The sequence below is a fragment of the Metabacillus sp. SLBN-84 genome (assembly GCF_053629595.1).
Map to the genome: position 1 here is coordinate 576,410 of NZ_JBRJIP010000001.1, position 57,671 is coordinate 634,080.

Annotated in this window: 58 protein-coding genes, 1 other RNA gene and 1 pseudogene (2 of these 60 running past the window's edge); 44 read left to right on the top strand and 16 right to left on the bottom strand. The window is 45.1% G+C overall.

Going from position 1 to position 57,671, the window contains the following annotated elements; all coding sequences use genetic code 11:
* The 4 genes from rnr to RKD52_RS02820 all read left to right on the top strand — a co-directional run.
* Positions 1-2,317, top strand: partial view of a ribonuclease R gene (rnr, locus tag RKD52_RS02805; RefSeq protein ID WP_454098571.1) — the 3' portion only. The gene continues 77 nt to the left of window position 1, outside the view; 2,317 of the gene's 2,394 nt are visible here — the last part of the coding sequence; the start codon falls outside the window, past its left edge; its stop codon occupies positions 2,315-2,317.
* Positions 2,318-2,411: 94 nt separating this feature from the next.
* A complete protein-coding gene (gene smpB, locus RKD52_RS02810; protein WP_029284570.1) occupies positions 2,412-2,882 on the top strand; it encodes an SsrA-binding protein SmpB in 471 nt (156 codons plus the stop codon).
* Between the two features lie 155 nt (positions 2,883-3,037).
* Positions 3,038-3,402: a transfer-messenger RNA gene (gene ssrA / locus RKD52_RS02815) on the top strand.
* 144 nt (positions 3,403-3,546) lie between these two features.
* On the top strand, positions 3,547-3,909 hold the full coding sequence (locus tag RKD52_RS02820) for a hypothetical protein (RefSeq protein WP_454098572.1): 363 nt from the start codon (positions 3,547-3,549) through the stop codon (positions 3,907-3,909).
* Between the two features lie 429 nt (positions 3,910-4,338).
* Here the strand turns inward: RKD52_RS02820 and RKD52_RS02825 are convergent, their stop codons facing one another.
* From RKD52_RS02825 to RKD52_RS02835, 3 genes are read right to left on the bottom strand one after another with little or no spacing between them, the layout of a single operon-like run.
* Complete coding sequence (locus tag RKD52_RS02825; RefSeq protein WP_454098573.1) at positions 4,339-5,037, bottom strand: hypothetical protein; 699 nt, start codon at positions 5,035-5,037, stop codon at positions 4,339-4,341.
* Between the two features lie 40 nt (positions 5,038-5,077).
* Positions 5,078-5,620, bottom strand: coding sequence for a DUF4179 domain-containing protein (locus RKD52_RS02830; protein WP_454098574.1), 543 nt, complete (start codon positions 5,618-5,620; stop codon positions 5,078-5,080).
* A gap of 1 nt (position 5,621) precedes the next feature.
* Entirely contained in the window at positions 5,622-6,140 is a 519-nt protein-coding gene (locus tag RKD52_RS02835) for a sigma-70 family RNA polymerase sigma factor (RefSeq protein ID WP_454098575.1), read from the bottom strand.
* Between the two features lie 183 nt (positions 6,141-6,323).
* On the opposite strand from RKD52_RS02835, the gene RKD52_RS02840 reads away from it, so the two are divergent.
* From RKD52_RS02840 to RKD52_RS02885, 10 genes are all read left to right on the top strand, one after another.
* On the top strand, positions 6,324-6,662 hold the full coding sequence (locus RKD52_RS02840) for a hypothetical protein (protein WP_454098576.1): 339 nt from the start codon (positions 6,324-6,326) through the stop codon (positions 6,660-6,662).
* Between the two features lie 17 nt (positions 6,663-6,679).
* The gene (locus tag RKD52_RS02845; RefSeq protein ID WP_029284564.1) at positions 6,680-6,940 is read left to right on the top strand and encodes a metal-sensitive transcriptional regulator; all 261 of its coding nucleotides are present in this window, start codon (positions 6,680-6,682) and stop codon (positions 6,938-6,940) included.
* Between the two features lie 113 nt (positions 6,941-7,053).
* The gene (locus tag RKD52_RS02850; RefSeq protein ID WP_454098577.1) at positions 7,054-7,533 is read left to right on the top strand and encodes a DsrE/DsrF/DrsH-like family protein; all 480 of its coding nucleotides are present in this window, start codon (positions 7,054-7,056) and stop codon (positions 7,531-7,533) included.
* Between the two features lie 80 nt (positions 7,534-7,613).
* Positions 7,614-7,913, top strand: coding sequence for a rhodanese-like domain-containing protein (locus RKD52_RS02855; protein ID WP_454101124.1), 300 nt, complete (start codon positions 7,614-7,616; stop codon positions 7,911-7,913).
* 14 nt (positions 7,914-7,927) lie between these two features.
* A complete protein-coding gene (locus RKD52_RS02860; protein ID WP_454098578.1) occupies positions 7,928-8,215 on the top strand; it encodes a rhodanese-like domain-containing protein in 288 nt (95 codons plus the stop codon).
* Between the two features lie 42 nt (positions 8,216-8,257).
* Positions 8,258-8,824: a sulfurtransferase TusA family protein gene (locus RKD52_RS02865; RefSeq protein ID WP_454098579.1), complete on the top strand. Its 567-nt coding sequence runs from the start codon at positions 8,258-8,260 to the stop codon at positions 8,822-8,824.
* 43 nt (positions 8,825-8,867) lie between these two features.
* On the top strand, positions 8,868-9,995 hold the full coding sequence (locus RKD52_RS02870) for an MBL fold metallo-hydrolase (RefSeq protein ID WP_454098580.1): 1,128 nt from the start codon (positions 8,868-8,870) through the stop codon (positions 9,993-9,995).
* Between the two features lie 35 nt (positions 9,996-10,030).
* A complete protein-coding gene (locus RKD52_RS02875) occupies positions 10,031-10,258 on the top strand; it encodes a sulfurtransferase TusA family protein (RefSeq protein ID WP_282033828.1) in 228 nt (75 codons plus the stop codon).
* Between the two features lie 54 nt (positions 10,259-10,312).
* Entirely contained in the window at positions 10,313-11,089 is a 777-nt protein-coding gene (locus tag RKD52_RS02880) for a sulfite exporter TauE/SafE family protein (RefSeq protein WP_454098581.1), read from the top strand.
* Between the two features lie 114 nt (positions 11,090-11,203).
* Positions 11,204-11,818: a PH domain-containing protein gene (locus RKD52_RS02885; protein ID WP_454098582.1), complete on the top strand. Its 615-nt coding sequence runs from the start codon at positions 11,204-11,206 to the stop codon at positions 11,816-11,818.
* Between the two features lie 68 nt (positions 11,819-11,886).
* On the opposite strand, the gene RKD52_RS02890 is transcribed toward RKD52_RS02885, so the two are convergent.
* The gene (locus RKD52_RS02890; RefSeq protein ID WP_454098583.1) at positions 11,887-12,552 is read right to left on the bottom strand and encodes a haloacid dehalogenase type II; all 666 of its coding nucleotides are present in this window, start codon (positions 12,550-12,552) and stop codon (positions 11,887-11,889) included.
* A 178-nt stretch (positions 12,553-12,730) separates the two neighbouring features.
* On the opposite strand from RKD52_RS02890, the gene RKD52_RS02895 reads away from it, so the two are divergent.
* The 4 genes from RKD52_RS02895 to RKD52_RS02910 all read left to right on the top strand — a co-directional run bounded on the left by RKD52_RS02895 (position 12,731) and on the right by RKD52_RS02910 (position 16,507).
* On the top strand, positions 12,731-13,543 hold the full coding sequence (locus RKD52_RS02895) for an SGNH/GDSL hydrolase family protein (protein WP_454098584.1): 813 nt from the start codon (positions 12,731-12,733) through the stop codon (positions 13,541-13,543).
* Positions 13,533-14,450: an ABC transporter ATP-binding protein gene (locus RKD52_RS02900; RefSeq protein WP_454098585.1), complete on the top strand. Its 918-nt coding sequence runs from the start codon at positions 13,533-13,535 to the stop codon at positions 14,448-14,450. The genes RKD52_RS02895 and RKD52_RS02900 overlap by 11 nt, the downstream gene beginning before the upstream one ends.
* Positions 14,443-15,423, top strand: coding sequence for an ABC transporter permease (locus tag RKD52_RS02905; protein WP_454098586.1), 981 nt, complete (start codon positions 14,443-14,445; stop codon positions 15,421-15,423). Before RKD52_RS02900 ends, RKD52_RS02905 begins: the two co-directional genes overlap by 8 nt.
* Before the next feature lie 166 nt (positions 15,424-15,589).
* Positions 15,590-16,507: a cation diffusion facilitator family transporter gene (locus RKD52_RS02910; protein WP_454098587.1), complete on the top strand. Its 918-nt coding sequence runs from the start codon at positions 15,590-15,592 to the stop codon at positions 16,505-16,507.
* 49 nt (positions 16,508-16,556) lie between these two features.
* On the opposite strand, the gene RKD52_RS02915 is transcribed toward RKD52_RS02910, so the two are convergent.
* On the bottom strand, positions 16,557-16,871 hold the full coding sequence (locus RKD52_RS02915; protein ID WP_454098588.1) for an ArsR/SmtB family transcription factor: 315 nt from the start codon (positions 16,869-16,871) through the stop codon (positions 16,557-16,559).
* Positions 16,872-17,016: 145 nt separating this feature from the next.
* On the opposite strand from RKD52_RS02915, the gene RKD52_RS02920 reads away from it, so the two are divergent.
* Both RKD52_RS02920 and RKD52_RS02925 read left to right on the top strand, forming a co-directional pair.
* A complete protein-coding gene (locus tag RKD52_RS02920; protein WP_426865212.1) occupies positions 17,017-17,388 on the top strand; it encodes an ArsR/SmtB family transcription factor in 372 nt (123 codons plus the stop codon).
* Entirely contained in the window at positions 17,378-19,513 is a 2,136-nt protein-coding gene (locus tag RKD52_RS02925) for a heavy metal translocating P-type ATPase (RefSeq protein WP_454098589.1), read from the top strand. Before RKD52_RS02920 ends, RKD52_RS02925 begins: the two co-directional genes overlap by 11 nt.
* 387 nt (positions 19,514-19,900) lie before the next feature.
* Here the strand turns inward: RKD52_RS02925 and RKD52_RS02930 are convergent, their stop codons facing one another.
* Positions 19,901-20,866, bottom strand: a complete 966-nt coding sequence (locus RKD52_RS02930) for an L-lactate dehydrogenase (protein WP_454098590.1) — start codon at positions 20,864-20,866, stop codon at positions 19,901-19,903.
* Between the two features lie 363 nt (positions 20,867-21,229).
* On the opposite strand from RKD52_RS02930, the gene RKD52_RS02935 reads away from it, so the two are divergent.
* The 3 genes from RKD52_RS02935 to RKD52_RS02945 are packed head-to-tail and all read left to right on the top strand — an operon-like array spanning position 21,230 to position 24,228.
* Entirely contained in the window at positions 21,230-22,495 is a 1,266-nt protein-coding gene (locus RKD52_RS02935; protein WP_454098591.1) for an ammonium transporter, read from the top strand.
* Between the two features lie 24 nt (positions 22,496-22,519).
* Complete coding sequence (locus tag RKD52_RS02940) at positions 22,520-23,500, top strand: DUF294 nucleotidyltransferase-like domain-containing protein (RefSeq protein WP_454098592.1); 981 nt, start codon at positions 22,520-22,522, stop codon at positions 23,498-23,500.
* A complete protein-coding gene (locus RKD52_RS02945; protein ID WP_454098593.1) occupies positions 23,497-24,228 on the top strand; it encodes an exonuclease domain-containing protein in 732 nt (243 codons plus the stop codon). Before RKD52_RS02940 ends, RKD52_RS02945 begins: the two co-directional genes overlap by 4 nt.
* 313 nt (positions 24,229-24,541) lie before the next feature.
* Here RKD52_RS02945 and RKD52_RS02950 read toward each other — a convergent pair whose 3' ends face one another.
* Entirely contained in the window at positions 24,542-25,024 is a 483-nt protein-coding gene (locus RKD52_RS02950; protein WP_454098594.1) for a hypothetical protein, read from the bottom strand.
* 649 nt (positions 25,025-25,673) lie between these two features.
* Here RKD52_RS02950 and RKD52_RS02955 point away from each other — a divergent pair.
* The 7 genes and pseudogenes from RKD52_RS02955 (at position 25,674) to RKD52_RS02985 (ending at position 33,402) form a co-directional block, all read left to right on the top strand.
* Entirely contained in the window at positions 25,674-26,570 is an 897-nt protein-coding gene (locus RKD52_RS02955; RefSeq protein ID WP_454098595.1) for a diacylglycerol/lipid kinase family protein, read from the top strand.
* The gene (locus RKD52_RS02960) at positions 26,567-26,878 is read left to right on the top strand and encodes an iron-sulfur cluster biosynthesis family protein (RefSeq protein WP_454098596.1); all 312 of its coding nucleotides are present in this window, start codon (positions 26,567-26,569) and stop codon (positions 26,876-26,878) included. Before RKD52_RS02955 ends, RKD52_RS02960 begins: the two co-directional genes overlap by 4 nt.
* A gap of 123 nt (positions 26,879-27,001) precedes the next feature.
* Positions 27,002-28,006 carry a LacI family DNA-binding transcriptional regulator gene (locus RKD52_RS02965; protein WP_454098597.1) on the top strand — a complete coding sequence of 335 codons (1,005 nt, stop codon included), beginning with the start codon at positions 27,002-27,004 and terminating at the stop codon, positions 28,004-28,006.
* 92 nt (positions 28,007-28,098) lie between these two features.
* Positions 28,099-30,214, top strand: a pseudogene (locus RKD52_RS02970) (amylo-alpha-1,6-glucosidase).
* 62 nt (positions 30,215-30,276) lie between these two features.
* Positions 30,277-31,527 carry an ABC transporter substrate-binding protein gene (locus RKD52_RS02975; RefSeq protein ID WP_454098598.1) on the top strand — a complete coding sequence of 417 codons (1,251 nt, stop codon included), beginning with the start codon at positions 30,277-30,279 and terminating at the stop codon, positions 31,525-31,527.
* Between the two features lie 138 nt (positions 31,528-31,665).
* Positions 31,666-32,562, top strand: a complete 897-nt coding sequence (locus RKD52_RS02980) for a carbohydrate ABC transporter permease (protein WP_369734374.1) — start codon at positions 31,666-31,668, stop codon at positions 32,560-32,562.
* A 12-nt stretch (positions 32,563-32,574) separates the two neighbouring features.
* The gene (locus tag RKD52_RS02985) at positions 32,575-33,402 is read left to right on the top strand and encodes a carbohydrate ABC transporter permease (RefSeq protein ID WP_029284490.1); all 828 of its coding nucleotides are present in this window, start codon (positions 32,575-32,577) and stop codon (positions 33,400-33,402) included.
* Between the two features lie 658 nt (positions 33,403-34,060).
* Here RKD52_RS02985 and RKD52_RS02990 read toward each other — a convergent pair.
* A complete protein-coding gene (locus RKD52_RS02990; protein WP_454098599.1) occupies positions 34,061-34,393 on the bottom strand; it encodes a hypothetical protein in 333 nt (110 codons plus the stop codon).
* 110 nt (positions 34,394-34,503) lie between these two features.
* On the opposite strand from RKD52_RS02990, the gene RKD52_RS02995 reads away from it, so the two are divergent.
* Positions 34,504-34,992 (top strand): TlpA family protein disulfide reductase, encoded by a 489-nt coding sequence (locus RKD52_RS02995; RefSeq protein ID WP_454098600.1) that lies wholly within the window; start codon positions 34,504-34,506, stop codon positions 34,990-34,992.
* 55 nt (positions 34,993-35,047) lie between these two features.
* Here the strand turns inward: RKD52_RS02995 and RKD52_RS03000 are convergent, their stop codons facing one another.
* Both RKD52_RS03000 and RKD52_RS03005 read right to left on the bottom strand, forming a co-directional pair.
* Positions 35,048-36,265: an MFS transporter gene (locus RKD52_RS03000; protein ID WP_454098601.1), complete on the bottom strand. Its 1,218-nt coding sequence runs from the start codon at positions 36,263-36,265 to the stop codon at positions 35,048-35,050.
* A gap of 5 nt (positions 36,266-36,270) precedes the next feature.
* The gene (locus RKD52_RS03005; RefSeq protein ID WP_454098602.1) at positions 36,271-36,702 is read right to left on the bottom strand and encodes a MarR family winged helix-turn-helix transcriptional regulator; all 432 of its coding nucleotides are present in this window, start codon (positions 36,700-36,702) and stop codon (positions 36,271-36,273) included.
* A gap of 134 nt (positions 36,703-36,836) precedes the next feature.
* On the opposite strand from RKD52_RS03005, the gene RKD52_RS03010 reads away from it, so the two are divergent.
* On the top strand, positions 36,837-37,154 hold the full coding sequence (locus tag RKD52_RS03010) for a hypothetical protein (protein ID WP_454098603.1): 318 nt from the start codon (positions 36,837-36,839) through the stop codon (positions 37,152-37,154).
* Positions 37,155-37,182: 28 nt separating this feature from the next.
* Here the strand turns inward: RKD52_RS03010 and RKD52_RS03015 are convergent, their stop codons facing one another.
* Positions 37,183-37,746 (bottom strand): hypothetical protein, encoded by a 564-nt coding sequence (locus RKD52_RS03015; protein WP_454098604.1) that lies wholly within the window; start codon positions 37,744-37,746, stop codon positions 37,183-37,185.
* Between the two features lie 248 nt (positions 37,747-37,994).
* Complete coding sequence (locus RKD52_RS03020; RefSeq protein ID WP_454098605.1) at positions 37,995-38,840, bottom strand: MurR/RpiR family transcriptional regulator; 846 nt, start codon at positions 38,838-38,840, stop codon at positions 37,995-37,997.
* A gap of 145 nt (positions 38,841-38,985) precedes the next feature.
* Between RKD52_RS03020 and gnd the strand changes: the two genes are divergently transcribed.
* The 3 genes from gnd (at position 38,986) to RKD52_RS03035 (ending at position 42,519) form a co-directional block, all read left to right on the top strand.
* On the top strand, positions 38,986-39,885 hold the full coding sequence (gene gnd, locus RKD52_RS03025) for a phosphogluconate dehydrogenase (NAD(+)-dependent, decarboxylating) (protein ID WP_454098606.1): 900 nt from the start codon (positions 38,986-38,988) through the stop codon (positions 39,883-39,885).
* A 285-nt stretch (positions 39,886-40,170) separates the two neighbouring features.
* A complete protein-coding gene (gene gntK / locus RKD52_RS03030) occupies positions 40,171-41,694 on the top strand; it encodes a gluconokinase (protein ID WP_454101125.1) in 1,524 nt (507 codons plus the stop codon).
* A gap of 24 nt (positions 41,695-41,718) precedes the next feature.
* A complete protein-coding gene (locus RKD52_RS03035) occupies positions 41,719-42,519 on the top strand; it encodes a 6-phosphofructokinase (protein ID WP_454098607.1) in 801 nt (266 codons plus the stop codon).
* Positions 42,520-43,183: 664 nt separating this feature from the next.
* On the opposite strand, the gene RKD52_RS03040 is transcribed toward RKD52_RS03035, so the two are convergent.
* Complete coding sequence (locus tag RKD52_RS03040; RefSeq protein WP_454098608.1) at positions 43,184-43,621, bottom strand: GNAT family N-acetyltransferase; 438 nt, start codon at positions 43,619-43,621, stop codon at positions 43,184-43,186.
* Positions 43,622-43,851: 230 nt separating this feature from the next.
* On the opposite strand from RKD52_RS03040, the gene RKD52_RS03045 reads away from it, so the two are divergent.
* The 4 genes from RKD52_RS03045 to RKD52_RS03060 all read left to right on the top strand — a co-directional run bounded on the left by RKD52_RS03045 (position 43,852) and on the right by RKD52_RS03060 (position 47,062).
* On the top strand, positions 43,852-44,478 hold the full coding sequence (locus RKD52_RS03045; RefSeq protein WP_454098609.1) for a lysozyme family protein: 627 nt from the start codon (positions 43,852-43,854) through the stop codon (positions 44,476-44,478).
* Between the two features lie 261 nt (positions 44,479-44,739).
* Positions 44,740-45,288 (top strand): DUF3231 family protein, encoded by a 549-nt coding sequence (locus RKD52_RS03050; protein ID WP_454098610.1) that lies wholly within the window; start codon positions 44,740-44,742, stop codon positions 45,286-45,288.
* Positions 45,289-45,396: 108 nt separating this feature from the next.
* The gene (locus RKD52_RS03055) at positions 45,397-46,302 is read left to right on the top strand and encodes an ABC transporter ATP-binding protein (RefSeq protein ID WP_454098611.1); all 906 of its coding nucleotides are present in this window, start codon (positions 45,397-45,399) and stop codon (positions 46,300-46,302) included.
* A complete protein-coding gene (locus tag RKD52_RS03060) occupies positions 46,295-47,062 on the top strand; it encodes an ABC transporter permease (RefSeq protein WP_454098612.1) in 768 nt (255 codons plus the stop codon). Before RKD52_RS03055 ends, RKD52_RS03060 begins: the two co-directional genes overlap by 8 nt.
* 37 nt (positions 47,063-47,099) lie before the next feature.
* Here RKD52_RS03060 and RKD52_RS03065 read toward each other — a convergent pair whose 3' ends face one another.
* Entirely contained in the window at positions 47,100-47,984 is an 885-nt protein-coding gene (locus RKD52_RS03065; RefSeq protein ID WP_454098613.1) for an ABC transporter permease subunit, read from the bottom strand.
* The gene (locus RKD52_RS03070; RefSeq protein WP_454098614.1) at positions 47,981-48,913 is read right to left on the bottom strand and encodes an ABC transporter permease subunit; all 933 of its coding nucleotides are present in this window, start codon (positions 48,911-48,913) and stop codon (positions 47,981-47,983) included. Before RKD52_RS03070 ends, RKD52_RS03065 begins: the two co-directional genes overlap by 4 nt.
* A gap of 231 nt (positions 48,914-49,144) precedes the next feature.
* Between RKD52_RS03070 and RKD52_RS03075 the strand changes: the two genes are divergently transcribed.
* From RKD52_RS03075 to RKD52_RS03095, 5 genes are all read left to right on the top strand, one after another.
* Positions 49,145-50,479: an FAD-dependent oxidoreductase gene (locus tag RKD52_RS03075; protein WP_454098615.1), complete on the top strand. Its 1,335-nt coding sequence runs from the start codon at positions 49,145-49,147 to the stop codon at positions 50,477-50,479.
* Between the two features lie 146 nt (positions 50,480-50,625).
* Positions 50,626-52,167 carry a spore germination protein gene (locus tag RKD52_RS03080; RefSeq protein ID WP_454098616.1) on the top strand — a complete coding sequence of 514 codons (1,542 nt, stop codon included), beginning with the start codon at positions 50,626-50,628 and terminating at the stop codon, positions 52,165-52,167.
* Positions 52,164-53,255: a GerAB/ArcD/ProY family transporter gene (locus tag RKD52_RS03085; RefSeq protein ID WP_454098617.1), complete on the top strand. Its 1,092-nt coding sequence runs from the start codon at positions 52,164-52,166 to the stop codon at positions 53,253-53,255. The genes RKD52_RS03080 and RKD52_RS03085 overlap by 4 nt, the downstream gene beginning before the upstream one ends.
* Entirely contained in the window at positions 53,242-54,351 is a 1,110-nt protein-coding gene (locus RKD52_RS03090) for a Ger(x)C family spore germination protein (protein WP_454098618.1), read from the top strand. The genes RKD52_RS03085 and RKD52_RS03090 overlap by 14 nt, the downstream gene beginning before the upstream one ends.
* An 816-nt stretch (positions 54,352-55,167) precedes the next feature.
* Entirely contained in the window at positions 55,168-57,012 is a 1,845-nt protein-coding gene (locus RKD52_RS03095) for a PAS domain S-box protein (protein ID WP_454098619.1), read from the top strand.
* A gap of 43 nt (positions 57,013-57,055) precedes the next feature.
* On the opposite strand, the gene msrB is transcribed toward RKD52_RS03095, so the two are convergent.
* Positions 57,056-57,671, bottom strand: the 3' portion of a protein-coding gene (msrB, locus tag RKD52_RS03100; protein WP_454098620.1) for a peptide-methionine (R)-S-oxide reductase MsrB. 506 nt of this gene lie beyond the right edge of the window; the window shows 616 of its 1,122 coding nt (coding positions 507-1,122); the start codon falls outside the window, past its right edge; its stop codon occupies positions 57,056-57,058.

The window sequence follows — 57,671 nt, forward strand, 5'->3', positions numbered from 1 at the left end:
TCAGGAGCTTGAAGAGGCATTTGGGATAAAGGAATCCTCTGAGTTTAAAGAGTTCGTGAAGGCTCTTGTTGTGATGGAGGAAAAAGGGCTTGTTGTCAGAACTCGCAGCAACCGCTACGGAATTCCGGAAAGGATGAATCTCTTCCGCGGAAAGCTCAGCGGGCATGCCAAGGGGTTTGCCTTTTTAGTCACCGAGGAGCCGGGCCAGGATGATATCTTTATTCCGCCGGGCGAGCTGAACAATGCCATGCACGGTGATACGGTGCTTGTCAGAGTCAGCACAGAATCAAGCGGAAGCAGGCAGGAAGGAACCGTCATCCGCATCGTTGAACGCGGCTTGAAAGAGGTTGTCGGAACATATACGGAGAGCAAAAACTTCGGATTTGTAATTCCGGATGATAAAAAGATTCCCAATGATATTTTTATCCCTAAAAAAGCCTCTAATGGCGCGATTGAAGGGCATAAGGTCGTTGTGAAGCTGACAACCTACCCTGAAGGCAGAATGAGCGCTGAAGGGGAAGTGACAGCGATTCTCGGGCACAAAAATGATCCTGGTGTGGATATTCTTTCGGTTATCCATAAACATGGCCTTCCTCAGGCGTTCCCTGTAGAAGTGCTTGAGCAGGCTAACGAAGTTCCTGAGACAATCCGGGAAGAAGACATCAAGGACCGCCGCGACCTCCGTAATGAAATGATTGTGACGATTGACGGAGCGGATGCAAAGGATTTGGATGACGCAGTCACTGTGACTGAGCTTGATAACGGAAACTATAAACTTGGCGTTCATATTGCTGATGTCAGTCATTATGTAACGGAAGGTTCGCCAATTGATAAAGAAGCGCTAGAGCGTGCTACGAGTGTCTATTTGGTGGACCGGGTTATTCCAATGATTCCCCACCGTCTGTCAAACGGAATCTGCTCGCTTAATCCGAAGGTTGACCGTTTTACACTCTCGTGTGAGATGGAAATTAACAGCGCGGGAGAAGTTGTGAATCACGAAATTTTCCAAAGTGTCATAAAAACAACGGAGCGGATGACTTATTCAGATGTAAAAGAAATTCTTGTTGATGAGAAGCCTGAGTTGCTTGAAAAATACGAGCCGCTGATTCCGATGTTCAAACGCATGGAAAAGCTTGCGCAAATCCTTCGCAATAAGCGGATGAGCCGCGGAGCGATCGATTTTGACTTTAAAGAAGCAAAAGTACTTGTTGATAAAGACGGAAAGCCGACAGAAGTCGTTCTTCGGGAGCGGACCGTTGCCGAGCGTTTAATTGAAGAATTCATGCTTCTGGCAAACGAAACAGTTGCCGAGCATTTTCACTGGATGAAGGTTCCGTTTATCTACCGGATTCACGAGGAGCCGAATACGGAGAAGCTGCAGCGTTTCCTTGAGTTTGTCACAAACTTCGGATACTCCGTAAAAGGAACAGCCGATACGATTCATCCGCGTGCGCTCCAGGATATTCTGGATGATGTAGCCGGCCAGCCTGAAGAGATGGTCATTTCAACCGTCATGCTCCGCTCCATGAAGCAGGCTAAATATGATCCGGAAAGCCTTGGACACTTTGGTTTATCAACAGAGTTCTATACGCATTTCACATCTCCGATCCGCCGTTACCCTGACTTGATTGTCCATCGTTTGATCCGGACTTATTTAATTGAAGGCAAAGTGGATGAAGCGACAAAGGCTAAATGGGCTGAAAAGATGGAGATGATCGCGGATCAGTCATCAAACATGGAGCGCCGCGCAGTGGATGCTGAGCGCGAAACCGATGATCTGAAAAAAGCAGAGTACATGCTTGATAAAGTCGGCGAGGAATACGATGGCATCATCAGTTCTGTCACAAACTTCGGCATGTTCGTCGAGCTGCCGAACACAATTGAAGGACTTGTCCATGTCAGCTATCTAACAGACGATTACTACCGCTACGATGAGCGCAATTATGCGATGATCGGCGAGCGCACGGGAACTGTGTACCGCATAGGGGATGAAATCACCGTACGTGTCGTGAATGTCAATAAAGACGAACGTGCAGTAGATTTTGAAATTGTCGGCATGAAAGGCACAAGACGCCGTTCAGCCAAAGATGCTCCTAAAGTCATCAAGGGAGACCGCGGCAAGCGCAGCGGGGCAAAAGAAGGCAGAAACAGAAGGAAATCTGCTTCTGATGACAGAAGGAAGCCTGCTGAACGAAACGGCAGTGTGGAGGACGGCTGGAGCAACCAGAATCCCAACAAAAAGAAGAAAAAGAAAAAGAAGTCGTTCCAGAATACCCCTGTGGCAAAAAGGAAGACGAAAAAGAAGAAAAAGCAATAACAGATAGAATGGACAGGGAGCCTCAGGCTTCCTTTTCCTTTAATCTTTTGCTAAAATAGAGGCTATCGCCATAGAGAGAGAAAGGGGATGCAGCATGCCAAAAGGAACCGGAAAAGTCGTTGCGCAGAATAAAAAAGCAAACCATGATTATGCCATTGAAGAAACGTATGAAACGGGCATCGTCCTTCAGGGGACAGAAATAAAAGCGATCCGCGCCGGACGCGTGAATTTGAAAGATTCTTTTGCGAGAGTGCAGCAGGGTGAAGTTTTTCTTCACAACATGCACATTTCACCTTATGAACAGGGAAATCGCTACAACCACGAACCTTTGAGAACGCGCAAGCTGCTGCTTCATAAAAAAGAAATCAGCAAGCTGATCGGACTGACAAAAGAAGAAGGCTACGCACTTGTCCCTTTAAAAGTGTACCTGAAAAACGGCTTTGCCAAAGTTTTAATCGGACTTGGAAAGGGTAAAAAGAAATACGACAAGCGTGAAGACCTGAAGAAGAAAGAAGCAAAACGAGAAGTCGAGCGTGCTTTCCGCGAACGTCAGAAGGATTATTGATTAACAATAACTTACAATTGATATTTTGCGCCGTTCTGCTATAATGGAACTTGTAAGACAAACACACAATTTCATATACGCTCAAGCTTGATATCGAGCGTCTCCGAACACCCATGTGAGGCTTGGATTCATTTCCATGCTGAACCTTATATCATGGGGACGTTACGGATTCGACAGGGATAGTTCGAGCTGTAGCTGCGAGTCGAGGGGATCGTCCTCGTCAAAACGTCAAAGCCAATAATAACTGGCAAACAAAACAACAACTTCGCTCTAGCTGCTTAATAACAGTCTATAGCGGTTCCTCCCTCCATCGCCCATGTGGTAGGGTAAGGGACTCACTCTAAGTGGGCTACGCCTGATGCCTCCGTCTGGGGATAAGGGAAGAGATCAATCAGACTAGCTGCTCCGACGCCCGTTGATAGGCATACGAGTCAGCGAATCCCAAATATATCAACTACACTCGTAGACGCTATGGTGCCGATGTTTCTGGACGTGGGTTCGACTCCCACCGTCTCCACCATACATAATAAATGACAACAGATCAGCCTTTGAGGCTGGTCTGTTTTTGGTTTGGGCAGATGTCCTGTTACCAGGGTATATTTCATGAACAAACAACAGACAATGCAAGTAGTGAACCTTATATTGAGCTGGAGGTTAAAGGAGCATGAATGTATTAGGCTACCGCTACGTAACGGTATCTGAGCACAATATGGAAATGGTTGATTTTCTTGAGAATAAGCTTGGCATTCCAAATGGACGAAAAGAGACAGATGATAATCAGGGCGGAGTGTTTTGTGCGGGGGACAGCCGGCTGGAGTTCTGGAGAAAAAGTGACTGCATGCCAGAATCCATCATGCTTCAGCTCGTTGTTGATGATGCCGACGCGTTTGCTGAGTTTGCATCAGGCAAAGGAGTCAAGCTTGATGGACCGATGTTTGAGCAAGGTGAAAAAATCTACGCTTTGACTGCTCCTGACGGTACGCCAGTACGATTCATTCTGCAGCTGAATAAATGTAACGTTCGGTAATCCCACAAGTAAGGAAACCAGCCTGAAAAGTGGCAGCACTGGAGCGAGTGGCGCCACAAACGAGAAGCTATCGTCTGAAAAAGTGGCAGCACTCCGTTGAGTGGCGCCACAAACTAGAGGCTATCACCTAAAAAAGTGGCAGTACTCCGTTGAGTGACGCCACAAACGAGAAGCTATCGTCTGAAAAAGTGGCAGTACTCAAAAGAATGACGCCAGAAACGAGAAGCTATCGTCTGAAAAAGTGGCAGCATTCAAGAGAGTGGCTCCAGAAAAGAGAAGCCACCACAAAAAAAGTGGCAGCACTCAACCGAGTGACGCCACAAACGAGAAGCCATCACCTGAAAAGTGGCAGCACTCGAGCGAATGGCACCAGAAAAGAGGAACTATCACTTGAAAAAGTGGCACCACTAATGACGCACAGGCGCACCTTCACTTTACAGGGATCTCTATTTTCTCATCATAAGTCTTCAAATAATGCATTTCCTCTACAACTAAGTAATGGGGTTTAGCAGACGTATTGAAAATAAGCGTCCTCTCTTTCAACCCCTTCCCATTTTTCTGCGTGTAGCTTTGGTTCACTGTTGTTTCAAGCGGAACGCTGCGGCCCTGATGATCTGTCAGGGATACCCCCTCAAGCATAACATCTTGATCTGTTGTCACAGTAACTTCAGTTCCGTGTGATGTTGCGGCAACATTTTTAATAAGAAGTTCTTTTTCTCCCGGCAGAATCTGCAGCTCATCAGCCTCGCTGAGCGGAATTTTCCTATTTAATAGTTCGTAACTGGTAAATGTCTTCATGACAATGGTGAGTGTTTCAACTGTGTCTGGCAAAGCGTCGTACCGTATATCAAAGGATGTGCCGAACAGTGATGTGCTGGTCCCACCCCCTGTAAGCGGAACGTTTTTCCCGTCTGCTTTCAGCTCGATTCCTTCAAGGGCAAAATCAGCACGGTCAAAATTTTCGTCATCAAGCTTTCCTTCTATAGCAGTCATTGTTGGTGATGCTTTGATTGAGCTGAAGGTGATGCTCCCTTTATCAACGCGTAATGTTTTCCTGATTGGCTTTTTTAAAGAGGTCTGCAGGGCTTTGTTTGGGTGATAAGGGAATGTCAGAGCAGATTCCTTCAAGGATCCATTCTCCATTTGCTCTGAAAAATGCAGTGTAAGGTCATTTGAAAAAGGGCTGACGCGGTTCAAAAAATAAAATGCCTTTTAATTCAGTGGCGTCATCATTTAATTGTGATGTGCCGCTCTCTGCCTGAGACTGTGTAAAAAGGCCGGAAATCCTAGCAGGTGAAAGATCGGCATCTGAACGAAGACCGCTTTCGTTTGCCATCGTATAGTACAGGACAAACTGATTCTCATCAGCCATTGCGCCATTAATCGTGAGCTTTGTTCCGTCAGAAAGAACGGCTTCTTTTTCAATAATCTGTCCGTATCCTTTTTCATTCAGATCATTGAGTGTGCCTGAACTTAATTCGTCAAAGCCTAACAGTACTTTTCCGTAATAGGCTAAAGCGTCATATTGAAAGGTGACGATTCCGATAAGGAAGATGGCTGCTGCAGCTGTCAAAAGGAAAGAGGGGCTTTTCTTTTTTCTGACAGGCACTGATTGGAGTGCCCTTCTTAATCTTGATTCGAGCTCATCAGGTGCATGAATCTCTTCTATTTGCTTTTTTGCTTCATCAAACAGTTCATCGCCGGTTTTCAACTTATTCACCTCCAGTAAGGGTTCTCAGTTTTTTTAGTCCCTGAAAAATGCGTGACTTTACTGTACCAAGCGGGGTATTGGTCATCTCTGAAATCGTTTGAAGTTCGAGATCGTGCAAGTACTTTAAACTTAAAGCTTCTCTCTGTTCGTCGCTTAAGCGGGCCAGGAGGTCCTGGATTTCCATCTGGTGCTCGCTTTGGATGATTGGATTCACTGATTTCTCCGAGTTTGATGGCCATTCATTTAGTGGCAGGGTCCTTGTTTTTTCCCGAAGCAATGATTTGCAGCAATTGACCAAAATGGTTTTGCTCCAGCTGTAAAAGGATTCGGGTTTTTTCAGCTGGTCGAGCTTTTCGTATACTCTCACAATCATTTCATCCATCGCATCCATTGCGTCGTGCGGATTTTTCATATAAGTAAGGGCAAGCCTGTAATAGGCGTTTTTTTCTGCCATGATTAAGTGGAGCAGAGCTTCCTTATCGCCCCGCTTCGCTTTTTTGATCAGTCGTGCTGCTTCCATCACTTCACCTCTCTCTTTCTAAGAGTGACAGACTGGTAAAAAAGTTCAAATTTTTTTTAAAAAAGTCAGATTGGTTTCATTTGAGTATCTGAAAAATTTCGAACCGGGTTGTTGACAAAATACCCAAAGGGGTATATTATAAGTCTTGTTCACATCAAATCGTTTAACGGGGAGATGCTATCGTTGACTGGTTTGTTTTTAAGTTTAGTCATGTTATCATGTATTTTACTATATAACCGCTGCTTTCCTGTGCGGGGGATCGCCTGCAGCAGCATGCCGGATCAGCCGGCAGACGGGATTATGGTACTAGATCTGAGAGCTTACAATGAGTCTTATAAGAATCCTGTACCTGGTGCAAGAAATATCCCGGTTGCCTATTTGCACAGATATTATAAGGAAATTCAGCATACACACATTCATGTGATTGCATCGAGCAAGGTGCAGAGAAATTTCGGCATCCGTATTCTGAAGCAAAAAGGATTTCAGGTTAAAGGGTGTACGATTGCCACTATAAATGCTTAAAGAAAGGAGAGAAGAACATGGAGTACAATGATCAAATGAAAAACCGGGTTAAGCGGATTGAAGGTCAGCTCAGAGGCATTCTTCGGATGATGGAAGAAGAGAAAGACTGCAAAGATGTGATTACACAGCTGTCTGCCACAAGAACAGCGATTGACCGGACAATTGGTGTCGTTGTGAGCTCTAACCTGGTGGAATGTGTCCGGGCCGCAAATGAAGAAGGCCATAACACGGAAGATCTGGTTAAGGAAGCTGTTAATCTGCTGGTAAGAAGCAGATAAAATAAAAGGGTTGACACCCTCTTTATTTTTCATTGCATTTATACCCATAGGGGTAAAGGTAAATTTTTTATCTGAATTAATACCCTTAGGGGTAAATATAGGAGGAACAATACATGTCAGAAACTAAAAAAACAACCATCGTTCTTTTCAGCGGTGATTACGATAAAGCAATGGCCGCTTACATTATTGCAAACGGCGCAGCAGCGTACGATCATGAAGTAACCATTTTTCACACATTCTGGGGATTGAATGCCCTTCGCAAAGATGAGCCGATCTCTGTTAAGAAAGGCTTTATGGAAAAAATGTTCGGCAAAATGATGCCGCGCGGCGCAGATAAAATGGGACTCTCCAAAATGAATTTTGCCGGAATGGGTCCAAAAATGATCAAAGATGTGATGAAAAAGCACAACGCTATCCCGCTTCCGCAGCTGATTGAAATGGCTCAGGAACAGGATATCAAGCTTGTAGCCTGCACAATGACGATGGATCTGCTGGGTCTTCAGGAAAAAGAGCTTCTTGATAACATTGAATATGCCGGGGTTGCCGCTTATTTGGCAGATGCAGAAGACGGCAATGTCAATCTGTTTATCTAACTGGAAAGGTGTGAACAGAGTTGGAGATTGTGCAATACGTTTTAATTGGCTTGCTTTTATTGTTCCTTATAAAGAGACTCATGCCAGCAAAAGGGATTCATACAATTTCAACTGCTCAGCTTAAAGAGCAGCTGGATGACCGCAGCAAACAGTTTATTGACGTCAGGACTCCTGCAGAGTTTAAGGGGAGGCACATTAAAGGGTTTAAAAATATGCCGCTGAATCAATTGGCTCAAAAGGCACAGCTTCTTTCCAAGGATCGTGAGGTTGTCGTGATCTGCCAGAGCGGAATGCGAAGCGGGAGTGCCTGTAAAACATTAAAAAAGCTTGGTTTTGAAAATGTGACCAACGTTAAGGGCGGAATGAACGCCTGGAATTAAGGAGGCCAAATGAGATGAAGCAAATGACGGCAAAAGAAGTAAAAGCGTCGCTTAAAGATCTAACGGTGATTGATGTCAGGGAACCGGATGAAACAGCAGCGGGAAAAATCCCCGGTGCAATGACCATTCCTTTGGGGCTTCTTGAGTTCCGCATGCATGAACTTGATAAAACCAAGGAATACACAATGGTCTGCCGTTCAGGCGGAAGAAGCGGCCGCGCAGCCCAGTTTCTCGAAAGCCAGGGATTCAAGGTTATTAACATGACTGGCGGAATGCTTGAGTGGGAAGGAAAAACGGAGTAATTTTCACAGAAAAATGTATTAAGACCATTAGGAGGAATGAAGATGAATACGCTGAAAACAGATTTGACACTTGATGCAAAAGGACTTGCATGCCCAATGCCAATCGTAAAGACGAAAAAAGCGATGAAAGATCTTGAACCAGGGCAGGTACTTGAGGTGCTTGCTACAGACAAAGGGTCCAAGGCTGATCTGAAAGCCTGGGCAGGAAGCGCCGGACATCATTATCTCGGCACAATCGAAGAAGGCGGCATTCTTAAGCATTATGTGCGCAAATCTTCAGGAGAAGAAACAAAAGAGAAAACGTACCCTCACGTAAGCAGAAATGAAGAGCTTGAAACAAAGCTTGAAGACAGCAGCATTGTGATTCTTGATGTACGGGAAGCCGCAGAATATGCGTTTGAGCACATTCCGAATGCAATCTCTATTCCGCTTGGCGAGCTTGAAGACCGGATGAACGAGCTGAAAAAAGAAGACGAGATTTACGTTGTATGCCGCACTGGAAGCAGAAGTGATCTTGCCGCTCAAAAACTTGCAGGCAATGGATTTGCCAATGTGAAAAACGTTGTTCCCGGCATGACTGCATGGTCTGGGAAAACAGAAAGCATCTAACAACTTTTTTTACCGTTAAATATACCTTAGGGGGTAATTGGATATGGCATTAAATGTGATGACAGCAAAAGAAGTAACGAAAAAGGTGTTTGATAAACAGCCTTTATTCATCTTGGATGTCCGCAACGAAAGTGATTTTCAGGATTGGAAAATCGAAGGCGAGAACTTCAGCTATTTAAATATCCCATATTTTGATTTGCTTGATGGGGTTGAAGATATTTTAGATCAGATTCCGGCAGACCGTGACGTATTAGTCGTTTGTGCAAAAGAAGGATCGAGCATTATGATCGGCGAAATGCTTGCCGAGGAAGGCTTGTCTGTGTCGTATTTAAAAGGCGGCATGAAAGCATGGAGTGAGCATCTCGAGCCTGTAAAAGTCGGAGATTTGAAGAACGGCGGCGAGATCTACCAGTTCGTCCGCATCGGGAAAGGCTGTCTTTCCTACATGGTCATTTCAGACGGTGAAGCAGCGATTATTGATTCAACGCGTATGACGGATCTTTATCTCCAGTTTGCAAAAGAGAAGGGTGCAGCCATTAAGCATGTGTTTGATACGCATCTGCACGCGGATCATATTTCCGGCGGAAGAATCATCGCGGAGAAAACAGGCGCTGCCTACTGGCTGCCTCCAAAGGATGCTGGTGAAGTAAACTTTGATTACAACGCCTTAGAAGGCGGGACAGATGTGACAATCGGCAGTACGACAATCACTATCCATGCCCTGTATTCACCGGGCCACACGATTGGATCAACTTCCTTCGTCATAGATGAGAAATATCTGCTTTCAGGTGATATTCTTTTCATCGATTCCATTGGAAGACCGGATCTTGCGGGTATGGCAGAAGACTGGGTTGGCGATTTGCGCGAGAGTCTTTATAAGCGCTATAAAGAACTGTCAGAGGATCTTCTTGTCCTTCCGGCTCATTTCATGATGATTGATGAGTTGAATGACGATGGCAGTGTTTCTGAGAAGCTCGGTGTTCTGTTTGAAAAGAACCATGGCTTAAACATTGAAGATGAAAATGAGTTCAGAAAGCTTGTAACAGAGAATCTTCCTCCGCAGCCAAATGCGTACCAGGAGATTCGCGAAACAAATATGGGGAAAATCACCCCTGACGAAGAGCAGCAGCGTGAAATGGAAATCGGTCCAAACCGCTGTGCAGTAAGATAATCAAACTTTAAATCAACTCTGGGAGGAATTTTATAATGGAAACAGCAAAAGTATTAGACGCAAAAGGTTTAGCATGTCCAATGCCAATCGTCAGAACAAAAAAAGCGATGGCTGATCTTGAATCAGGACAGGTGCTTGAAGTACATGCAACAGACAAAGGTGCAAAGGCGGACCTTACAGCCTGGGCAAAATCGGGCGGCCATGAGCTTGTGAAACACGAAGAAGAAAACAGTGTCTTCAAGTTCTGGATTAAAAAAGGATAAAGAGAGAGGGAACCGGTTCGGGTTCCCTTTTCTAATAAGGAGAGTGACTCACCCATGGATTTTGCATTTATTATCACTATTTTCATAATCGGTTTTATCGGTTCATACATTTCCGGGATGCTTGGAATTGGCGGTTCCATTATTAAGTATCCGATGCTGCTTTACATTCCGCCTTTATTTGGGCTTGCAGCCTTCAGCGCCCATGAAGTATCGGGAATCAGTGCCGTGCAGGTTTTCTTTGCAACAATCGGCGGTGTGTGGGCCTACAGAAAAGGCGGGTATTTGAATAAGCAGCTCATTCTGTATATGGGTGCAAGTATCTTAATCGGTAGCTTTATCGGAAGCTTCGGTTCTAAAGCGATGTCTGAGGAAGGCATTAATGTAATCTACGGAGTACTCGCTTTAATTGCAGCTGTCATGATGTTCATTCCTAAAAAGGGCATCGATGATATTCCTCTTGATCAAGTAACGTTTAACAAATGGCTTGCAGCTGTTCTAGCACTGATTGTAGGTATTGGATCAGGAATTGTCGGTGCAGCCGGGGCATTCTTGCTTGTACCGATTATGCTCGTGGTTCTTAAAATTCCTACAAGAATGACGATTGCTTCGTCGCTTGCAATTACATTCATTTCATCCATTGGAGCAACTGTCGGGAAAATAACCACAGGCCAGGTTGACTACTATCCTGCGCTGATTATGGTCGCTGCAAGTTTAATTGCTTCTCCGCTTGGGGCATTAGCAGGGAAAAAAGTGAATACGAAAGTGCTTCAGATCATTCTCGCTGTCTTGATTTTGGCTACAGCAGTGAAGATCTGGCTCGATATTCTTTAATTGAAAGAGCAGCAGATCATCGGTTGATTTGCTGCTCTTTTATAAAAAACGGTTCCCAATCCTTCTGCCTCTTGTTAAAATTAGGGAGATGCTAAACAAGGAAGGATGAAAACCATGTTTAAAAAGATCGCTTCAGAAGCACTTGGCCTGTCAGATATCGGCACCATTATCAGCCCTGCAGACTTTGATAAAACAGATGCAGACGATTATGTGATGCATGAAGACAACGAGAAAATTTACTTCTTAATCAAAACAAAAGCAGACGAGTATTGCTTTACGAATCTTGCATTTATCCATGTAGATGGTGCAAATGCAGTCTCTTCAAAGCGAACATTGAAACGCTTTCCATACGCACAGCATAAGTTTTCAGATGTGATGCTTGAAACAGCAGGCAAAATTGATATGGACGTTGAAATCAAGTTCACACTGGGCAGCCAGCGCTTTGACATTGACGTGCGCAAAGATCAAATTGAACAGCTGAAGGACCTGTACAAATCCCTTCTTCGCATCGCTGAAACTACACATGAGAATGCCATCTACATCGATATGGCGTCTCAAAGCCTTGATAAAGCAGTAACCGTTCTGCAAAATTCAAGAACGGATGATGCAAAGCTTGCGGATACATACAGAGATCTGACGGACTTTGGGTTCACTTGGATGACTTCTGTACGCGAGCAGTATCATATTAAAGATTTTGGCAGTGTGTTTGAAAAGTATATTAATAATTGACAGTAAAAGCCTGCTCTCTGTGAGCAGGCTTTTTATTGGTTTGCGTACCCTGCCAGATAACCGAAAAATTATCTCCACTCCAAAATCCCGTTTAAATCTTCGTACATACTGTGCGGCTTTAGCCCAAGCTCTTCAGCGGGCATGCCTCCCCGGTTGATCCACGCTGTCTGGAATCCAAAATTGCGGGCACCGGAAATATCCCATCCATTTGATGACATGAAAAGCACGTTTTCCCGCTCCACCCCCAGTTCTTTTAAGACAAGGGTGTAGGAAGCGGGGGAAGGTTTGAATTGCTTCGCATGATCCACACTGATAATAGTGTCAAAAAGAGGGGCAAGTCCTGACTGTTCAATGAGGGGATCCAGCATATCATGGGATCCATTTGAAAAGACAGCCAGTTTTTTACCTGAGAGCTTTGGCAGAACCTGCTCCGTTTCAGGGTAGCATTCCAGCTTTTTATATTCATCTATAAGAAGCTCTTCATTTTGCGGTGAATTCTCCAGATGCAGTGAACGAAGGGTGTATGCCAGCGCGTTTCTTGTGACGGTTAAAAACGTTTCATAGTTGCCCATGATCTGGCGAAGAAAAGAATATTCCAGCTGCTTTTGCCGCCATATCCTGCTGATCTCTTCTCCTCTTCCATCATAAAGTTCATCAGCTTTTTTCTTTACGGAATGCACATCAAAAAGTGTGCCGTATACATCAAATACGAAAGCCTTTATTTCTTTATTCATTTAGCGCCTCCTCTGTTACTGAGCCATACCCGTTTTTTTACTATACACAAACAGGGAGAAAATATGGCGAAAGCTTGAACAATGGTCAAATTTGTCCTGGATGGAACGTACTCAAAGTTGCACTGTGCTTGTGTTTTCATGTAAATTGATGGATAACACGTTAGGAAAAGGTGATCGTTTGAAACCAACTGCAGCAAAGTTTATCGGCATTTTGTCCGTGCTGGCAACCGCTTTATGGATATTTGGACTTGGATGGACCATTCAGCATTATTTTTTCAGCGGGCCGGCTGCAATGCAATCTCCCGGTCAGAGTGAAAAGGAAGAAGTAAGCGCTTCGAGCGACGGTGAGTATCAGATTGTCGCGCTTGGAGATTCTTTAACGCGGGGAACCGGGGATCAGTCCGGTAAAGGATACATCGGCTACATGATGGATGAGCTGGGAAAAAAGACAGAAAAAGAGATTAACCTGACTAATCTGGCTGTAAAAGGGCAAGTCTCAAACGACGTCATAGGTCAGCTCCAAAAGCCTGAAATTAAGAGGCAGCTCCGCTCAGCAGATACTATTGTCATGACGATTGGCGGAAATGATTTGTTCCAGGGCGGACAGGCTTTGGAAAATCTGAATGCTTCTGCAAATGAAGCTACAAGAGAAGCCTATGTTAAGAACCTGGATGCCATTTTCAGCGAAATTCGCGAAATAAATAAGGATGCCGTGCTTTATTATGTCGGCCTCTACAACCCGTTTAATGACCTTGAAGATGCAAAAACAACGTCCGCTGTTGTCAGACAGTGGAATTTTGAATCCGCAGAGACGGCAGCGAAATACCCAAATGTCATCATGGTTCCGACGTTTGATTTATTTGAGCAGAACGTGAATGACTATCTTTACAGCGATAAATTTCATCCTAACTCAGAAGGCTATAAGCTGATCGGAGAGAGGCTTTCATCATTGATTGTGTTCAGCGGGGAGGAGAAGCAGGATGAGCAGTAAGCAGACAACGCTCGCAGTGACTGATCTTAAAAAGAAAATCGGGCGAAAAGAGATCATTAAAGGCATATCGTTTCAGCTCCAAAAAGGAGAAGTATTCGGCTTTCTCGGACCAAACGGAGCAGGAAAGACAACGACAATCCGGATGCTTGTAGGACTCATCAAAGCAACGTCAGGCAAGATAACAATCTGCGGCCATGATTTAAAGACGGATTTTTCAAAAGCCATTAGTCACATCGGGTGCATTGTGGAAAACCCTGAACTTTACCCTTACCTGACAGGCCGGGAAAACCTTCAGTATTTTTGGCGCATGGTTCCCGGGCTTCCAAAGGAACGGATACAGGAAGTGGTGGACCTTGTCGGACTGCAGAACAGAATTGACGACCGCGTAAGCACGTATTCCCTTGGAATGCGCCAGCGGCTCGGCATTGCCCAGGCTCTTCTTGGCAAACCGGATGTGCTCATCCTCGATGAGCCGACAAACGGCCTCGATCCTGTGGGCATCAGGGAAATGCGGGAATTCATCCGGTTCCTGGCGGAAAAAGAAGGACTGAGCGTACTTGTATCCTCTCATTTGCTCAGCGAAATTCAGCTGATGTGCGACAGAGTCGCCATTATCTCAAAAGGATCCGTGTTGAAAGTAGACACAGTAGAGCACCTTTTGTCAGAGAAAGAGAGAGTCATCTGGAAGCTTGATCCTCCTGAAAAAGGGAAAGAAGTGCTGGCAGCGGTAACAGCCATCCTGTCAGACTTCGATCAGCAGGTCGTCACATATCATGAAGAAGAACATATCCCGGACTGGAACGGGAAGCTCGTTTCAGCCGGCGTTAAAGTAAAAGAAATACAGGTGAAACTCCCGACTCTTGAAGACCTGTTCATTGAATTGACTGAAGGTGAAACCATTGATTAATCTTGTCTACAACGAAATGATCAAAATCATCCGCAAAAAGCGGCTGTTCATAATCGCGGGTATTCTCGCTGTCCTTGTCGGCCTTTTCACCTATGCACAAATGAAGGAAGCGCAGCAGCTTCAGGAGGAGCTTGGAACAACAGACTGGCGCACTCAGCTGCAGCAGGAAATTATCAATGCCCAAAACCGCTTAAGCTCAAGCGGCATTTCGGCTGAATGGAAAAAATACATGCAGATCCGAATGGAGCAGCAGCAGTACTACCTGGACAATGACATCAATCCAAGTGCGCCTGGAGCACCGACGTTCATGAGGATGTTTGCCGAAAATTCCATTGATCTTCTGCTGCCGCTCATGGTCATGGTCATAGCAGCCGATCTCGTCTCCTCCGAAGCGAACAGGGGGACAATCAAACTGCTGCTGACAAGGCCGGTGAAGAGGTGGAAAATCCTTCTTAGTAAATACATCACCCTGCTTTTGTCCGTATCGTTTATTGTACTCTCGCTTGGGGTACTATCCTATCTCATATCCGGTGTCGTCTTTGGATATGGGGGATGGACGATGCCGATATTGACGGGATTTACCGTGAGCGGGGAGGATCTGAATACGGAGAACGTCCAGCTGATTGATCAGTGGCAGTACATCCTGATGGAGCTCGGTCTCGTCTGGTTCGTTGCCGTTGTAGTCGGCACGCTGACCTTTACCCTGTCAGTGCTCATGAAAAGCACGGCATCCGTCATGGGCGTCATGCTTGCTGCTCTGATTGCAGGAGCCATCCTTGCCAATATGGTGTCTTCATGGGAATCAGCGAAATACCTGTTCATGGTCAACTTGAGGCTCACAGACTATGTAGCGGGCATGTCGCCTCCGATCAGCGGGATGTCGCTCGGATTTTCCATGACCGTCCTCGGCGTATGGGCCGTTTGTGGTCTCATTGTATCGTTTTTTGTCTTTTCGAGAAGAGATATTTATTAAAAGAAACAGCCGCAGGGGATGCGGCTGTTTTTTCATATTGGCGAGCGTACAAACCTGATAATTAAAATAGAAATGCAAAAGCTAATTACACCTTGCACAAAACAAAATGTTTTGAAATAATATATATGAGCATATATTCATATATAAGAAGAACGGAGGGATTTGGATGGGACATTCGCACAGCCATGGACATGATGGGCATCACCACCACCATACGAACAATAAGAAAGCATTGCTTTTTGCGTTTGCGCTTATTGCTCTCTTTATGATCGCGGAAGTAATAGGGGGGCTTTTGACAAACAGCCTGGCTCTGCTGTCTGATGCAGGTCATATGCTGAGTGATGCGGCTGCACTGGGCTTAAGTTATCTGGCGCTGGTATTCGGGGCAAAAGGGGCATCCTCTTCTAAGACATTCGGGTACAAACGGTTTGAAATACTTGCAGCGTTTATTAACGGCCTGACGCTGATTCTCATTTCCATTTTTATTTTCGTAGAAGCCTATCAGCGGTTTGTGGATCCTCCGGAAGTTGTCAGCTCGGGGATGCTGATTATTTCAAGCATCGGCCTTTTGGTTAATATTGCAGCTGCCTTTATTCTGATGAAGGGTGATAAGGACGACAATCTGAATATCAGAAGTGCATTCCTCCATGTAATCGGGGATATGCTTGGTTCTGTCGGGGCCATTATCGCCGCCTTGCTGATTATGTTTTTCGGCTGGGGAATAGCGGATCCGATCGCAAGCATCGTTGTGGCCATTTTAATCATCATCAGCGGATTTCGGGTCACAAAGGAATCTTTTCATATTTTGATGGAGGGTGTTCCGGGCAACTTGAATCTGGATGAAATTAAAAACGCTCTGCTGAACATGGACCGTGTGCTCGGGGTGCACGATCTGCATGTCTGGTCCATTACATCCGATTTTCCAGCACTGAGCTGTCATCTTGAAGTGGATGAAGGGATGGAACATCAGGCCGTCCTGAGGGAAGCGAACAAACTGCTTCATGACCAATTTGGCCTTCACCATACAACCATTCAGGTGGACTGGAAAGGATCGGGCTGCTGCGGGGATGAGCACTGTAATTAAAAGCCAATTAAAAGAAAGCCCCGAATCCCGGAGCTTTTCTGCTGTCTTTTTAATGCTGCGCATGCTCGATCATCTGTTTAAGAAGCCCGATAACATGTTCGTCATCGTGTGAATAAAATAGGGTGGTGCCTTCTCTGCGGAATTTGACCAGGCGCAAGTTTTTCAAAAATCTGAGCTGGTGGGAAACGGTTGACTGCAGGAGAGATAAGGTTTCAGCTATTTCATTGACCGAGTGTTCTCCCTGTGTCAGGAGATTTAAGATACGGAGTCTCGTAGGATCTGACAATGCTTTGAATGTCTGCGATGCGATAAACAGTGTTTCTTCGTCCAAGTCCTGATAAGACCCTTGTTTTTCATTAGACATTGATATTCTCCTTCTCCGGGCGATTGTTCCTTTATTATAGGGAAAATGTTCCGTTTTTACAAACATTCAAATAATTGTTTGACTGTTCATATTTTCATGCATATACTTTATTCAAACGATGATTTGAATGTGGGGTGTGATGTAAATGAATCTGCAGGATGTTTGTGAAATCACTTGTGTTCACTCAGAGAAAGTGGAGCGGGCAAAAAGAAAGGCTGCACAGCTGGATACAGGCAGGGCTGTGAGAATCTATAAAGCACTTGCTGACGAAACGAGACTTAAAATTGCTTGTGCTCTTTTAGAAGAGGGCGAGCTTTGTGTCTGTGATGCAGCGGCCATCACCGGCACAACAACAGCAACCGCATCGCACCATTTGCGGCTTTTGAAGAATTCCGGTCTTGCAAAGTTCCGGAAAGAAGGAAAACTTGTCTATTATTCACTGGATGATGAGCTTGTAAAGCAGCAGATTCGCATTGCTTTTGTCCATCAAGAGGAGATGAGCATCCATGGAAGCTGAACAATCAGCCGAGAGGAATGTGTACCGGGTACAAGGTTTTACATGTGCCGGCTGCGCCGGGAAGTTTGAGCGGAACGTAAAGGAACTTGACGGAGTGACGGATGCGAAAGTGAACTTCGGTGCTGCCAAGCTGACCGTGATAGGAAAAGCCAGTATAAAAGAAATTGAGAAAGCCGGTGCGTTTGAGCACCTGAAAATACTTCCTGAAAAAGGGACTGTGGAAACCCCGGCAGAACCTTTCATCAAAAAGCATGCGGCATTGCTCGCATCAATAGGTTTCATTGCTTTCGGGTACTATTCTCTTTTTGCTTATGGAGAAGAAAGCCTGACGTCTATTCTGGCTTTTCTGACTGCAATAATCATTGGGGGATATTCGCTTTTCCTCACGGGATTTAAAAACCTGATGCGCCTCGAATTCGATATGAGAACGCTTATGACAATCGCTGTCATTGGCGCTGCAATCATTGGAGAGTGGAGTGAAGGGGCAGTTGTTGTGATCCTCTTTGCCATCAGCGAAGCGCTTGAATCCTATTCGATGGACAGGGCGCGCCGGTCGATTCGTTCCTTAATGGAAATTGCCCCGAAAACAGCCCTGATCAGGCGAAATGGTTTGGAATCTCTGATAGCGGTTGATGACATTGAGGTCGGAGATTTAATGATTGTCAAACCGGGACAGAAAATTGCCATGGACGGAAGGGTTGTAAAAGGTTTTTCATCTGTTAACCAGGCTCCGATAACTGGTGAATCAATGCCTGCTGAAAAAAGCCCTGGTGCAGATGTGTTTGCCGGAACACTGAACGAAGAAGGATTTCTTGAAGTTGAGGTCACGAAGCTTGCAGAAGATACGGCTATTTCAAAAATCATTCATCTAGTGGAAGAGGCTCAGGCTGAGCGTGCCCCTTCACAGGCTTTTGTTGATAAGTTTGCGAAATATTATACGCCTGCCATTATGGCTGTCGCGTTGTTGGTTGCTGTTCTTCCGCCATTATTTCTGAGTGGTGCATGGGAAACGTGGATTTATCAGGGGCTTGCTGTTTTAGTGGTAGGATGCCCGTGCGCACTCGTCATTTCTACACCCGTATCCATTGTAACGGCCATCGGCAATGCGGCCCGGAACGGAGTGCTGATAAAAGGCGGCATTTACCTTGAAGAGCTTGGCAGCATTAAGGCTGTTGCTTTTGATAAAACAGGAACCTTAACTAAAGGAACACCGGCTGTTACGGATTTTGAAGTTCTTGCAGGAGGCCGTTCTGAAGATGAATTTTTCACAAAGGTTGCCGCTCTTGAAAACAAATCACAGCATCCGCTTGCATCAGCTGTCTTAAAGAAGGCCAGAGATTTGAATCTTTCGTTTGAATCTCCAGTGGTCGAAGACTTTATGTCTGTCACTGGAAAAGGACTGAAAGGAAAAGTTGACGGCGAGTGGGTTTATGTGGGTAATCAGTCTTTATTTGAGGAATCCGCTAAGCTGGATTTTGAATGGACCGAAAGAATGCAGTCCCTGCAGAGAGAAGGAAAAACCGTTATGCTTGCGGGTACAGATAAAGGGCCGCTTGCTCTTTTAGCTGCAGCAGATGAGGTGCGGGACAGCAGCATCAGGGTGATCGATCAGCTGAAGGAGCTTGGGATCAGCAAGACCGTAATGCTGACGGGAGACCATGCAGCAACTGCTGAAGCGGTGGGCAGACAGCTCGGCGTTTCGGATATAAAAGCGGACCTCCTTCCGGAAGATAAATTAACAGCCGTTAAAGATGTGCAGCAGACCTGTGGCAAGACCGCTATGGTGGGTGACGGAGTAAACGATGCTCCTGCTCTTGCAGCAGCTTCAGTAGGAATAGCCATGGGCGGAGCCGGAACCGATACGGCGCTTGAAACAGCGGACGTAGCGCTGATGGGAGATGACTTGAAGAAGCTGCCGTTTGCCATTGACTTAAGCCGCAGAACCCTTGTCATCATCAAGCAGAACATCGCGTTTGCACTCGGCCTTAAGCTCCTCGCGCTGCTTCTTGTCATTCCCGGCTGGCTGACCCTCTGGATCGCCATTTTCGCAGATATGGGAGCAACCCTGCTTGTGACAGCCAACGGCTTGCGTCTATTAAGAGTAAAAGAAAAAAGAGACAGCTAGATTGGAAGAACACGGACCTTACGGGGTTCGTGTTTTTTTTGGTGGAATAAGTGCCGAGCCCATTCTTTCGGGAATATATGACCCTTAAGAGGTCTTCGTCATGTCTGGCGGTCACAAACTTCTGCCTATATGACTCTTCAGACATTCCCGCCGCAGCTGAAGGTAACAATCCATGCCCCTTATGCCCCTTCAGACGTTTCTGCCGCAACTGAAGGTATCAATCCATGCCCCTTATGCCCCTTCAGACAATTACACCGCAGCTAAAGGGAACAATCCAATCTCTAATCATACTCTCTCTCATTCATCTGCTAAAAAGCTCATATTACAACGCAAAACACTCCGGCTTCCCAAGAGCCGGAGTGCTTCAGTCTTCCTCGCTTTTTTTCCTTAAGCAGGTGCATCTCCCGGCCAAAACGGAGCCAGGATCTCCTTCAGCACCCCTGCGCTGTGCCGGAACTTGCTCTGTTCGTCTGCGCTTAAGTCAAGCTCTACGATTTCCCTGATGCCGTCGCGGTTAATAACGGCGGGCACACCGATGTAAACATCAGATTCGCCGTATTGTCCGTCGAGACGTGCAGAAACGGTGAGCACGCAATTTTCGTTATGAAAGATGGCTCTTGTGATGCGGACAAGGCCCATGGCAATGCCGTAATACGTGGCGCCTTTTCTCTCAATAATCTGATAGGCTGCATCGCGCACATTTTTAAAAATCTCATCCAGGTCTTCTTTTTTATAAGTGCTGTTTCGTTCAATCATTTTCATAACAGGTATGCCTCCGACGTCCGCAGTGCTGTAGACAGGCAGCTCGCTGTCTCCGTGCTCGCCGATGATGTAGGCGTGAACGTTGTTCGGAGCAATTTTAAAGTAATCTCCAAGCAGGTAGCGGAATCTGGATGTATCAAGGATTGTCCCTGAACCAATTACTTTTTCCTGAGGCAGTCCGCTGTATTTCCATGTAGCATACGTGAGAATATCGACGGGATTTGTTGCAACGAGAAAAATGCCGTCAAACCCTGATTGCATGACACTCTCGGTAATTTCTTTGAAAATCTTCAGGTTTTTTGAAACAAGGTCAAGGCGTGTTTCGCCTTTCTTCTGGTTGGCGCCTGCACAAATAACAACAAGGTCTGCGTGTTTGCAATCTTCATAGTTTCCGAGTCTGATGGCAGTCGGATTCGGAGCAAAGACTTTTCCGTGATTCAGATCCATGACATCTCCAAGGGCTTTTTCGGCATTCGCGTCAATCAGAATCAGTTCATCTGCTATTCCCTGATTCATAAGAGCAAACGCATAGCTTGATCCTACAAATCCGGTTCCTACAAGCACTACACGGTTTATTTTTTCCTGTGCCACAGTGCAACACCCTCCCGTTATTATGTGAAAAACTTCACAATATAATTTTACCTTAAAAAGGGAAAAATGTCCATAGGAAAAGCATAGCCGACCGTTTAGCCCTGACAGGCAGAAAAGAAATCCCCGGAAAAGTCCGGTTTTGACTTTTTCGGGGATTTTGTTCTCACGGAAGGGCTGGGAGGCGGAGCCGGACAATTCCCGTTATGAAAATATAGGTCAATTCATCGATGTTAGGATTTATGACATGATTTACAGAAAACTGGTTGACAACAATTAATATTCAGATAGAATAAAGAATAATAGTTTAATGTTATATTTTATAACATCTAATGTAAGGTAAAAACCATCAGGGAGGACATTCAATTGGATTCGGTGTATTTATTAAACAGTTTATGGGTGGTGCTGGGTGCCATTCTTGTCATACTTATGCAGGGAGGATTTATTCTGCTTGAAGCGGGCTCGACCAGAATGAAAAATGCAGGACATATTGCAGGGAAAACGATCTTTACGTTTGGTCTTGCATCGCTTATCTTCTGGGCGGTTGGATTCGGATTTATTTTCGGTGACAACTCCAATTTCTTTGTTGGACTGTCTCATTTTTTCTACTCAGGATATGAGCTTGAGGGGATGAATTTATCATCATCTGTTTTCTTTCTTTTTCAGCTTGCATTCGCAGGAATTGCGATTACCATTGCTCTTGGCGGATTTGCTGAGCGCGCGAAACTCTCAGTTTATCTTGTGTTCACTGTGCTGTTTTCGGCGCTGGTGTATCCTGTAGTCGCTCACTGGATTTGGGGAGGCGGATGGCTTGCAGAGCACGGCAAGCAGGACTTTGCCGGTTCCACCGTTGTTCATTTAACAGGTGCTATGGCTGCTTTAGCTGCTACAATTCTGTTAAAGCCCCGCATCGGAAAATTTAATCAGGATGGCTCTGCCAACAATATTTTCGGCCACAACCAGGTCTTTACGGCTCTTGGTGTGCTCGTGCTGTGGATTGGCTGGTTCGGCTTTAATGCCGCAAGTACGCTTGGAGTGGAAGATGGCTTTTTCGGCTATGTGGCTCTTAATACGAATCTTGCGGCTGCTGCAGGCGCGGTTGCAGCTCTCCTTGTTTCATGGGCTGTTCTTGGGAAATCAGATGTTCCGACGATGCTGAACGGGGCACTTGCCGGGCTTGTCGCGATTACCGCTTCATGTGCATTTGTTGAAACGTGGGCAGCTGTTCTAATCGGATTTGTTGCCGGAATTCTAGTTTTTTATAGTGTGAGATTTTTCGAAAAGAAAAGAATAGACGATCCGATCTTTGCCTTATCTGTTCATGGTGCGGCAGGAGTTTGGGGAACCATTTCAACCGGATTCTTTGCAGCACCGGAACTCGCAACTGTCGGAAAGCCGGGACTTTTCTACGGAGGAGGCTTTGAACAGCTTGGCGTCCAGATTATGGGTGTCGGGGTGTCAGGTGCTTATGCCTTCATCGTTTCATTCGTTATTCTTTTCGCAGCGAAAAAGCTGATGGGCGGCCTGCGTGTGACAGAGGAAGAAGAAATTATGGGTCTTGATATGAGTGAGCATGGAAGTTACGGCTATCCTGAAGTATTCTTATCAAAAGAGGATAAGGTCAGCTCGTAATGGAGCGAAAGGGACGTGCGGTTCATGGGAGATAGCTACGGGTCAATCAGGGAGTGGAGAGAGAAAGAGATTCAGAATCATATGTCTGATGCGTATTCGCTGAATGTGTTTCATGACCGGGTCATGCGGGCGGTTTTCGAACGGTCTCTGCAGATTGTGAAGGAGGAGAAAGGGGATCCTCCTTCGCCCTATGCGTGGTTTGTCATGGGGAGTGCAGGGAGGTTTGAACAGGCGGTCGTAAGCGACCAGGATCACGGGATGGTGTATGAAAAAAGCGGTGCAGCTGAAGAGGAATATTTTCTGGCTCTCGGAAGAGAACTATCGGATGGACTTCATGCTGCAGGCTACCCTTATTGCGAAGGAAAAGTGATGAGCTCAAATCCTTTATGGTGCAAGTCGGCAGAAGGATATGAAGGGCAGCTCGACCAATGGATGGAGGATGTCAGCTTTGAATCGATGAGATACCTGCAGATCTTCATTGATGCAAGAACGATGGCGGGAAATGATAAGCTGCTTATCCGTTTAAAGCAAAGAGTGGACAGTTATCAAAAGCAGTCGCCAAAGCTTCTGAAACGGTTTTTGGATACCATCATGCACATCAAACCGTCTGTCGGACCGCTCGGCCAGATCTTTACAGAAAACAGCGGCCATTATCAGGGGTGCCTGAACATTAAACAGGCGGCATTTCTTCCGTATGTCAATGCGGTGAGAATTCTTGCTATTAAAGAAGGGATCATGGAATCCTCCACCCTTGACCGGATAAACGGCCTTTCCCGGCAGGATGAATATAAAAATGAACTTGAAATCTATAAAGACAGTTTTCAGCGATTGCTTCAGTTCCGGATGTCGAATTTAAAGAGAATTAAAGAGTATGATGATGTGCATTATCTGCCCGTACAGGACCTCACCCGGGCGGAAAAGAAGGAACTGAAAACCATTTTAAAAAACGGGAAGAAGCTGCATCACTACGTTCAAGTGATCATTGAAAAGGGTGTTCATTCATGAAGTCGAATCCGTTTATTCATTTTATCCGGGAAGTGCACGGCAAATTTCAGACGAGTGTTTTCGGGACGGCACAGGGAGGGCAGAATTCCCAGCAGATTGCCTTTTTAAGGCAGCTTCAGCGGGAGATGAAGGCTGAGGAAGTGATGTCTGTTCCTTTAGAAGAGTTTTCCGCTGTCGTGTTTGATATTGAGACGACGGGTTTTTTTCCTGAACAGGGAAATGAAATCATCTCAATCGGTGCGGTGAAAGTGAAGGGGAGCGAGATGCTCGAAGACGAACGCTTTTATACGCTTGTCCGTCATGAAAACGGCCTTCCTGATGAAATCAGCACGCTGACAGGGATTACAGAAGCGGAATTGGAAGGGGCACCGGCGCTTGAAGAAGCACTTATTCAGTTTTTTAAATTTGTGAAAGGTGACACCCTTGTAGCGCATCACTCATCGCATGAAAAGAAGTTTATGCAGCACGCAAGCTGGAAGCATTTCCGGGCACCCTTCAAGCACCGGATCGTCGATACTTCCTTTCTTCAGCGGATTGCTGAACCCCATACGGATTATGTTAGGCTCGAAGACCTGTGCGAACACCGGTCGATCCCTGTAACTGACCGGCATCATGCCCTCGGTGACGCCGTCATGACTGCCAAACTCTGGTGCGGGTACATTGAAGATGTAAAAAAAGAGGGCTGCCGGAACCTTCGGGATATTTATGAGCGGATCGCTGCGGGTTAAAAGCATTGCCATATGACTTTAACGGGTTCGGTTTTGAAGTACAAAATCCGAATAAGCAGTGCTTTTCTCAGGTTAATTCGCAGTTGAATTAGCAGACCCTTTAGTAGTGAAATTAACACGCAAAAAAGCTCTGAGCCAATATGCTTCGAGCCTTTTTTATCGTATTGTTTTGTTAAAGATTAGCCCCCGTTTGTTTAAGAAGCTTAAGTAATTCTTTAACCAGAAGAAACCCTTTCATCTCTTGATAAGGAGTAGATTATGAGTCCTCATACTTTTGTATAGTATGAATCCATATGTTTTGTGATTATATAGTCTACAACTGTTTATAAGACTCTTGTGTTTCAGTAGTCCATTTTTCTTGTGGGATAATCTTGGGTGTGAACCCACCAAGTTCTACCAATTGAATAACTCCATTTACACTTACGAAATAAGTGTCTTCTACTGGTGCGTTATAAATTGCCTCTACACGTAAACCTTTTGCTTCGTAGAATTCTTCAATTATTTCATTTGAAGTAATCTTTGTAGGAGGTGGATTATCTTGCAAAGTAGTTAATACCCCGTCCTTACTCGATTGCTGAACAACTAACGGCTCCCTATTACGTTCATTCATCTCGTGTAATAAACGAATAACCTCACCGAAACCAATGAATAACATACCACTAATAAAAGAATATACTGCTGACATTACAGCCAACGCTGTACCAAAATCATCGCCTATTGAAAATGCTGTAATAATACCTATAATAATCGTTGCTATTCCGATTACATTTAAAACACTTGCTACCGAGTTCTTCATCCCATCTCTCCTCATTTTAAGTTAAATCTTGTTTAGCTCTTCTGCACCTTATGTTGAATAAGCCCCTATCATTTTAACATAAATATCCAAAAACCTGCTTACAATCTTTTACACGCCAATTCGCATAGAAATTAGCATACGAATTAGCACACTGACAAGAATTTCAGTCACTCTGCTAAAAGGGATGGGAATTCGGGTGCTAAAACACCCTCATTGTAATAGAAAATCTTGATATTTCAACAAAAACAAGCAGTCCAATTCAGTTGCGAATTGAACTGCTAATTGACGTGCGAATTAAGTTTTTGTACTCGAAAACCGAACCCGTTAATATGACTTGGCAATGCTTTTTTTCAGTTCAATTCGTGAACAACTTAAATGCACCAGTCGACTGTAGCGGAAGGCACTTGACTCCTGCGGGATGAAGAGGGCACGGGAGACCCCGCAGGCTGGCCGAGGAGGCTCCCCCGGCCCTCCCCGCGGTAATCTTGTGACTGGAGCGCAAGAGAACGGGTACAAATAATAAATAACAAACGGAGGGAAGACATTTTTGAAAAATAGAAAAAACATCAATCCATCAATCTAATAGGTTCAAATAATACAGAATAAGGGTAAAGCAACATAAAAGAGCACATTCAAGGGGGAATCAGGTTTGAAGCAGGCGATGCTGATTGTTAATCCATCTTCAGGCAAGGAAAAAGGGGCGGAATATACGGAATATGCCTTGGAAACAATGAAAAAGATGGGCTATGAAACCGAACTGCGGGAAACAGAAGGGGAAGGGGACGCCAGAGACTTTGCACGCGAAGCATGCGAACGCAGGCTTGAATTTGTTGCGGCCATGGGCGGAGACGGAACGATTAATGAAGCAATCAACGGCATAGCTGAACAGGAGCACAGGCCGCTGTTCGGCCTTATCCCGCTTGGTACGGTCAATGATTTTGCAAGGGCGCTGCATATTCCGCTGGAGCCGGAAGACGCAATCGCCATGATGGAGCAGCAGCATTCAAGGCGGACAGATGTAGGCAAGATTAACGACCGCTATTTCATTAATATTGTTGCTGTAGGAGCTCTTGCAGAGGCATCTTTTTCAACGCCTGTTGAACAGAAAACAAAGCTTGGTCCGCTCGCCTACATTGTCGAAGGGGTAAAAAAAATGAAGGAAAAGCAGCCGTTTGAACTCCGCGTCAAGCATGAAGAGGGCGTGTGGGAGGGGGAGGCGCTGCTCATGCTGATTGCCCTGACAAATTCGGTGGGCGGTTTCGAAACCATTGCACCTGAAGCAAAGGTCAACGACGGCAAACTGCACGTCATGATCATAAAAGATATGGCCCTGCCTCAGTTTCTTCTGCTGCTCCCAAAAGTTCTGACAGGGGATCTGGCAGAAAGCGAGCAGGTTGTCTACTTAAAAGTTCCCGAGGTGGATGTTTCCTCTACATACGAAATGATTGCAAATGTTGACGGGGATGAAGGGGATAAGCTGCCTGTGAAAATTGGGAATTTAAAACGGCATATTGAAATACTGGTTCCGAAGGAGGATGAGCAATGAAAATGACTGTAACAGACAGTGCAAAGGAACAGCTGAAAAGCATTCCTGAAGATAAAATGCTTCAGCTCTCGCTTGACCGCGGAAGCTGTGACATTGTGAATACACTTTATGAAATGAGAGTCGTCCCTAAGCGCAATCCTGATGAATATGAAAAAATACTGGAGGCGGAAAAATTAAGCATCCTGGTTGATCATGATTTTGAAGAAGCCTATGATCATGAGCTGACCATTGACTATTCTAACAACTTTTTTGTTTTTAAAAATAAAAATCAGACCTTCAACAATCGGATTGGGCTGAGATATGTATGAGATAGGGGGATGCCGGTCATCCCTTTTTTCATGAGTTTTTCAGAAAGAAAACATTTGCAAACGTTATCATTATCATGTAAGATGACTATCAAAGGCATCCGAAACGTTTTGGAGGAAAGTATTTTGACTACGATAAAAGACATTGCGAAAGCGGCAGGCGTGTCGGTAACGACTGTATCACGGGCACTGAACGGCTATTCCGATGTGAATGAAAAGACAAGACGAAAGATTATGGAGATTGCCAAGCAGCTCAATTACAGCCCGAACACGCTGGCAAGAGGACTCGTCATGAAAAAGTCCAAAACCATCGGCATGCTTGTATCCGGCATGAACCGGGTCAGCTCCAAAGACAATTTCACTTTTGAGGTTCTCTCGGGCGTGAATGAATGCATTTCAGAACGCGATTATGATCTGGTGCTTTTCAGTACGACAACGACAAAGCAGAGGGAGAAAACGTACTCTCAGCTGTGCAGGGAACGAAGAGTTGACGGAGTCATTCTTCAAGGGATGAAAATCGATGATCCTTATTTGAAGGAAGTTGTAGAAAGCGACATCCCGTGTATGCTGATTGATATCCCGATTTCATCAAATAGCGTGGGCTATGTCACAACAGACAACGTTCTTGGGGCAAAACGGGCAGTTCGGCATCTCATTCAATCCGGCCACAAAAACATCGGCCTGGTGAATGGCCATGATCAGGCTTATGTCAGTAAGCAAAGGCTTAAAGGTTATATGGAAGCCCTGCAGGAAGCGGGACTTCAAGTAAACGAGCAGTATGTTGCGAGCGGTGACTTTACGGAGGAAAAAGCCGAGGAAGCCGGAACGATGCTTTTAAAGGAGCACCCTGAACTGACAGCGATTTTCTGCGCAAGCGATCTTATGGCGCTTGGCGTGATAAAAAGTGCAAAAGCAGCGGGACTTTCCGTGCCCGAACAGCTTTCTGTCATCGGCTACGACAACATTCTGCTTGCAGCCTATTCATCACCTCCACTGACGACCATTGCCCAAAACAAGTTTGAACTCGGCTACAAAGCAGCGAATGCACTCATAGATATGCTTGAAGAAAAAAGCGGTGCGCAAGTGATTACACTTGAAACAGAATTAATTATAAGAGAGTCTGCAAAATAAAAGCCACTTACGTGGTACTGCCAAAAACCGAAACGTTTCGGTACGTGCTGCACGAAATCCAAAACGTTTCGGATTCACCAAGGAGGACATTCATGGATTACAGAGTGATTAAAGAAAACGACCTGTTTCTTCTGACAGACACAAACGGGAATATACCTGAAAACCATCCGTACGGCTTAGGGCTTTACACAAAGGATACACGCTTCCTGAGCAAACTGGACTTGAAAATCAACGGTGAAGATCCAATTCTTCTTTCATCTGAAGCGGACAAAAACTACAAATCAAGCATTCTATTGACGAATCCTCATATGGAAAAAGACGGTGAGCTGATTCTGTGGAGAGAATCCATTGAAATGGAACGCTCGCGTTTTATCTATGATGATGTGCTTTACGAAGAAGTGAAAGTGAAAAATTACTTTCCAAAGCCGGTAAAATTTGAAATCAGCGTGCATGCAGATGTTGATTTTCTTGATATGTTTGTTGTCCGCGGATTCCAAAACGGCGATCTTGGACACAGAACCGGACAGAAGGTTGAGGAAAACACCCTTTCATTTCACTACGAAGGCGCAGACCATGTAAACCGCAGCACAGTCATTACCTGGGATAAACAAGCAAAGCGCGCCGAAGAGAGCGGAACCATTGTGTTCGAATTTGAACTGGCACACGGTGAATCAGATTCCGTGACACTTGCGGTACAGCCAAAGATTGGCGATAGCATCGGAAATAAAATGGTGAAAAAAGAAGACGCTCTTGAAAAGCTTGAGGCTTCCTATGAAAAATGGAATGAAGGCACAGCGACAGTGAAGACGGATCTTGCACCGCTGCAGCGTCTGGTTGAACGCGGGCTGAATGATATGAGAGTGCTTCTGACAGACGTTGGGTTTGGACCGTTCCCGGTAGCGGGACTTCCTTGGTTTGGCGTTCCATTTGGACGTGACAGCCTGATTGCCGCACTTCAGATCCTTCCTTTCCAGGCAGAGATTGCAAAGGGCACCCTTCTGACAATGGCCCACTATCAAGGACAGAATCTGGATCCATGGAGAGATGAGCAGCCGGGTAAAATCATGCATGAAATCCGGTTTGGTGAGCTTGCTGCAACAGGCCAGATCCCGTTTACCCCATACTACGGCACGGTTGATGCGACTCCGCTGTTTTTAATTCTATTATCTGAATATGTGAAATGGACAGGGGATTTGGAGCTTGCAAAATCTCTGGAGAAAACAATTGAGAACGCTTTAATGTGGATTGATGAATACGGAGACCGCGATGATGATCTGTTTGTTGAATATCATCAGGAATCAAGCAAAGGCATTGCCAATCAAGGCTGGAAGGACTCGGGTGATTCAGTCGTTCACCGCAACGGGGATTATGCGAAAACGCCGATTGCCCTTGCAGAAGTACAGGGATATGTCTATCAGGCAAAAACGGGGCTTGCTGATATCTATGAAAAAATGAATCTTCCTGAAAAAGCAGCCCTTCTCCGCAGACAGGCATCTGCATTAAAAGAAAGGTTTGAAGAAGCTTTCTGGATGGAGGATGTTCAGTTTTATGCCATCGCTCTTGATGAAAAGAAAGACCAGGTAGGAACGATAACATCAAATCCCGGTCACGTTCTGTTTTCAGGCATGCTCAGCGAAACCCGTGCAAAATCAGTAACAGATATGCTTGTTTCGCCGAAAATGTTCTCAGGCTACGGTATCCGGACAATGGCGGAAGGCGAAGCCGGCTACAATCCGATGAGCTATCACGACGGCAGCATCTGGCCGCATGACAACAGCATGTCTCTGCTTGGAATGAGCAAAACGGGCTTCCATCAGGAAACAGCCAAAGTTATAAACGGCCTGATCGAAGCGGCATCACACTTTGAATATGACCGTCTGCCTGAACTGTTCTGCGGATACAGCAGCGCGGGAGGCAAAGCCGTAAAATATCCGGTGGCCTGCTCACCTCAAGCATGGGCAGCAGGGACACCGCTTGTGTTTATTCAATCTCTGCTCGGGTTATTTCCGGACAGCATAAAGGAAGAAATCACGCTTTCTCCTGTTCTGCTCCCATCAATGAATTCACTTGAAGTACATGAACTCGCAATCGAGAAAGGGAAAGCTGTCTCTTTCTATTAAACGCAGCGGAACAGATTACAAAATAGAAGTGCTGAAAAATACGACAGGATTTCAACTTAACACATCTAAGCAGCTCGCACAGAAATAACCCATTATCTGCTGGAGGGACACCTCCTTTAGATCATAAAAAATTGGAAGGGGCAAAAGTACATGAAATCAAGAAAATGGATGGCGGGACTTGGAATTGCTTCAATGTTAATGGCAGGTGTTCTCTCAGGGTGCAGCTCAGACGGAGCTTCTAAGGAAGGGGCAGACGGAGAAAAGACAGAAGTGACACTTGCCGGTTGGGGAGGAAATCCGACGGAAGAAAAGCTTTTAAAGCAGACCATAGCAGATTTTGAAGAGAAGCATCCGAACATTGACGTGAAACTTGAGGTTATTACGGAGCAATACATGGATGTTATTAAAACCCGTCTTATTGGCGGAGAGGGTCCGGACGTGTTTTACCTGGATGCTTTTGAAGCTCCTGCGTTAATTGAAACGGGCGTGATTGAGCCCCTTGATGAGTATGTTACAGAGGATTTTGATGTGGAAGATTTTGAAAAGCCTCTTTTGGAAGCATTTATTGCGGACGAAAAAACATACGGTTTTCCAAAAGATTACTCAACTCTAGCGTTATTTTACAACAAAAAAATGCTTGCTGATGCTGGTGTAGAAGTACCGCAGACGTGGGATGAATTCCGAGATGCTGCTAAAAAGCTGACAAAGGACGGGAAATACGGCTTTGGGGTTGCACCAGAGCTTGCTCGCCAGTTCTGGCTTGCTGAATCCCTCGGGGGAGACGTCGTAAAGGACGGAAAGGCAAACTTCGCATCAGCTGAAGTGGCAGAAGCGTTAAAGCCGATTATTGATATGCACAATGTCGACAAGTCAGCGGTTGAACCTAAAGAAGTTGGCGCAACATGGGGCGGGGAAGTGTTCGGCCAGCAGAAAGCTGCTATGGTCATTGAAGGAAACTGGGCAATTCCGTTCCTTGCTGATACCTTCCCGGATGTAGAATACGGAACAGCCGAGCTGCCTTCAGTAAATGGTGAAAAATCAACGATGGCCTACAGCGTTGCGTATGTCATGAATGCTGCTTCTGAAAAGAAAGAGGCTTCATGGGAACTGCTTTCTTACCTGACAGGAAAAGAAGGAATGGAAACGTGGACAAGTAAAGGCTACGCACTTCCAACACGCAAATCAGTTGCAGAAAAGCTTGGTTTTGATAAGGACGAACTTCGCGGACCGCTTGTAGCAGGAGCAGAATATGCAACTGTCTGGTCTGAAGGCACGTCGCTCCCGATTGTTATGAACAACTTCAATAATCAGTTTTTAAGTGCATTTCTGGGAGACCGTCCGCTTGAAGAGGCTTTAAAAGAAGCGGAAAAACAGGCAAACAGCGAGATTGATTCAAAATAAACCGGTGAAGCGGGAGAACAGGGAGCGTCAACTTCCTTTCTCCTTTATAAAATCTGCACGGCTTCTTTCTGCTGAAGTTACGGCTTCAATGGAAAGAGGCTGTGCAGCAATCCGTTGCACAGGGAGCGTGGCCATTTTATGAAACACCTTTCAAAACGAACATTACGAGAAGCGGGACAGGGCTACTTCTTCATGTCGCCTGCACTATTTGTCCTGCTGCTGTTTATTATCGGACCGATCTTTTACGTTATTTTTATGTCATTTCACAAAGTTCAGCTGCTTGGAACAACAAGCTATGATTTTGTGGCCTTTGAAAACTTCGCGCGAATACTCAATGATACGAGGGCGCAAATTGCTCTTTGGAATACGTTCAAGTACGTTGTCATCGTTGTGCCGTGCCAGACCATTCTTGCTCTGATTCTGGCTGCAACGTTAAATGCCGGCATGAAAGGACAGACCTTTTTCAGGATTGTTTACTTCCTGCCTACACTGACTTCATCAGCCGTACTGACGCTGATTTTCATGTGGATGTACAATAAAAACGGGCTGATCAATAACGTGCTTGATGCGATTGGACTTCCGACGTATAACTTTCTCGGGGACCCGAATATTGCGCTGAACGCGATTATGATCATGAACATCTGGTCAACAGCACCGTTTTTCATGGTTATTTACCTGGCAGCCCTTCAGGATATTCCGGACTCTTTATATGAAGCGGCTGAACTTGACGGGGCAAATACCATTCAGAAATTCATGAAGATCACTGTCCCGCAGCTGCGTCCAGTTACATCATTTGTCGCCATCATGGGACTGATCGGAACGTTTCAGCTGTTCGACCAGTCATATATTTTTTCAGGAGGATCAGGGGGACCTGACAACTCCACGCTGACGGTCGTTCTATTAGTCTATCAATATGCGTTCAAAAATCTTGGAACGATGGGATACGCAGCAGCACTTGTGCTCATGCTTGCCATCGTCATCCTTGTCGCTACACTGATACAGAGAAAATTTTCAAAAGAAGAGTCGCTATATTAAGGAGGGAGAAACATGAAGAAAAAGCTTGGAGCCGGACGGATCATTGTCTATGCGATATTGATTCTCTATGCCATCACAACACTTGTGCCTTTCCTGTGGGCGCTGTCTTCGTCCTTTAAAACACTGCAGGAAATCGTAAGCGGCACATTGAGCTTTATTCCAAAAAACTTTACACTCGACAACTACAAACAAATCTTCATCGAGCAGGAGCTCTTTCCGAGATGGATGTTTAACAGCGTGCTGATTGCAGTGGTTGGAACGGCACTCAACCTCCTGTTCAACTCCATGGCAGGTTATGCGCTGGCAAGGCTCAGTTTCCCCGGAAAAAAAGCTCTGTTCATCATGATTCTTGCCGTCCTGATGATTCCGGCGCAGGTCACAATGATCCCGAACTATCTGATTTTAAAAGAGCTCGGCTGGCTCAATTCCTACCAGGGTATGATTGTTCCTGCGATGATCAACGCCACATTCATTTTCATGATGAGACAATTTTTCATCAACTTCCCGAAAGAACTTGAAGAAGCCGCAGAGATGGACGGACTCAGCAGACTCGGCACATTCTTTAAAATTGTGCTTCCGCTCGCAAGACCAGCCCTTGCAGCACAGGCCATCTTCGTATTCATGGGCTCATGGAATGACTTCATGAGACCGCTGATCGTCATGACCGACATTGAAATGTTCACCCTTCCGCTCGGACTTAATACCTTTAAGGGGCAGTACGTCAGCTACTGGAACTATATCATGGCGGCATCCATGGTGTTCACGCTTCCGGTTCTGCTGATTTATGCATTCTTTAACCGGTATTTTATTAAGGGGATATCGTTTACTGGAGGGAAATGATCTTCGGTTTGGATGGTTCTATTAAAAAGAAGATTGCGGTTTTTTGGTGGTTCTCAACATCATGATAAGTGCCATCAAGAAAAGGATTACGGTGTTTGATGGTTCTAAACAGCATGATAAGTGCCATCAAGAAAAGGAATGCGGTGTTTGATGGTTCTCAACAGCATGATAAGTGCCATCAAGAAAAGGAATGCGGAGTTTGATGGTTCTCAACAGCATGATAAGTGCCATCAAGAAAAGGATTACGGAGTTTGATGGTTCTAAACAGCTTGATAAGTGCCATCAAGAAAAGGATTACGGTGTTTGATGGTTCTCAACATCATGATAAGTGCCATCAAGAAAAGGATTTCGGTTTTTGGTGGTTCTAAACAGCATGATAAGTGCCATCAAGAAAAGGATTACGGAGTTTGATGGTTCTAAACAGCTTGATAAGTGCCATCAAGAAAAGGATTACGGAGTTTGATGGTTCTAAACAGCTTGATAAGTGCCATCAAGAAAAGGATTACGGTGTTTGATGGTTCTCAAGATCATTATAAGTGCCATCAAAAAATCAATACCATGAATTGATGGCACTGAATGGTTCATGCTGTTCCATCAGTCTTCTGCCTAAGCAAAAACAAAGAAGGGTGTTCCGGCCTGCTGCCGGGACACCCTTCTTTTATTCTGCATCACCTTTATACTTCAAATAACTGTAGTTCCCCGTCGGCCTGACATCTACCGTTTTCCCGTCTGTATCCTTCACTACCTCAAATTCCTGATACGTTTCTATACGGTAGCCGTCTTCCCATTTTGTGCCGATTTTTTTGTCTTCATAAACAGTGACCAGCTCTGATTCCAAAGCCGCTGTCTCCTGATCCTCTTCTTCAGCAGCCATCGGAAACGTAACAGTTTCATCACTTGTTGCCTGGGGTGTATCCAAATAGGCCATCATTCCAATAAACAAAGCCATAAAAAGAAAAGTAACGATTGCTGAACTTGTTTTAGAAAGCAAAACGAGCCGCTCCTTTCAGAAAATCATCCTATCTCATGTGTACGCTTGTCTTTTTAGGAATATGCACTTTTGATAAGGAGAATGCTAGCTTTAAAAAGGGAGGAAAGACGTTGAAGAGAATAATCGGATTTGTACTGTCTTTATGTTTTTGCTTAGCATTCCACCAGCCTGCACTGGCAAAAGATCCGCTCGCTCCTGAAATCACACTAAAGGATATGCGCGGGCAGGAACACCATCTCAAACCTCCATATAATCAGCCCGTTGTCCTGAATTTCTGGGCTTCCTGGTGCGGTCCGTGCAAACAGGAAGCTCCCGAGCTAGTCATGCTTTCAAAGAAATATGAAGGAAAAGTGAAAATTTACGCCGTGAATCTAACAGCCCAGGATTCAGAAGAAGGAGCGTATATGTTTGCGAAAGATTATGGTTTCACGTTTCCTGTCCTGCTGGATAAAACGGGAGCAGCAGCCTCACTATTCAGGGTAGCGGCTGTGCCGACAACCTATTTTATCAACAGGGACGGAGAAATTGTTAACGTGCTGATGGGTTATGGGGGAGAAGGGCTTTTGGAGAAGAGGATAAACTACTTGCTGGAACACTGAAGAGCCGGCTCTACGGGAGCAGGCTCTTCTTTATGTTCTAATTCAAAATGACTTATCATGCACTTTGCTTTTCCGTCTCCGCCATCACCGCTGCACGCAAAGCAGCGTCCTTTCTCCCATGCAGCATATAGTAAACAGCCAGGCATCCCAAAATAAAAAACGAACTGGCAAAATACAAGGAGCTGAACGAAATCTTGGCTGTCAGCACACCGACGATAAATGAACCTGCACCAATCCCGATATCAAAAATGGACAGGAAGGTTGCTGTGGCAAGCCCTCTTTTTTTCGGCTCTGCGGACTGGATGGCGATCGTCTGGAAGCTTGGAAACAGAGTGCCCCATCCGAGGCCGATTAAGCCTGCAGCGGTGAGGAAGCCGAGTGATGTATCAGCGATGCTCAAAAGCACCATTCCTGCTGCAAAAATCAGGATGGCAGGGTAGATAATGAAATTTGCCCCATAGCGGTCAAACCATTTTCCCGTAAAAGGCCGTGCAAGGAGCATGACCACGGCATAGACAACAAAAAAGTAGCTTGCTGCCTGCATCAGGCCGATTTCCCTGGCGTATACAGAGACAAAGGAAAGGATGGATGCATACACCAGAGCGAATAGTCCGGCTACCAGCGCAATTGAGATAGCTGAGGGCTCAAAGAATCCTTTTATTCCTGTGCGGCCGGCAGCTGGAACGACTTTGCTTCCATCCGCAGTACCTTTTGGAAGAGTCATAAGTAATCCTGACACTAGGGAGAAAACAGCTGTAAAGATGCAGATGCTGAACATAATGCCCGTGCCCCATTGGTCCATAGCAGTCAGGCCAAGGAACGGTCCAATGACCATCGCAAGATTCATCGACATGGCGTAATAGCCCATCCCTTCGCCGCGCCTTGATTCAGGAATGATATCTGCCACAATCGCTCCTGCAGCCGTCGTGGCCATTCCGAAGCCAATTCCGTGCAGGAATCTTAATGCAAACAGCCCGTTCATTGAGTTTATAGAAGAATAAAGCAAGGATCCTATTAAAAAAATCAAAAGGGAGGAAAGGAGCACTTTCCTTTTTCCGTGCCGTTCAATCCATTTCCCGGCAAATGGCCGGACGACAATGGCTGCGACCAGAAAAATGGTCACTATCAGGCCTGCTTGTGCCGGTTTTCCGTTTAAATCGTGGATGGCATAAATGGGCAGGGTTACGAGCAGATAGTAAAACGTCAAAAAGAGAAAAAAGCTGCTTATAGAAATGGACAGGAAATTTCTGGTCCATAGTTTTTGTTCATTCATATATTTCATTTCCTTTCTGTATTTCTTATATGAAGAAGCCACTGCTGAATATACATCCTGAGAGGCTCCTGAGTGCTTTCCGGCATGCCCGAAAGAAGGTCCTTCTCCATTTCAGCTACTGCTGATTCCCATTTTTCATAATCCTGGGTCGCTTTGTCAGTGAGTTTGATGTGCTTCATCCGTTTATCAGCTCCTTGAACCTGCTGGACGTAGCCCTGTTTCACGAGGCGCTGGATAGTGCGCGTCATAGGAGGAGCTTCAATCGATAAGTAATCACAGAGCTCAGTCTGTGTGAGAGTTCCTGATTTTTTGAGGGTGAATAGCACGGTCCATTGCGCGCTGTAAAGGCCAAAAGGCTGAAGCGTTTCATTTAAACGGTTTGTCAGCTTCCTCGAAAGCTGCTGAATGGCGTGAAAAAGGTTCTGTTCGGCGGTCATGTGTTGGTTCTCCTTTTAGATAGTTACCTGGGTAATTATATCACACCTTTTAGTTACCTGGGTAATGAAAGTTCTTTCTTTATTGATCCTGCTGCCTGTGCGAAAATAGTCAGTAAGGAAAGGAATGATCGGTTATGCTGTTTGCAGTTATCATCGTATCAGGTATTTATGCCGCCATAGCTGCGTTATACTGCGCGTCCTTTTTTACGGCTGTTTTAGAGAAAAAAAGGTATAAGCTGCAGCATCTTCTTCATCTTATGCTCTGGTTTACGGCAGCGTTTGTGCTCGGCATTTCGTATGCCGGAACGGCAATCTACTGGATGATTTATTTAGTGACATCGATTTTACTTGCATTCATCCTTTATGCTGTGAGCTATGCCAGGGGGAAAGAAACAGTCAGTCTGACGGTTATGGATTTGTTGAAAATAAAAAGCCCTCAGGCAGACGTCTGAGGACTTTTGATTGTGGTGAAGTTCGCTTTTATTCCGGATACCAAGAAAGCTTTTGGTCACTGTCGAGCGGTACATTTGCGGTTTCTATTTCTATGCGGGCAAACCAGTTGCGAAGAAGCTCATCCCTTGGAATTTCGGCGTGCTCTCCGTCCGCCCATATGATATGGGAAAACCATGCCTTCGTAGCCCATTCAAACTGGAGCTCTGCATGCGCAATCGGGACGTGTCCTGCTGCGAGGAAGTTTTCATTTATCACATTCGCTGCGTCAGGCGCCTGCGGCAGAAGCTGTGTCCGGATTTTTTCTGTAATCGTCATGTCTTCGAGCTCATCCCACATTAAAAGTGAACCATTTTGCTGATAAAACAGCTCAAACGCCGGTTCATGGCGAAAATCGACAATGACAAAGGCGCGATCTACTGTCGTACCTGTCGCGTTGACAGCATTTACAAGAATATTTTGAGCCATTTGAATCCAAAAATCGTATGCATCCTCTTTTGTAATCAGCACCATTTCCGACTCCAGCTCAGCGGCTGCTGCTTCTCCGCGATTAACTTCCTCTACTTTTATAAACATTCGCTGAAAAAATCCCATCTCTTTCGCCCCCCTTTCATTCTTCCAATTATTCACAATGTAGAATACTATACTGGTATTGTCAAATTTAACCTGTACAAAGTGAGTGCTGTGAATCTATCAATCTATACGTCTAGGGCTCCTTCGATTTCAAGGTATAGTTCATTGGGATTTTACTATGAAAAAAAACACCGCAGAAACGGTGCTGAATTTGCTTATTTAGTACTGTTCCAGGTGTATTTTCGCGAGGCAGAGTATTCTGCCTTCCGCTAAACTCTCGTTTCAGAAATTGCACTCCGGATTTTTTCAAGAGACCGATTCGCCTTTTCTTTATTCTGGATCATCATATTCACATAGAGCGCATCAATCAAACTGAGCTGGCCGATTCTCGATGCCAGAGCTTCAGACCTGTATTCGGTTTCTTCAGAGCTTGTAAACAGCGCAACATCTGAATTCTGGCCGACAGGGGATTTTGGGAAGCTTGTGATCCCGATGGTTTTCGCTCCGTTCTTTCTTGCCGTATTCATGATTTTAATCGTGTCTTTATTGGTCCCTGAATGGGAAATGATGACTGCTGCATCATTATTCGTGAGCTGTGAGGCTGACATCAGCTGAAAATGCGAATCAATAAACGCATAGGCGGAAATGCCGGTGCGGATAAATTTATGATAGGCATCCATCGCAATGATGGCAGAGCCTCCTGTTCCGTAAAAATCTACGCGGTTCGCGCCTGCAAGGATGCGGGCAGCTTTCTCAATAGATGTAAAATCTAAAATCTGCAGGGTGTTTTCAAGGGTGCGGATGTTGGATTGAAATACTTTTTCCGCGACGGCCTTTTCATTATCGTTTTCAGTAATTTCCTCATGTATCTGCTGGATCGGACTCATAATCTCTGAAGCCAGAGCGATTTTCATCGCCTGGTAGCCTTTAAAATCAATGCGCTTGCAAAAGCGGAAAACGGTCGCTTCTGCGACACCGAGCCGGTCAGCTGTTTCATTTATCGTACTATGAATAATTTCCCTGGGGTTTTCCAAAATAAAATCAGCAATCTTTTTTTCTTTTTCACTCAACCTCGCATAATGAGAACGGATGCTACCTAAACAATTTTGCCCCATAAAGAATGACCTCGCTTACATGTACTAGAAAAAGTATAGCACAAAGTAAATGTGAAAAAAAATTTCTTGGAAGCGATTGCTAAACGAAAAAAAATTCGTATAATAGGGATAGGACAAAACATGTGATAAAAAGGAGTTTTCAAAGATGCAGGTAGGTTTAATCGGCCTTGGAAAGATGGGTTATAATCTTTCACTTAATTTAATGGATCATAAACATGAGGTTGTTGCTTTTGATATCGATTCAGAAGCAGTAGCCAAACTTTCAAATATGGGTGCAGAAGGTGCTTCTTCCATTGAGGAGCTGGTATCGAAGCTTGAGGCGCCAAGAAAGATCTGGATGATGGTTCCGGCCGGTGTGATTACAGAAAATGTACTGTCTGAACTAAAAGGCCTGCTTGAGCCTGGAGATCTTGTCATTGACGGCGGAAATTCAAACTATAAAGAATCCGTTAAGCGCGGAAAAGAAATGAAAGAACAGGGCGTTCATTTCTTTGATGTCGGCACAAGCGGCGGCATGGAAGGCGCACGCAGCGGCGCATGCACAATGATTGGCGGAGACAAAGAGGTTTTCACATCAATCGAGCAGCTGTTTAAGGATATCTGTGTTGAAAATGGCTACTTGTATGCCGGTGAAACCGGAAGCGGCCACTATTTGAAAATGGTTCATAACGGCGTAGAATACGGCATGATGCAGGCAATCGCAGAAGGCTTTGAAGTGCTTGAGAAAAGCCCGTTTGATTTTGACTATGAACAGGTGGCAAGAGTCTGGAACAACGGATCTGTTATCCGCTCATGGCTGATGGAGCTTACTCAGAATGCGTTCTCGAAGGATTCAAAACTTGATGGTATTAAAGGAGTTATGCACTCATCCGGCGAAGGGAAATGGACGGTTGAAGAAGCGCTTGACCTTCAAACGGCAACGCCGATCATCGCACTTTCTCTAATGATGAGATACCGTTCTCTTGATGAGGATACGTTCTCTGGAAAAGTAGTCGCAGCTTTGCGCAATGAATTTGGCGGACACGCTGTTGTAAATAAAGATTAATGCGTTTACGTGCATAATTGGAAAGGGAAGAGGCTTATTTAGAAGCATCTTCTTTTTCATTTAGGTAAAATATGAATAAAAGGCTTTGGATAACAAAATAAAGTTATCTTCGTCCAGCTCCAGCGCCTAAATCCTCTGTCAGAACAAATCAGGCAAAAAAGTCAAACCCGGACTTTTCTGCCTGATTCTTATCTGCCTATCGGATCTGACCAAGGCGCTTCCGCTTTTGTAAATGAAAACGCTGTACGAAAATGCAGGGGAGGATTAAACTTGATAGAAAAATATATGATCGGCACCGATATAGGCACGACAAGTACAAAGTCTGTTCTATTTAAGACAGATGGAACCATTGTTTTTACGCATGGGATTGAATATCCTCTGCATTCCCCGGACCCGGAGACGGCAGAACAGGATCCGGAAGAAATTTTTCAGGCTGTGGTGACAACCATCCGCGAAGTGATTTCAGGCGGAAATGTTCATCCATCAGATATTCTGTTCGTCTCATTCAGTTCTGCGATGCACAGCGTCATTCCCGTTGACAGGGAGGGAATTCCCCTTACAAACTGCATAACATGGGCAGATAACAGAAGTGCTAAATGGACGGAGAAAATTAAAAATGAAATGAACGGGCATGAGATTTATCTTCGAACGGGAACCCCTCTGCATCCAATGTCTCCGCTATCCAAAATCACGTGGATCAGACACGACCGTTCTGAGCTGTTTTTGAAAACCTTTAAGTTTATTTCAATAAAAGAATATGTTTTCTACAAGCTGTTTAAGCGTTACGTGGTTGACTATTCCATTGCTACGGCTACGGGACTGTTCAATCTTCATGAGCTTAATTGGGACAGGGAGGCTCTTGAAGTTGCCGGCATTACTGCTGAGCACCTGTCTGAGCCTGTCAGCACAACGGTTTCCCTGACTGGACTCGATGCTCAGTATGCGGCTCTTATGGGGCTTCATGCTGACACGCCTTTTGTCGTCGGAGCAAGTGACGGCGTGCTTTCCAACCTTGGCGTAAACGCCGTTCAGCCGGGAGCTGCAGCTGTGACAATCGGAACAAGCGGCGCTATCCGCACCGTGACGGATAAGCCCGTTACAGATCCTAAAGGAAGAACATTCTGTTATGCATTGACCGAAGACAAATGGGTCATTGGGGGGCCTGTCAATAACGGGGGAATGATTTTCAGGTGGCTTCGAGATCAGCTCGGGCACGAAGAAACAGAATTGGCAAAGAAGCTTGGCAAAGATCCGTATGAAGTGCTGACAGAAATCGCGGCACGCGTAAAGCCGGGATCAGACGGCCTTCTTTTTCATCCATATCTGGCAGGCGAGCGGGCGCCTCTTTGGGATGCAAATGCACGAGGATCATTCTTCGGCCTCTCTCTTCACCATAAAAAAGAACACATGATACGCTCTGTACTTGAAGGAATTATTTTCAACCTGTATACTGTTCTTCTCGCGCTCGAAGAATTGATCGGAGAGCCGGCAAGCATTCAGGCGACAGGCGGATTTGCCAGGTCTGAACTATGGCGCCAGATGATGGCCGATATTTTCGACCAGGAGGTTTCTGTACCGGAGAGCTTTGAAAGCTCATGCCTTGGAGCCGCTATTCTTGGCTTGTACGGCCTTGGGCATGTATCTTCCCTTGATGTTGTCTCTGACATGGTGGGGGCTGCTCATCATCATAAGCCAATTCGCGAAAACGCTGCCGTTTATCAGGAACTGGCACCGATTTATATACGTCTTTCAAGACTGCTGAAGGAAGAATATGCAAGCATCGCTGCCTTTCAGCAAAAGCACATTTAACTTCCAAGATGAAAGAGGGATCACATGCGCATCGCTGTTTTCGGAATCGATACTATTAATGAAACACGAATAATTTTAGCTGCCATTAAAGCATTTGCTGCGGATAAAAACACGGAAGCATCCGCACTTGAATGGCATACAGGAACACTGCAGGCAGAGCCGCTTGGCGAATGGATCCGTTCCATCCCGGAAAAAACGGTTGCCGAGAAGAAACATGACTTCTTGCCTGTAATGGAAACCTATGATGCCGTCCTCGTCCTCGGAGGATCAGATCAGGCGGTACAGCTGCTTTCCCAGGCAAAAACGAACGTGCTCTTTTTGCCGGTCTCATACCTCGAGGATCATGCTCTCGGATATGATACGGCACTGAATGAAGTCGTGACGAATGTACTGAAAGTAAAAGATACGATCAGCTCGCTCCTGTATATGAAACAGAGGGTCTGCTGCGTGCAGCTGCCCGGGCATGAAGTATCAGACCTGATGAAGGAGGCAGCCGCAGCTGTTGACGGATTTGTGGTTACCGCTGATGAATCATCCTGGCAGCATGCTGCTGAGTACTTAAAGCAGAAAGATGAAAAAGGGATTACTTATTCCTTTTTAATCATTAATGAGTCGGTTCCGCCGCAGGAGCTTGGTGCTTACTTGGGAAAAAAGATGGAGCTTGATTTCAAAGAGCTTATCTACGACGAATCCCAATGCATGAGTTCCCGCCCGACGGCTGCTGACCGGATTATTGAAAAGAACCTTGCCCGTGCTGCAGCCGAGTGGCTAGAATCAGGGGCCGGAACAAAGCAGCTTGTCCTTATGAATAAAGAAGTGAAATAAATGAACACCCACAGCTCATGCAGCTGCGGGTGTTTTTGTGTTGAAGCGGAGTTAGGAGCAGAAAGTGGAGCGCAGGATCAAAGGAAAATGCGTTAAAGCGGAGTTAGCAACAGAAAGTGGAGCGCAAGGTCAAAGGAAAATGCGCTAAAGAGGAGTTAACAGCAGAAAGTGGAGCGCAGGGTCAAACGAAAATGCGCTAAAGCAGAGTTAACAGCAGAAAGTGCAGTGGGTGACTAGAGGAAAATGCGCTAAAGCGGAGTTAACAGCAGAAAGTGCAGTGGGTGACTAGAGGAAAATGCGCTAAAGCGAAGTTAACAGCAAAAAGTGGAGCGCAGGGTCAAACGAAAATGCGCTAAAGCAGAGTTAACAGCAGAAAGTGCAGTGGGTGACTAGAGGAAAATGCGCTAAAGCGGAGTTAACAGCAGAAAGTGCAGTGGGTGACTAGAGGAAAATGCGCTAAAGCGAAGTTAACAGCAAAAAGTGGAGCGCAGGGTCAAACGAAAATGCGCTAAAGAGGAGTTAACAGCAGAAAGTGGAGCGCAGGATAAAAGGAAAATGCGCTAAAGCAGAGTTAACAGCACAAAGTCCTGATCAGAAAGCATGATAAAAAAACAGCAGCCCAATGTGGCCTGCTGTTCAGTGTATCGTCAATCCTTTTATTCGTTTAAAGCCCCTTCACCATCAGCACATTCAGTCCCTTCGAAGGAACATGGAAACGGAAGTCGGTTTCTTTAAAGCCGAGGTGCTGGTAGTACTCAACGTTATTGACAAGTGTTGTGCACCACAGCGTTTCTGCTTCGAGCTGTGATAGTTTGTTTTCGGCCAGCAGGAGCAGCGTTTGACCCCGGAGCTGGTTCCGGTGCTCCGGATCAATGGCAAGGCCGCGCAGTCTGTATGCGTGTTTCCCTTTTATTTTTTCATGTGTTTCTTTAAAAAAGGATGCTGTTCCGATCAGTTCTTCCTCTTTAAATGCACCGATGTGAAGCGTATCTTGATCAAAATCCTTTTGATAGCCGCACTCTTCTATGGAAAAGTCGGGCATCAGTACTTTTTGCCTCAAGGCATATGTATGTTCAGCTTGTATTGGTTTTATTTCAAACATGGTAATCCCTCACTTGGAATAGAAGTTTCATAGAATAGACGAAAACAGGCCGGCAAAAGTTTCATCTAGGGCCTGGGCCTGACAAGGTGATAGTCTGCAGCCTGTTTCGCTTTCGTACATTCTACCTTATTCTTAAAAAGATGAGAAGCTGGGGCTAGTTCTAAGTTGAAGAGATTGCCAGATTTATTATAATAGTAGGCAAAGGGCATAAGAGAACGGAGCAGGATGAGATGAAATTCATAAAAACCAGTATAGGTTTTCTGCTGCTTGTATTTGCCGGTTTTTTTGCGCTTACCGTGTTTTATTCGGCAGAAAGACAGCCGGCTGTGATGCAGCAGAATGCGTTTGAGGAAGTCATAAAGTACGAGCCCCTTATTGAACAGGAGCTTGCAACTTATCAGCTTGAAGAGTATACGCCTCTCGTTCTGGCACTTATGCAGCAGGAAAGTAAAGGCAGAGGGGGAGACCCCATGCAGGCTTCAGAGTCAGCAGGTCTGCCGCGAAATGCCATTACCGATCCGGAAGAAAGCATCAGGCAGGGTGTGGAGTATTTTCAAAGAAGCCTGAAGTACGGACAGGAGCGCAAGGTAGATGAAATGACGATTGTACAGGCATACAACATGGGCCTCGGCTATATTGACTTTGTGGTTGAAAACGGCGGAATGCACACGGAAGAGCTTGCGAAAGAATTTTCAATGATCCAGGTGAAAAAACAGCCGGAACTATACAATTGCGGAGGGGACAAGTCCAACTTCAGGTATCCATACTGCTACGGGGACTTTACTTACAGCTCCAAGGTTCAGGAAAACAGGAATGCGTTGACGGCTGTATCAGAAAAAACAAATGATCAAATGTGACTTCGCCGAGTGCGGAGTTTTTTTCTATAACTATAAATAGGAGCAGTTAAAATAAACCCTTGACGTTGATTAAGAAGCAGGGTAAGATAGAAATAGATACTTTATTGCTTAAAAGCATAAACGCTTAAAAGTGAAATAGAGCAGAGCTTAGCAGAGACCGAGCAGGGCCGTGCAGCTGTCAATTTTTTGACAGGGCACGGCCCTTTTTAGATTTATATTCCAAGAAAAACTGGGAATTCTATATAGTGGAGGTGTTACACATTGAAAGTATATGAAACGATAAAGAACATGATCAAGCTCTCCGCTGACGGTGAACCGAAAACTCCGCTGCATGTGGGAGAAGTAATGGCTCTTTGGACATTGCTGACCCTGATGGAGGAGGCAGTCGTATTTTACGGCGTCTTTTTAAATACAACAACAGATACTGAGCTTGTTAAGCAAATTGAAACGGGGAAAAATGATACGAGCGAGGTCATCACAAAGCTTAAGGAGTTCTTCATAGCAGAAGGTGTTCCTCTTCCTCCCACTTCAGAGGAAAAACCATCTTCAGAACAGGGTGACGTTCCCTTCGGCGTCCGTTTTACAGACAATGAAATTGCGAACTTCCTGAGTGTTAAGACGGCTACATATATTACATTCTGCGGAACCGCTCTCGCACAATCTGTTAGAAACGATGTGTCTGTGATGTTTTTATCTTATTTAACGGCGGTTATTCAATACAGCGTAAACCTGAAAACACTTATGATCCAAAGAAGCTGGCTCAAGGTGCCGCCTTATTTCCAGCCGCCGGGTCTGCCGAAAAATACATAGAATCAAGTCGGGCTGCTTCTCTTTATTGGCAGCTCTTTTCAATGGACTTTTTTACATATCGAAATCAGAAAAACAAGTATATACTTGGGAGTAGAGGAGGAATGCTCCGTGAAAAAAGCCGTACTGAGCGTAAATGGCCTGAACAAGGCAATTGGGGATAAACAGCTGCTTTATAATGTAAACCTGACTGTATACGAAGGAGAATTATTCGGTCTGCTGGGCCCGAATGGCTCCGGGAAGACAACACTGATTCGATCTGTTCTTGGTCTCGTGAAAAAGGACGAAGGTGAAATATCTGTCAGCGGGTATTCCATTAAGACACATTTTGAAGAGGCGATGAACCATGCCGGGGCAATCGTTGAGAATCCTGAATTTTATCCATTCATGACAGGATTTCAAAACCTGACTCACTTTGCCTGTATGCATGAAAATATAGATGAAGGCAGAATAAAAGAAGTTGTATCGCTCGTGAAGCTGGGTCCTGCCATTCACGATAGGGTTAAGACCTATTCCCTCGGAATGAGGCAGCGTCTCGGGATTGCACAGGCTATTTTACATAAACCGAAATTGCTCATTCTGGATGAGCCGACAAACGGGCTTGACCCTGCCGGAATCAGAGAGCTAAGGACGTATTTGAAAGAACTTTGTACAAAAGAGGGAACGGCCGTCGTGATTGCCTCTCATCTGCTGAAAGAAGTAGAGGATATGTGCTCCCGTGCCGCCATCATACAAGATGGTGAAATTCTTGCTGTTCAGGAAATCGGCAGCCGTGAGGGGGAGCTTCTGACGGTGAAGTTTGAAGTGTCCGATGCAATTCGTGCTGCGGATCTTCTAAATGATTACTCGGCTGCAGCTGAAAACAGCGAGATTGTTCTTCTTGCTAAAAGAGAAGAGATTCCGGTCATAAATAAAATGCTTTTAAATGAACAAATTGATGTGTTTGCGATCCTGCCTCTGTCCAAATCACTGGAGGAAACATTTATTGAACTGACTGGAGGCATGCCGGATGTTTAATCTACTGAAAATGGAACACCAAAAGCTGCTCTATCAGAAAAGCACAGCTGCGCTTTTTATAACGCTTGCCGTTATCAGTTTCCTGCTTGCTGCCGGTTCAAAGCAGATGTTCACAGGAGCGGGAGTGGGCGAAAACGTCATTGGCTATCTTTCCTTTTCAACAGGCACTCTATTTATCCTGCCGTTTTTCTCTCTTGTGATTGCAGGTGCCATTGTGGCAAACGAATTTAATTGGGGCACCATCAAGTTTCTTTTAATCCGTCCGAAAACCCGTTCGAAGATCCTTGCAGCTAAATTTTTGACGGCCCTTCTCTTCGGCGTCTATTTCCTGCTGGCTTACTTTCTTTTCTCTGTCATTCTTGGGCTTGTTTTCTTTGGCGCATCCGTTGCACCTGATGACAAACTGATGGCGGAAAGTATTGGTCTGCAATACTTGACAACTTTTATTGAAATTGTTCTGATTTCGGGTTTTGCCTTTATGATTTCTTCTGTATTCAGAAACAGCTCTCTTGCCATCGGGCTTTCCATCGTCCTGACGTTTTCAGGCAAAATCATGGTGCAGCTGATGGCTCACTACGGAATGAACTGGGGAAAATATATTCTTTTTGCAAACACGAATCTTAAGCAGCACCTGCAAGGAAACCGGCCGCTGTTTGAAGGGATGACACTTGGTTTTTCAATGTCCGTTCTGTTCGTTTATTTGCTCGTTTTCCTTCTGGCGGCGTGGGCAGCTTTTACTAAGAGGGATGTCTCTATTTAAATCTAAAGCCAATGGGTTAGTTACCCATTGGCTTTTTTTAGATCCTGCTGAAATGTTTTCTCAAGCCTTCTCCAATAAGATTAAACGTCAAGATCAAATAGGTAAGAGCAAGCGCTGGGAAAAAAGGAATCCAAAATCCATTGATCATATTAGACTTCGCCATGCCAAGCAGAATCGGCCAATTCAGACTTGTATTCTGCAATTCTCCGTACCCGTAGTTCAGCTGCACAAATGCCTGCGTAACGAAAATGGACAGGATGCCGAGCTGGCCGAGGAGAAGAGCGACCTTTCCCAAATCCATAAAAAAGTGGATAACAGCATCAGGCAGCAAATTCGGAAGATAGTGGCGGGAAAACAGGCCAAACGGACTGTTTCCGATTGTTACTCCGGCTTCTACATATTGCGTATGCGAGATGGACTTCATGGCCTGCTGAAACACATAGGCGACCCGGCCGACGTCTGAAAGGGAGAGAATCAGGACAATCCAATAAACACGGTGGGGGCTGAAGGTAAAGACAGGCATCGTGATAAAGAGAATGGCAGCGAACACAATCGGAAGGCTTGCTGCAAATCCGTTCAGACTGTAGATAAGTGCCCGGGCGGGACTTTTTTCAGGCAAACTGAGCAGCGCAAGCAAAATAGCCGCTCCATACCTGATGATGCTGATGAAAAGAATGAGCATCAGCGTCTCCTTTGCACCCATGATGACAAGGCTTAACAGATCCCGTCCGTCTTCATCTGTCCCAAACAGATGCTGCAGCGATGGAGGAAAGGGCGCCCTTTCAAACGCTCCGCTCTCTTTAAAAACCATTCTCTGTTCAATGATCCCCTCCTTCACAGACGGAATCACCGGACCCAGCCATGCGATAACAACAAGGACTGCGAGCATGAAGAGGCCGGATAATAGAGGGATATTCCTCATGCGCTTCCCTCCCTTGGATCAATCCATCTTTTTGCTGTTTCGCTCAAAATCTGAACAGTGAGAACCATGAGCATAAAGCAGATGCCAAATAAAATAATGACATTTGGTTCAATCGCTGTATTCAGTCCTGCGCTTAAAACAGGCGTGACATGAAAAGCTTCGAAAAGCCTGTAGGCCGCTCCTTTATAATCCGTGAGGTACTCCACAATCAGCAGATTGGACAGAAGATAAATCATCAGGGAGCCCATGTTTGTTAAAATCGGGACGAGACTGTTTTTTAGCATATGCTTGAAGGTAATCATGGCGGAAGGCAGTCCTTTTGAGCGGGCAACCGCAATATACGGCATTCCTTCCTGATCAAGAATCGAAGCCGCTGTAATTCTGCTTATGTACAGTGCCGGATAAATGGACACGAGCAAAGCGGGGTAAATAAAACTGTACCAGCTTTCGTACCCGAAAAGATCCACGTAGTCCCTGAAATAAATCAGCAGAATCCACTGCAGGGAAAGAAAGAGAAAGAAATCAGGCACCGACTGCAGCAGCCACGTAAACCCTTTACCGAAAACAAGCCGGAGGGGCCCTCCGCGTTTTGCATCATATATGCCTTTTAAGATGCCGAGCGAGAGGCTGAGAAAAAAAGCGGAAACAATCACTTTCAGACTTCTTGAAAAATATAGAACGGCTTCATCCTCAGCTGAGCGTTCATACTTTGTTAAGCCGAACGATTTTTCACGGATTATATCTGAGAAAAAACCGGTGAGATTTTCAGAATAAACAGCCCATGAAAATTCGTATTCGAAGACGACAGTCTGAGGCTTCCCTTCTGCACCGATCTCAACATCCCTCGGCAGTAGAACGGTTAAAATAAGGATGATGACAATAACGAAAAACAGCAGGATATGCCTGCTGATGACCAAAGCTGCTTGCATTTAAACACATCCATTTTCTGAGTATTGTAAAAATTTTACCATGACTTTTGATTTGTGCATAGAAGGTAAGAAAATATTTCCAAAAGTATTTGTGAAAAACTTCACAATATCACTTGCGTTTTGAAAGAAGCGGAGATATAATAAAGTCATAAAGAATTTGTGAATTACTTCACAATATAATGTGAAAATCTTCACAAACTCAACAAGTTACTCTCAGGGAGGAATTGCTTTATGAAAATCGCAGTTATCGGATGTACACATGCTGGAACGGCAGCTGTTTCAAATATGGCTAAGCTTTATTCGGATGCAGAAATAACGGTTTATGAGAAAAATGATAATGTTTCATTTCTCTCTTGCGGCATCGCCCTTTATGTAGGAGGAGTCGTTGAGGATGCGCAGGGGCTTTTCTATTCATCACCCGGAGAACTTGAAAAAATGGGGGCAGCGATGAAAATGAGACATGCTGTCACGGCCATTGACAGCGAATTAAAAACTCTGACGGCACAAAACCTGGAAACGGGCGAAGAAGTTGTCGACACGTATGATAAATTAATTATGACGACAGGATCCTGGCCGATTGTTCCGCCGATTGAAGGAATTAATCTTCAGAACATCGTCCTTTCTAAAAATTATCAGCATGCCAATACCATTATTGATAAAGCGAAAGAAGCGAAAAAAATTACGGTTGTCGGCGCAGGCTATATCGGCATTGAACTTGTAGAAGCGTTCGAATCATACGGTAAAGAAGTCACGCTGATCGACAGCGCGGACAGAGTCCTGAGCAAATATCTCGACGCAGAATACACCGAAGTTGTTGAAACGGAGTTTGAAAACCGCGGGGTTACACTCGCTCTTGGGGAAACTGTCAAACAGTTTAAAGGCGAAAATGGGAAAGTGACAAAGGTTGTGACAACCCATGGTGAGTATGAATCGGACCTGGTTGTTCTCTGCATCGGATTCAAGCCTAATACAGAACTGCTCAAAGGACAGGTGGAAATGCTTGATAACGGGGCAATTATCGTGAATGAATACATGCAGTCAAGCAATGAAGATATCTTTGCAGCCGGTGACAGCTGTGCGATCCGCTACAACCCGACCGGAAAGCACGCGTATATTCCGCTTGCAACCAACGCTGTCCGAATGGGGACTCTTGCTGCAAGAAACCTGGTTAAAAAGACGATTAAATATATGGGAACACAGGGTACCTCAGGTATTAAAATCTATGATCAGAACATCGCATCAACCGGGATGACCGAAACGGCTGCTTCTCTTGCGGACATGAATGTGAAAAGTATCACAATCTTAGAAAACGACCGTCCGGAATTCATGCCAACCTACGAACCTGTTACGCTGAAAGTTGTGTATGAGGAAGAGACACGGAGAATTGTCGGTGCACAAGTCATGTCCAAAGCAGACCTGACTCAATCCATCAACACACTGTCTGTCTGCATTCAAAACAATATGACCATAGATGAGCTTGGATTTGTCGACTTTTTCTTCCAGCCGCACTATAACAAGCCGTGGAACTTCCTGAATCAGGCTGGTTTGCAGGCGATCCACTCATAATTTACAAAAGGCGCTCCGAAAACAATCGGACGCCTTTTTTCTATTTTCTAAAGCACCAGGTTCACAAGTGAAGATATAAAATGCATACTTTTGCCAGCAGACATAGAAACTAAGCTCATAGTGCCAGGAGAAGGGGTGAGCAGAGAATGTTTTCGTTTTTAAAAAAGAAGAAGAAGGAATCGGAAAAAAAGAAGCCGCCGCCTCAGAATATTGTTTCGCCGGCTGATATCAACATTCCAGTTTCTTCTCATTTTAACGTTAATATCGCAAAAATTCTTACCCATCTCGATCACACCGATGATCTTGGACAAAGGAGAATTCAGTTTCAGGGAAAGCAGGCTTTGCTTCTTTACTTTGTTCCTATGATGCAATCCGAGAAAATCAATCAGGACGTCATTGGTCCGCTGCAGCAGTCAGAATCAGGCGAAGTTGAAGACGCTGTTGCCATTGCCTCTATTACAAAAACGAAAGATATTCATGAAGGGATTCACTTTTTATGTAAAGGTGCGTGCTTGCTGTTAATTGAAGAAACAGATGTCATTTATTGCATAGATGCCGGCATCAGTCAGGCGCGGTCAATCGAACAGCCTCAAAATGAGAAGGTTATCAGAGGTTCTCATGAAGGATTAACAGAAAATCTTGATATTAACCTGAATTTAATCAGGCAGCGGATTTTAGATGGAAGTCTGGTTGTTAAATATTTACATATTGGGAGTGTATCAAGAACAAGAGTGGCAGTTGTATACTTGAATCACCTGACGAATCAGAAGCTGGTTAAGGATGTTATCACACGTCTTCAGGACATAGAAACAGATGCATTGGACTCTCCCGGAATCATTGAAGAGTCACTGGAAGAAAACCCGTTTTCTTTTTTTCCGCAGCTTTTAAATACAGAACGGCCGGATAAAATTGTGTCAAATTTACTGGAAGGAAGAGTGGCAATTTTGCCTACAGGAAGTGCTTCAGCTCTTATAACACCTGTTAATTTCTTTGCATTCTTCCAGTCTCCCGAAGACTATAACAGCCGCTCGCTGTACGGCTCTTTTTACCGGCTGATCCGAATATTGGGCTTTTTCATTGCGATCAGTCTGCCGGCATTGTATATCGCAACGATTTCATTTCACTATGAGCTGATTCCAAATGATTTGATTCTGACGGTTAAAAGCTCCCTTGAGAATGTGCCGCTTCCGCCTCTGGCTGAAGCTTTGCTCATGGTTATTATTCTGGAACTGCTGAGAGAAGCAGCTTTGCGTCTGCCTACCTCTATCTCCCAAACAATTGGTGTTGTAGGAGGTTTGGTTATCGGGACAGCAATCGTTGAAGCAAATCTCGTATCCAATATGATGATTATTGTCATCGCCCTCACTGCCATAGCATCTTTTGTTGTTCCTTCAAATGACATGAGTACAACATTGAGGCTGCTAAGCTTTCCAATGATGTTCGGGGCAGCGATTTTTGGATATTTGGGAATTGTCTTTATTTTTGTCCTGATCATTATGCATTTAAGTCTTCTTGAATCGTTTGGCACACCATATTTTTACCCTCTTGTGCCGATGCAGTTTGATAACATGAAAGATTCTGTTCTGCGCATGCACCACTGGTATATGAATGACCGTCCAAGAGATACAATGCCGCAAAGAATCAGGCGCCAAAAATCAATGAGGAAATGGGCGGGACAAAAGAAATGAAGCATACGATTACGCATAAGCAGCTTCTGTTTCTTGTCCTTCAGACCCAGATCGGAATCGGTGTTTTATCCCTGCCCTATAACCTTTATAAAACTGCAGGCAAGGATGGGTGGATATCTGCATTAATAGCCGGTGCAGCCGCACAGATTGTCATCCTGTTATTTTGGCTGCTTGTGAAGAAATTTCCCGCACACAGTCTTTTTGACATCAATAAACGGCTCCTCGGCAAACATATGGGAACCTTCTTAAATTACGGCTACATTATTTTCTATATTTTCCTGTCAAGTTTGATTGCTGTTTTGTATGTCAACGTTCTGAAAAGGTGGATCTATCACTTTACGCCAGCCTGGGTGCTGATTTTGCTGCTTTCTGCAGTAGCACTCTACTTTGCAAAGGAAGACATCCGAAAATTAGCCAGGTTTTATGTGCTTGTCTCTATTTTGCTAATTTTCTTGTTTCTTTTGACCCTCAATGCCTATAAAACGGTGGATATCCGCTATGTATTTCCAGTTGGAGAAAGCGGAATTGTAAAGATTCTGCTTGGCAGCAAAGAGGCGATTATGTCCTACATGGGATTTGAAATCCTGCTGTTTCTCTATCCGTATGTAGAAGGGAAGCCTGCTCAGAGCCTGAAAATGGTGTCCCTGAGCAACCTCATTGTCACTCTATTCTATTCGTACATTACGTTTACAAGCCTTATCTTTTTCAGTCCAAAAGAGATGCCGATCGTACCCGAGCCAACGCTTTATCTGCTGAAGGCTATTTCATACTCTGTTGTCGAACGTGTGGATCTGGTGTTTCTCGCCATTTGGGTTGTTTCGGTTATTACATCAGGACTGATGTATATTTACATTGCAAGCAAGGGCATGCAGAACGTTTCCGGAAAAAAAAACCATCGTCCGTTTGTTCCTGTCGTTGTTTTTGCTGTCACTGTGCTGGCATTAACTCCTGCTAAAAGTGACCGGCTCACAGAAAAGCTTGCCGACATTGTCAACATGTCTTCGCTGGTTTTTGTGTTTGCAATCCCTGTCATCCTTCTCCTTCTATCATTTGTCAGAAAGGGGAAAACGAAAAATGAACAAGCTTAAGCAGCTGTTTTTAGCCGGGCTGTCGGTGATGCTGTTAAGCGGGTGCTGGGACCAAAAACTTTTGAAAAATACGGTGTTTATGTCCGCAACCGCTTTTCAGGTAAAGTCGGAAGATGAGGTTTTAGTTACCACTTCTATTCATACGTATACAGCGAAGGAGCAGAGGCCGGTCAACAAAACGTATTCAGTGGTTGCAAAATCAACCCGTGATTCAAAAATCAAATTGAATCAAGAGACCTCAGGTTTTTTAATGACTGCTAAAAACAAGGTTTTCCTGCTGCAGGATGATCTGGCCAAAAAGGGTCTTCTTCAATTCGCAGATGTTCTCTACCGTACGCCTGAAAGTCCGCTCAACGGAAAATTTATCATTGTGGAGAAGGACCCGAAGGCCATACTGGAGCTACAGAAGGTAGGAGATGAGCTGATTGGGGAAAACCTTGACGGATTAATCAAAACTATGGAGTTTGAATCAGCTGTGCCAACTGAAACCATTCAATCCATCTGCACCATTTTATTTGATGAAGGAAAAGGCTTAATGCTTCCTTATATGAAGCTTAATGAAAGCAATCAGGCAGCAGAGATCACAGGCGCCGCACTTTTCCACAAAGATAAATTTACCGGTGTGACGATCAATACAGATCAGACGAAACTGCTGCTTGCCTTGAGCAATAAACGAAACAAAGCAATGATGATCAATGACACGATTCCGTTTAAAGATGAACAGCTGACCGTGTCCTACGAAATCTCTCATTCAAAAGGCAATCTGAAAATAGAGAAAGATGGATTGAATAAAGTAAGAGTTAAACTCCCTTTCAAAGCAGAGCTCGATATTATGGAATTCCCGCATGACCGCTTATATGAAAAAAGTGTCCTGGAAAATCTCCAAAAAGGTATCGAGAAAAAGCTTCAGAAAAATGTGGAAGAAACCCTTTCTATCATCCAAGAAGCAAACTGCGACTATCTCGGAATCGGCAGGGAACTCATTGCCTATCACCCGGAATTGTGGAAAGAACTTGACTGGGAAAAAGACTATCCTGAAATTTCAATCGAACCCGACGTGTCGGTTGAGATTGTGCACCATGGAATTATTAATTAACAGTGGACTGACAGGCGGCATAACCCGCCTGTCAGTCTCCTGTTTTTTTGTAGTGGCGTCACTCCCGCTAAGTGGTGCCACAAGTACAGGATTGGGAAGGTGAAAAGTGGCGTAACTCCGCTTAGTAGTGCCACAAGTCCAGGTGAGGAAAGGTGAAAGTGGCGTCACTCCCGCTAAGTGGTGCCACAAGTACATGATTGGGAAGGTGAAAAGTGGCGTCACTCCGCTTAGTAGTGCCACAAGTCCAGGTGAGGAAAGGTGAAAGTGGCGTCACTCCCGCTAAGTGGTGCCACAAGTCCAGAGTTGGGAAGGTGAAAAGTGGCGTCACTCCGCTTAGTAGTGCCACAAGTCCAGGTGAGGAAAGGTGAAAGTGGCGTCACTCCCGCTAAGTGGTGCCACAAGTGCAGGGTTGGAAAGGTGAAAAGTGGCGTCATTCCGCCGAGAGGTGCCACAAGTGCAAGGTTGGAAAGGTGAAAAGTGGCGTCACTCCGCTAAGTGGTGCCACAAGTTCAGAGTTGGGAAGGTGAAAAGTGGCGTAATTCCGCTAAGTGGTGCCACAAGTCAAGAGTTGGGAAGGTGAAAAGTGGCGTAACTCCCCGGAGCTAATCACCCGCCTCCGCTTTTCGTTGATGTCCAGCTCCATCAGCCAACTCCTCCGTCAGAACAAAATCGCCCAAAAAGGCAAACCCGGCCTTTTCGTTCGATTTCTTATCTGCCTATCGGAGCTAACCGGCTGATTCCGCTTTTCGTTCCTTAATTTTAGAATTTTTGATATATTAAATGTAAGAAAGAGAGAAGTGGAGGGGATGGACACAGATGAAGAACCTTGAGCAAGACTGCGGCGGGAAGGTCCTATCTCAGGAGAAGCTTGATGCGCTGAGGGAAGCATATACAAATCAGCTTGAGAATTCTCCAACTGCTTTTTTGATACATGAAGACCGGAAATGGACGTACGTTAATCCTTCTGCTGCTTCGATGCTTCAGTACGGCAGCAGGGAAGAGCTTTTAGGAAAACCCATATGGGATTCAATAGATTCCCAATACAGAGAGAACATTGAACAGAGAATTTTGGATACAGCGTGCGGGTATACACCGCCTGCGATGGAGCAGCTGTGGTATACGAAGACAGGTCATCCTGTATATGTTGAAGTGACGTCGCTCCCGAATGTATGGGGAGATACACAGGAAACCCAGGTCATCATCCGGGATATAACGGAGAAGAAACTGCTTGAGAAAGAGCATGAAGAAACGATCAGGCGCTTTCGTTTAATTACGGAGAACATGAGAGATATCGTCGGGCTGCTAGATGAAGAGGGGCTGTTCACGTATGTTTCGCCGTCCTTTAAAGAAGTGCTCGGCTACGAGGCAGAAGAGGTCATCGGATCCAGTCCGTTTAAGTTCGTTCATCCTGAGGACAGGGAACAGATTGCTGAACAATTTTATACCATGGTGACAGAAAACAGGCAGATGACGGTTGAGTACCGCTATCTTTGCAAGGATCAAACCTATATCTGGCTTGAATCTCACGGCATTCCTGTACAGGAGCAAAGCCACCTTAAACACGCCATAGTTGTTTCAAGAAATATTACACAGAGAAAGATGACCGAAGAGCGGCTGAGAAAAAGCGAGAGCAAATACAGAATCATTCTTGAACACAGCAATGATCTGATTTGTGTCGTAGATCTTGAAGGGAAATATAAGTATGCTTCCCCTTCCTACAGGAAAACCCTTGGCTATGAACCTGAGGCCATGATTGGTGAAAATGTCTTCAAGTATATAATGGAGAGTGATCATGCGCAGACGCAGGACATCATCTCCACCGTCTTTACGACAAAGGAGCCTGTCACTCTCCCTTATCATAAAATCAGCCGTTCAGGACAAGCCATGCTCTTTGAAGGAAGAGGAATGGCTGTCATGAATCAAAAAGGCGAGCCGGAAAGCATTGTGTTTATTTCGAGGGACATTACTGAAAAAAGAAAAGTAGAAGAGTATATTAAAAATTATGAAAAGCTTACGGTCTTAGGTGAACTTGCAGCAGGAGTCGCCCACGAAATCCGGAATCCCCTGACTTCGATAAAAGGGTTCTTTAAACTTTTGACTGAAAAGAACAGAGATGAAGAAGATCAGACGTATCAGAATGTTATTATTGATGAATTAAGCCGAATTGAACAGATTGTCAATGAGTTCATGGCGCTTGCGAGACCGCAGGCGATTCATTTAAAGGAACGTGCGAATATTGTTCAACTCGTAAAAGATACCGTCATTCTGCTTAATCCGGAAGCAGCTTTGAGAGATGTTCATATCGAAACGGCATTCGGTTCAGAGGAATCGCTCATTGAATGCGAACGAAATCAAATGAAACAAGTGTTTATCAATGTCATGAAGAATGCCATTGAAGCCATGTCTGATGGGGGCACTTTGAAAATCCGCGGGAGCGACATAGACGGCTCTCTTTATAAACTTACGTTTGAAGACAATGGGGCAGGCATCGATGAAAAAAGACTGAAAAAGCTTGGGACACCGTTTTTTACGACAAAAGAAAAGGGAATTGGCCTGGGTCTTACGATCAGCAATAAGATTATTACGGAGCACAATGGCGAATTTAAAATGGAAAGTGAAGTCGGAAAAGGAACTAAAGTGACCGTCCTTTTAAAAAAATAAACCTTCAGCCCGCGGGCTGAAGGTTTTTGATACTCCGGTTTTTTCACTTAAACAAATCTGCAAATTCACCGTACCCTTCCTGTTCCAGGTCCTCTGCAGGAACAAACCTGAGAGCGGCTGAATTGATGCAGTATCTCAGGCCTGTCGGCTCCGGTCCGTCGTCAAAAACATGGCCGAGATGCGAATCCCCGTATTTGCTCCGGACCTCTGTCCGCACGGTGAAAAAGCTGCGGTCTTCTTTTTCAACGATATGCTCATTAACAAGCGGCTTCGTAAAGCTTGGCCAGCCTGTTTTTGAGTCGTATTTGTCTTTTGAGCTGAAAAGGGGTTCGCCTGATACGATGTCTACATAGATGCCGTCGTCTTTTAAGTCCCAGTATTCGTTGTTATATGCTTCTTCGGTTCCGTCTTTTTGTGTCACTTCATACTGGATGTCTGAAAGACTTTCTTTAAGTTCCTGTTCAGAAGGCCTTGAGTAGACGGAATCAGCAGGAGCCTGGCCGTCATTTTCCCCCCAGACTTTTTCAAGAAACTGGTCCCTTCCTGAATTGTCCCGGTAGTATTTATATCTGATTTCATTCTTTTTGTAATAATCCTGATGATACTCCTCTGCCATGTAAAAGGTTTTGGCAGGGAGGATTGGTGTGACAATTTCTTTA

Bases quoted from the DNA above. Each gene is read 5' to 3' on its own strand.
- RKD52_RS02900 (WP_454098585.1), top strand. From the start codon at position 13,533: ATGAGCAGTAAGCAGACAACGCTCGCAGTGACTGATCTTAAAAAGAAA.
- RKD52_RS03080 (WP_454098616.1), top strand. From the start codon at position 50,626: ATGTTTTCGTTTTTAAAAAAGAAGAAGAAGGAATCGGAAAAAAAGAAG.
- RKD52_RS03085 (WP_454098617.1), top strand. From the start codon at position 52,164: ATGAAGCATACGATTACGCATAAGCAGCTTCTGTTTCTTGTCCTTCAG.
- RKD52_RS02875 (WP_282033828.1), top strand. From the start codon at position 10,031: ATGGAAACAGCAAAAGTATTAGACGCAAAAGGTTTAGCATGTCCAATG.
- RKD52_RS03035 (WP_454098607.1), top strand. From the start codon at position 41,719: ATGCGCATCGCTGTTTTCGGAATCGATACTATTAATGAAACACGAATA.
- RKD52_RS02890 (WP_454098583.1), bottom strand. From the start codon at position 12,552: ATGAATAAAGAAATAAAGGCTTTCGTATTTGATGTATACGGCACACTT.
- RKD52_RS02980 (WP_369734374.1), top strand. From the start codon at position 31,666: ATGAAACACCTTTCAAAACGAACATTACGAGAAGCGGGACAGGGCTAC.
- RKD52_RS02910 (WP_454098587.1), top strand. From the start codon at position 15,590: ATGGGACATTCGCACAGCCATGGACATGATGGGCATCACCACCACCAT.
- RKD52_RS02845 (WP_029284564.1), top strand. From the start codon at position 6,680: ATGGAGTACAATGATCAAATGAAAAACCGGGTTAAGCGGATTGAAGGT.
- RKD52_RS02940 (WP_454098592.1), top strand. From the start codon at position 22,520: ATGGGAGATAGCTACGGGTCAATCAGGGAGTGGAGAGAGAAAGAGATT.
- RKD52_RS02975 (WP_454098598.1), top strand. From the start codon at position 30,277: ATGAAATCAAGAAAATGGATGGCGGGACTTGGAATTGCTTCAATGTTA.
- RKD52_RS03065 (WP_454098613.1), bottom strand. From the start codon at position 47,984: ATGAGGAATATCCCTCTATTATCCGGCCTCTTCATGCTCGCAGTCCTT.
- RKD52_RS03040 (WP_454098608.1), bottom strand. From the start codon at position 43,621: ATGTTTGAAATAAAACCAATACAAGCTGAACATACATATGCCTTGAGG.
- RKD52_RS03075 (WP_454098615.1), top strand. From the start codon at position 49,145: ATGAAAATCGCAGTTATCGGATGTACACATGCTGGAACGGCAGCTGTT.
- RKD52_RS03070 (WP_454098614.1), bottom strand. From the start codon at position 48,913: ATGCAAGCAGCTTTGGTCATCAGCAGGCATATCCTGCTGTTTTTCGTT.
- RKD52_RS02860 (WP_454098578.1), top strand. From the start codon at position 7,928: ATGAAGCAAATGACGGCAAAAGAAGTAAAAGCGTCGCTTAAAGATCTA.
- RKD52_RS02820 (WP_454098572.1), top strand. From the start codon at position 3,547: ATGAATGTATTAGGCTACCGCTACGTAACGGTATCTGAGCACAATATG.
- RKD52_RS02960 (WP_454098596.1), top strand. From the start codon at position 26,567: ATGAAAATGACTGTAACAGACAGTGCAAAGGAACAGCTGAAAAGCATT.
- gntK (WP_454101125.1), top strand. From the start codon at position 40,171: ATGATCGGCACCGATATAGGCACGACAAGTACAAAGTCTGTTCTATTT.
- RKD52_RS02855 (WP_454101124.1), top strand. From the start codon at position 7,614: ATGCCAGCAAAAGGGATTCATACAATTTCAACTGCTCAGCTTAAAGAG.
- RKD52_RS02985 (WP_029284490.1), top strand. From the start codon at position 32,575: ATGAAGAAAAAGCTTGGAGCCGGACGGATCATTGTCTATGCGATATTG.
- RKD52_RS03060 (WP_454098612.1), top strand. From the start codon at position 46,295: ATGTTTAATCTACTGAAAATGGAACACCAAAAGCTGCTCTATCAGAAA.
- RKD52_RS03005 (WP_454098602.1), bottom strand. From the start codon at position 36,702: ATGACCGCCGAACAGAACCTTTTTCACGCCATTCAGCAGCTTTCGAGG.
- RKD52_RS02835 (WP_454098575.1), bottom strand. From the start codon at position 6,140: ATGGAAGCAGCACGACTGATCAAAAAAGCGAAGCGGGGCGATAAGGAA.
- RKD52_RS02850 (WP_454098577.1), top strand. From the start codon at position 7,054: ATGTCAGAAACTAAAAAAACAACCATCGTTCTTTTCAGCGGTGATTAC.
- RKD52_RS02885 (WP_454098582.1), top strand. From the start codon at position 11,204: ATGTTTAAAAAGATCGCTTCAGAAGCACTTGGCCTGTCAGATATCGGC.
- RKD52_RS02925 (WP_454098589.1), top strand. From the start codon at position 17,378: ATGGAAGCTGAACAATCAGCCGAGAGGAATGTGTACCGGGTACAAGGT.
- RKD52_RS02915 (WP_454098588.1), bottom strand. From the start codon at position 16,871: ATGTCTAATGAAAAACAAGGGTCTTATCAGGACTTGGACGAAGAAACA.
- RKD52_RS03010 (WP_454098603.1), top strand. From the start codon at position 36,837: ATGCTGTTTGCAGTTATCATCGTATCAGGTATTTATGCCGCCATAGCT.
- RKD52_RS02880 (WP_454098581.1), top strand. From the start codon at position 10,313: ATGGATTTTGCATTTATTATCACTATTTTCATAATCGGTTTTATCGGT.
- gnd (WP_454098606.1), top strand. From the start codon at position 38,986: ATGCAGGTAGGTTTAATCGGCCTTGGAAAGATGGGTTATAATCTTTCA.
- smpB (WP_029284570.1), top strand. From the start codon at position 2,412: ATGCCAAAAGGAACCGGAAAAGTCGTTGCGCAGAATAAAAAAGCAAAC.
- RKD52_RS02870 (WP_454098580.1), top strand. From the start codon at position 8,868: ATGGCATTAAATGTGATGACAGCAAAAGAAGTAACGAAAAAGGTGTTT.
- RKD52_RS03020 (WP_454098605.1), bottom strand. From the start codon at position 38,840: ATGGGGCAAAATTGTTTAGGTAGCATCCGTTCTCATTATGCGAGGTTG.
- RKD52_RS03090 (WP_454098618.1), top strand. From the start codon at position 53,242: ATGAACAAGCTTAAGCAGCTGTTTTTAGCCGGGCTGTCGGTGATGCTG.
- RKD52_RS02865 (WP_454098579.1), top strand. From the start codon at position 8,258: ATGAATACGCTGAAAACAGATTTGACACTTGATGCAAAAGGACTTGCA.
- RKD52_RS02950 (WP_454098594.1), bottom strand. From the start codon at position 25,024: ATGAAGAACTCGGTAGCAAGTGTTTTAAATGTAATCGGAATAGCAACG.
- RKD52_RS03000 (WP_454098601.1), bottom strand. From the start codon at position 36,265: ATGAATGAACAAAAACTATGGACCAGAAATTTCCTGTCCATTTCTATA.
- RKD52_RS03045 (WP_454098609.1), top strand. From the start codon at position 43,852: ATGAAATTCATAAAAACCAGTATAGGTTTTCTGCTGCTTGTATTTGCC.
- RKD52_RS02945 (WP_454098593.1), top strand. From the start codon at position 23,497: ATGAAGTCGAATCCGTTTATTCATTTTATCCGGGAAGTGCACGGCAAA.
- RKD52_RS03095 (WP_454098619.1), top strand. From the start codon at position 55,168: ATGAAGAACCTTGAGCAAGACTGCGGCGGGAAGGTCCTATCTCAGGAG.
- RKD52_RS02920 (WP_426865212.1), top strand. From the start codon at position 17,017: ATGAATCTGCAGGATGTTTGTGAAATCACTTGTGTTCACTCAGAGAAA.
- RKD52_RS03015 (WP_454098604.1), bottom strand. From the start codon at position 37,746: ATGGGATTTTTTCAGCGAATGTTTATAAAAGTAGAGGAAGTTAATCGC.